48 protein-coding genes (1 of these 48 running past the window's edge) are annotated in these 57671 nt (G+C 67.6%); 29 read left to right on the top strand and 19 right to left on the bottom strand.

What is annotated here, in order from left to right:
* The 7 genes in view from B0W80_RS35035 to B0W80_RS19985 are tightly spaced (at most 58 nt apart) and all read left to right on the top strand, a layout consistent with a single transcriptional unit that may run on beyond the window.
* A protein-coding gene (locus B0W80_RS35035) for a sugar transferase (RefSeq protein WP_077000914.1) crosses the window boundary here: on the top strand, window positions 1-43 show its 3' portion. The gene continues 680 nt to the left of window position 1, outside the view; 43 of the gene's 723 nt are visible here — the last part of the coding sequence; the start codon falls outside the window, past its left edge; the stop codon is at window positions 41-43.
* Complete coding sequence (locus B0W80_RS20010) at window positions 40-1476, top strand: mannose-1-phosphate guanylyltransferase/mannose-6-phosphate isomerase (RefSeq protein ID WP_077000913.1); 1437 nt, start codon at window positions 40-42, stop codon at window positions 1474-1476. Before B0W80_RS35035 ends, B0W80_RS20010 begins: the two co-directional genes overlap by 4 nt.
* 58 nt (window positions 1477-1534) lie before the next feature.
* The gene (locus B0W80_RS20005; protein ID WP_077000912.1) at window positions 1535-2509 is read left to right on the top strand and encodes a GDP-L-fucose synthase; all 975 of its coding nucleotides are present in this window, start codon (window positions 1535-1537) and stop codon (window positions 2507-2509) included.
* Window positions 2510-2526: 17 nt separating this feature from the next.
* Window positions 2527-3501 (top strand): hypothetical protein, encoded by a 975-nt coding sequence (locus B0W80_RS20000; protein WP_077000911.1) that lies wholly within the window; start codon window positions 2527-2529, stop codon window positions 3499-3501.
* A complete protein-coding gene (locus B0W80_RS19995; protein ID WP_077000910.1) occupies window positions 3498-4850 on the top strand; it encodes a hypothetical protein in 1353 nt (450 codons plus the stop codon). Before B0W80_RS20000 ends, B0W80_RS19995 begins: the two co-directional genes overlap by 4 nt.
* Window positions 4847-6013, top strand: a complete 1167-nt coding sequence (locus B0W80_RS19990) for a glycosyltransferase (protein WP_077000909.1) — start codon at window positions 4847-4849, stop codon at window positions 6011-6013. The genes B0W80_RS19995 and B0W80_RS19990 overlap by 4 nt, the downstream gene beginning before the upstream one ends.
* Before the next feature lie 10 nt (window positions 6014-6023).
* Window positions 6024-7253 carry a glycosyltransferase WbuB gene (locus B0W80_RS19985; protein ID WP_077000908.1) on the top strand — a complete coding sequence of 410 codons (1230 nt, stop codon included), beginning with the start codon at window positions 6024-6026 and terminating at the stop codon, window positions 7251-7253.
* Between the two features lie 100 nt (window positions 7254-7353).
* On the opposite strand, the gene B0W80_RS19980 is transcribed toward B0W80_RS19985, so the two are convergent.
* From B0W80_RS19980 to hemC, 7 genes are all read right to left on the bottom strand, one after another.
* Window positions 7354-9603 (bottom strand): polysaccharide biosynthesis tyrosine autokinase, encoded by a 2250-nt coding sequence (locus tag B0W80_RS19980; RefSeq protein WP_077000907.1) that lies wholly within the window; start codon window positions 9601-9603, stop codon window positions 7354-7356.
* Window positions 9603-10040: a low molecular weight protein-tyrosine-phosphatase gene (locus B0W80_RS19975; RefSeq protein ID WP_077000918.1), complete on the bottom strand. Its 438-nt coding sequence runs from the start codon at window positions 10038-10040 to the stop codon at window positions 9603-9605. The genes B0W80_RS19980 and B0W80_RS19975 overlap by 1 nt, the downstream gene beginning before the upstream one ends.
* A gap of 5 nt (window positions 10041-10045) precedes the next feature.
* A complete protein-coding gene (locus B0W80_RS19970) occupies window positions 10046-11212 on the bottom strand; it encodes a polysaccharide biosynthesis/export family protein (protein WP_256856632.1) in 1167 nt (388 codons plus the stop codon).
* 223 nt (window positions 11213-11435) lie between these two features.
* Window positions 11436-12719, bottom strand: a complete 1284-nt coding sequence (locus B0W80_RS19965) for a heme biosynthesis protein HemY (RefSeq protein WP_077000905.1) — start codon at window positions 12717-12719, stop codon at window positions 11436-11438.
* Between the two features lie 13 nt (window positions 12720-12732).
* Window positions 12733-13809 carry a uroporphyrinogen-III C-methyltransferase gene (locus B0W80_RS19960; RefSeq protein ID WP_077000904.1) on the bottom strand — a complete coding sequence of 359 codons (1077 nt, stop codon included), beginning with the start codon at window positions 13807-13809 and terminating at the stop codon, window positions 12733-12735.
* Window positions 13806-14585, bottom strand: coding sequence for a uroporphyrinogen-III synthase (locus B0W80_RS19955; RefSeq protein ID WP_077000917.1), 780 nt, complete (start codon window positions 14583-14585; stop codon window positions 13806-13808). The genes B0W80_RS19960 and B0W80_RS19955 overlap by 4 nt, the downstream gene beginning before the upstream one ends.
* 1 nt (window position 14586) lies before the next feature.
* Window positions 14587-15492, bottom strand: coding sequence for a hydroxymethylbilane synthase (gene hemC, locus B0W80_RS19950; RefSeq protein WP_077000903.1), 906 nt, complete (start codon window positions 15490-15492; stop codon window positions 14587-14589).
* A 96-nt stretch (window positions 15493-15588) separates the two neighbouring features.
* Between hemC and ppc the strand changes: the two genes are divergently transcribed.
* Both ppc and B0W80_RS19940 read left to right on the top strand, forming a co-directional pair.
* A complete protein-coding gene (gene ppc / locus B0W80_RS19945; protein WP_077000902.1) occupies window positions 15589-18426 on the top strand; it encodes a phosphoenolpyruvate carboxylase in 2838 nt (945 codons plus the stop codon).
* Between the two features lie 107 nt (window positions 18427-18533).
* Complete coding sequence (locus B0W80_RS19940; RefSeq protein WP_077000901.1) at window positions 18534-19430, top strand: LysR family transcriptional regulator; 897 nt, start codon at window positions 18534-18536, stop codon at window positions 19428-19430.
* Window positions 19431-19441: 11 nt separating this feature from the next.
* On the opposite strand, the gene B0W80_RS19935 is transcribed toward B0W80_RS19940, so the two are convergent.
* From B0W80_RS19935 to B0W80_RS19925, 3 genes are read right to left on the bottom strand one after another with little or no spacing between them, the layout of a single operon-like run.
* Window positions 19442-20731 carry an AI-2E family transporter gene (locus tag B0W80_RS19935; RefSeq protein ID WP_077000900.1) on the bottom strand — a complete coding sequence of 430 codons (1290 nt, stop codon included), beginning with the start codon at window positions 20729-20731 and terminating at the stop codon, window positions 19442-19444.
* The gene (locus B0W80_RS19930; protein ID WP_077000899.1) at window positions 20728-21477 is read right to left on the bottom strand and encodes a LytTR family DNA-binding domain-containing protein; all 750 of its coding nucleotides are present in this window, start codon (window positions 21475-21477) and stop codon (window positions 20728-20730) included. The genes B0W80_RS19935 and B0W80_RS19930 overlap by 4 nt, the downstream gene beginning before the upstream one ends.
* The gene (locus B0W80_RS19925; RefSeq protein WP_077000898.1) at window positions 21474-22544 is read right to left on the bottom strand and encodes a sensor histidine kinase; all 1071 of its coding nucleotides are present in this window, start codon (window positions 22542-22544) and stop codon (window positions 21474-21476) included. Before B0W80_RS19925 ends, B0W80_RS19930 begins: the two co-directional genes overlap by 4 nt.
* Before the next feature lie 53 nt (window positions 22545-22597).
* Between B0W80_RS19925 and argH the strand changes: the two genes are divergently transcribed.
* The 5 genes from argH to B0W80_RS19900 all read left to right on the top strand — a co-directional run bounded on the left by argH (window position 22598) and on the right by B0W80_RS19900 (window position 28900).
* The gene (argH, locus tag B0W80_RS19920; protein ID WP_077000897.1) at window positions 22598-23995 is read left to right on the top strand and encodes an argininosuccinate lyase; all 1398 of its coding nucleotides are present in this window, start codon (window positions 22598-22600) and stop codon (window positions 23993-23995) included.
* 167 nt (window positions 23996-24162) lie between these two features.
* The gene (locus B0W80_RS19915; protein ID WP_077000896.1) at window positions 24163-25005 is read left to right on the top strand and encodes a glycosyltransferase family 2 protein; all 843 of its coding nucleotides are present in this window, start codon (window positions 24163-24165) and stop codon (window positions 25003-25005) included.
* A 53-nt stretch (window positions 25006-25058) separates the two neighbouring features.
* On the top strand, window positions 25059-26030 hold the full coding sequence (locus tag B0W80_RS19910) for a UDP-glucuronic acid decarboxylase family protein (protein WP_077000895.1): 972 nt from the start codon (window positions 25059-25061) through the stop codon (window positions 26028-26030).
* Between the two features lie 4 nt (window positions 26031-26034).
* Entirely contained in the window at window positions 26035-27408 is a 1374-nt protein-coding gene (locus B0W80_RS19905; protein WP_077000894.1) for a UDP-glucose/GDP-mannose dehydrogenase family protein, read from the top strand.
* 25 nt (window positions 27409-27433) lie between these two features.
* Entirely contained in the window at window positions 27434-28900 is a 1467-nt protein-coding gene (locus B0W80_RS19900) for a rhomboid family intramembrane serine protease (RefSeq protein WP_077000893.1), read from the top strand.
* A gap of 58 nt (window positions 28901-28958) precedes the next feature.
* Here the strand turns inward: B0W80_RS19900 and B0W80_RS19895 are convergent, their stop codons facing one another.
* Window positions 28959-30257 (bottom strand): tol-pal system YbgF family protein, encoded by a 1299-nt coding sequence (locus B0W80_RS19895; RefSeq protein WP_077000892.1) that lies wholly within the window; start codon window positions 30255-30257, stop codon window positions 28959-28961.
* Between the two features lie 95 nt (window positions 30258-30352).
* On the bottom strand, window positions 30353-30901 hold the full coding sequence (locus B0W80_RS19890) for a DUF3455 domain-containing protein (protein WP_077000891.1): 549 nt from the start codon (window positions 30899-30901) through the stop codon (window positions 30353-30355).
* Between the two features lie 184 nt (window positions 30902-31085).
* On the opposite strand from B0W80_RS19890, the gene B0W80_RS19885 reads away from it, so the two are divergent.
* From B0W80_RS19885 to B0W80_RS19875, 3 genes are all read left to right on the top strand, one after another.
* A complete protein-coding gene (locus B0W80_RS19885) occupies window positions 31086-31661 on the top strand; it encodes an RNA polymerase sigma factor (protein WP_179106979.1) in 576 nt (191 codons plus the stop codon).
* Between the two features lie 13 nt (window positions 31662-31674).
* Window positions 31675-32448, top strand: a complete 774-nt coding sequence (locus B0W80_RS19880) for an anti-sigma factor domain-containing protein (protein ID WP_077000889.1) — start codon at window positions 31675-31677, stop codon at window positions 32446-32448.
* A 67-nt stretch (window positions 32449-32515) separates the two neighbouring features.
* Window positions 32516-33283: an SGNH/GDSL hydrolase family protein gene (locus B0W80_RS19875; RefSeq protein ID WP_077000888.1), complete on the top strand. Its 768-nt coding sequence runs from the start codon at window positions 32516-32518 to the stop codon at window positions 33281-33283.
* Here B0W80_RS19875 and opgC read toward each other — a convergent pair.
* Window positions 33247-34398: an OpgC domain-containing protein gene (gene opgC, locus B0W80_RS19870; RefSeq protein WP_077000887.1), complete on the bottom strand. Its 1152-nt coding sequence runs from the start codon at window positions 34396-34398 to the stop codon at window positions 33247-33249. The genes B0W80_RS19875 and opgC overlap by 37 nt on opposite strands.
* A gap of 73 nt (window positions 34399-34471) precedes the next feature.
* Window positions 34472-35713, bottom strand: a complete 1242-nt coding sequence (locus B0W80_RS19865; protein WP_077000886.1) for a glycosyltransferase family 4 protein — start codon at window positions 35711-35713, stop codon at window positions 34472-34474.
* Window positions 35714-35826: 113 nt separating this feature from the next.
* Here B0W80_RS19865 and B0W80_RS19860 point away from each other — a divergent pair, with 113 nt between their 5' ends.
* From B0W80_RS19860 to B0W80_RS19820, 9 genes are all read left to right on the top strand, one after another.
* Window positions 35827-41793 carry an MG2 domain-containing protein gene (locus tag B0W80_RS19860; protein WP_077000885.1) on the top strand — a complete coding sequence of 1989 codons (5967 nt, stop codon included), beginning with the start codon at window positions 35827-35829 and terminating at the stop codon, window positions 41791-41793.
* Between the two features lie 271 nt (window positions 41794-42064).
* The gene (pilB, locus tag B0W80_RS19855; RefSeq protein WP_077000884.1) at window positions 42065-43801 is read left to right on the top strand and encodes a type IV-A pilus assembly ATPase PilB; all 1737 of its coding nucleotides are present in this window, start codon (window positions 42065-42067) and stop codon (window positions 43799-43801) included.
* Window positions 43802-43816: 15 nt separating this feature from the next.
* The gene (locus B0W80_RS19850) at window positions 43817-45040 is read left to right on the top strand and encodes a type II secretion system F family protein (protein ID WP_077000883.1); all 1224 of its coding nucleotides are present in this window, start codon (window positions 43817-43819) and stop codon (window positions 45038-45040) included.
* Window positions 45040-45945: an A24 family peptidase gene (locus B0W80_RS19845; RefSeq protein WP_077000882.1), complete on the top strand. Its 906-nt coding sequence runs from the start codon at window positions 45040-45042 to the stop codon at window positions 45943-45945. Before B0W80_RS19850 ends, B0W80_RS19845 begins: the two co-directional genes overlap by 1 nt.
* A 14-nt stretch (window positions 45946-45959) precedes the next feature.
* The gene (coaE, locus tag B0W80_RS19840) at window positions 45960-46538 is read left to right on the top strand and encodes a dephospho-CoA kinase (RefSeq protein WP_077000916.1); all 579 of its coding nucleotides are present in this window, start codon (window positions 45960-45962) and stop codon (window positions 46536-46538) included.
* 119 nt (window positions 46539-46657) lie between these two features.
* A complete protein-coding gene (locus B0W80_RS19835) occupies window positions 46658-48151 on the top strand; it encodes an MBOAT family protein (protein ID WP_077000881.1) in 1494 nt (497 codons plus the stop codon).
* 10 nt (window positions 48152-48161) lie between these two features.
* Window positions 48162-49178 carry an HAD family hydrolase gene (locus B0W80_RS19830; protein ID WP_077000880.1) on the top strand — a complete coding sequence of 339 codons (1017 nt, stop codon included), beginning with the start codon at window positions 48162-48164 and terminating at the stop codon, window positions 49176-49178.
* Between the two features lie 41 nt (window positions 49179-49219).
* Window positions 49220-49975 (top strand): cell division protein ZapD, encoded by a 756-nt coding sequence (gene zapD, locus B0W80_RS19825; RefSeq protein WP_077000879.1) that lies wholly within the window; start codon window positions 49220-49222, stop codon window positions 49973-49975.
* Between the two features lie 10 nt (window positions 49976-49985).
* On the top strand, window positions 49986-50195 hold the full coding sequence (locus tag B0W80_RS19820; RefSeq protein WP_256856631.1) for a DNA gyrase inhibitor YacG: 210 nt from the start codon (window positions 49986-49988) through the stop codon (window positions 50193-50195).
* 2 nt (window positions 50196-50197) lie between these two features.
* Here B0W80_RS19820 and B0W80_RS19815 read toward each other — a convergent pair whose 3' ends face one another.
* Genes B0W80_RS19815 through secA form a run of 4 tightly spaced genes read right to left on the bottom strand, consistent with a single transcriptional unit; the run spans window position 50198 to window position 55587 of the window.
* Complete coding sequence (locus tag B0W80_RS19815; RefSeq protein ID WP_077000877.1) at window positions 50198-50623, bottom strand: NUDIX domain-containing protein; 426 nt, start codon at window positions 50621-50623, stop codon at window positions 50198-50200.
* Between the two features lie 8 nt (window positions 50624-50631).
* Complete coding sequence (locus B0W80_RS19810) at window positions 50632-51501, bottom strand: ATP-binding protein (RefSeq protein WP_077000876.1); 870 nt, start codon at window positions 51499-51501, stop codon at window positions 50632-50634.
* Between the two features lie 14 nt (window positions 51502-51515).
* On the bottom strand, window positions 51516-52745 hold the full coding sequence (gene argJ / locus B0W80_RS19805; protein WP_077000875.1) for a bifunctional glutamate N-acetyltransferase/amino-acid acetyltransferase ArgJ: 1230 nt from the start codon (window positions 52743-52745) through the stop codon (window positions 51516-51518).
* Between the two features lie 58 nt (window positions 52746-52803).
* Window positions 52804-55587 carry a preprotein translocase subunit SecA gene (gene secA / locus B0W80_RS19800; protein WP_077000874.1) on the bottom strand — a complete coding sequence of 928 codons (2784 nt, stop codon included), beginning with the start codon at window positions 55585-55587 and terminating at the stop codon, window positions 52804-52806.
* A gap of 173 nt (window positions 55588-55760) precedes the next feature.
* On the opposite strand from secA, the gene B0W80_RS19795 reads away from it, so the two are divergent.
* Complete coding sequence (locus tag B0W80_RS19795) at window positions 55761-56066, top strand: hypothetical protein (protein ID WP_077000873.1); 306 nt, start codon at window positions 55761-55763, stop codon at window positions 56064-56066.
* Window positions 56067-56077: 11 nt separating this feature from the next.
* Here B0W80_RS19795 and B0W80_RS19790 read toward each other — a convergent pair whose 3' ends face one another.
* The gene (locus tag B0W80_RS19790) at window positions 56078-56428 is read right to left on the bottom strand and encodes a hypothetical protein (RefSeq protein WP_077000872.1); all 351 of its coding nucleotides are present in this window, start codon (window positions 56426-56428) and stop codon (window positions 56078-56080) included.
* A gap of 131 nt (window positions 56429-56559) precedes the next feature.
* Here B0W80_RS19790 and B0W80_RS19785 point away from each other — a divergent pair, with 131 nt between their 5' ends.
* Together B0W80_RS19785 and B0W80_RS19780 are read left to right on the top strand one after the other, a co-directional pair.
* On the top strand, window positions 56560-56970 hold the full coding sequence (locus tag B0W80_RS19785; RefSeq protein WP_077000871.1) for a hypothetical protein: 411 nt from the start codon (window positions 56560-56562) through the stop codon (window positions 56968-56970).
* A 119-nt stretch (window positions 56971-57089) separates the two neighbouring features.
* Window positions 57090-57671, top strand: a 582-nt coding sequence (locus B0W80_RS19780; RefSeq protein ID WP_256856630.1) for a tetratricopeptide repeat protein, incomplete at its 3' end; no start/stop codon positions are given.

The raw sequence follows: 57671 nt of genomic DNA, 5'->3' as shown, positions 1-57671 counted from the left end.
CAAGACGGTGCGCGCCGTGGTCACCGGCGAGGGTTCGCGGTGAGCAAGATCCGCCCCATCGTCCTGTGCGGCGGCAGTGGCACGCGGCTGTGGCCGCTGTCGCGCAAGACGCTGCCCAAGCAGTTCGTCCCGCTGATCGACAACAAAAGCCTGCTGGTGCTCACGCTGGAACGCCTGCGGCACCTGAACTCCGAAGTGACCTGCGTGGCGGCCGAAGAACACCGCTTCCTGGTCCAGGAAAGCGTCGAGACGGCAAACGTCAGCGGTTCGCAGTTGCTCGAGCCGGTGGCACGCAACACCGCCGCGGCCATGGCGGCGATCGCCCTGCTGGCCATGCCTGACGAGCTGCTGCTGTTCGCCCCGGCCGACCATCACATTCCCGATGCCGAGCGCTTCGTGGCGACCATTCGCAAGGGCGTGCCCGCCGCACTGGCCGGCCATCTGGTCACCTTCGGCGTCGAGCCGGCCTTTCCGAGCACTGCCTACGGCTACATCCGCCAAGGCGAAGCGCTCGATGCAGCGCTGGGCGACGAGGCTGGCCACGCAGTGGCAGCGTTCATCGAGAAGCCCGCTGCGGCCCATGCCGAGCAGTTGCTGCTGACCGGCGGCCACCTTTGGAACGCCGGCATCCTGCTGGTGCAGGCCAGCGTGCTGATCGATGCGCTGGAAGAACACGCACCCGACATCCTGTCGAGCTGCCGCCAGGCCACGGCCTCCGTCGAAACCGACGGCGACTTCCTGCGCATGGACGCCAACGCCTTCGGCCGCTGCCGCAGCCAGAGCATCGACTACGCCGTGCTCGAGAAATGCGCCAAGGTCGCCGTGATCCCCTTCCAGGGTCGCTGGAGCGACGTCGGCAGCTGGAACGCGGTCGCCGACCTGCACGAAGCGGACGGCGACGGCAACCGCATCAGCGGCCAGGGCTTCGCCATGGGTGCGACCAACACCTTCGTCTACGCGCCCAACCGGCCCGTGGTGGCCCTTGGCACCAAGGACTTGCTGGTGGTGGACACACCCGACGCACTGCTCGTTGCCCACGCCGGTTGTGCCGAACAGGTCAAGGACGCCGTCGCGCTGCTCACGACCCGCGGCCACAGCCAGGCCACGCGCCATCGCCGCATCCCGCGCCCCTGGGGCGCCTACGACAGCGTCGACGACGGCGAGCGTTTCGCGGTCAAGCGTCTCACGGTCAAGGCAGGCGGGCGCCTGGCGCTTCGCATGCACCACCATCGCGCCGAGCATTGGGTGGTGGTCAAGGGCACGGCACGCGTGCTGTGCGACGGCCAGACCTGCCTGGTGCGCGAGGACGAATCCATCTACATCCCGATGGGTGCGACCTACCGGCTCGAAAACGCCGGCAAGACGGTGCTCGAAGTGATCGAGGTACAGACCGGCAGCTACCTCGGCGAGGACGACATCGTCCGCTTCGAGGACGGTCCGCCCGAGCTTCCCGGCTCCGACAGAAAAATCGCCTGAGCGGCCCCGCGAGGGGCGGCCGGGTTAACCTCCCATCTTGCGTCGAGGTACGCATCCTATGAACCAGCTCAACAAGCGAATTTTCGTTGCGGGTCACCGTGGCATGGTCGGCAGTGCGATCGTGCGCTGCTTGAACGAGCAGGGCTTCCACAACATCGTCACGCGCACCCATGCCGAACTCGACCTGACCGATCAAGCCGCCGTGCGCGCCTTCTTCGCCAAGGAAAAGCCGCAAGAGGTGTACGTGGCCGCAGCCAAGGTGGGTGGCATCCATGCCAACAACACCTACCCGGCCGAGTTCATCTACTCGAACCTGATGGTCGAGGCCAACGTGATCCACGAGGCCTGGCGCACCGGTGTGAGCAAGCTGCTGTTCCTCGGCTCGAGCTGCATCTATCCGCGGCTCGCGGCCCAGCCGATGGCCGAAGAGGCGCTGCTGACGGGCAAACTGGAACCCACCAACGAGCCCTACGCCATCGCCAAGATCGCCGGCATCAAGCTCTGCGAAAGCTACAACCGCCAGTACGGCTGCGACTACCGCAGCGTGATGCCGACCAACCTCTACGGCCCCGGCGACAACTACCACCCCGAAAACAGCCACGTGCTGCCGGCCATGATCCGCCGCTTCCACGAAGCCAAGCTGTCCGATGCGCCCGACGTGGTCATCTGGGGCACGGGCTCGCCCAAGCGCGAATTCCTCTACGTCGACGACATGGCCCGCGCCTGCGTGCACGTGATGGACCTGTCGCGCGAAGCCTACGCGGCGCACACCGACGTCAACGTCAGCCACCTCAATGTCGGCACCGGTGAAGACCTGTCGATCGCCGAACTCGCCAGCCTGGTGAGCGACGTGGTGGGGTACCAGGGCGAGATCCGCTACGACACCAGCAAGCCCGACGGCACGCCGCGCAAGCTGCTCAATGTCTCGCGCATGCGCGAACTCGGATGGAAGCCGCAGACCGGCCTGCGCGAAGGCATCGCCCGGGCCTACGAAGACTTCCGCAGCGAAGAGCTGGTGGCGGTGGCTTCCTGAGGAGCCGCCCGCAAGCCATGAACGCTTCCGCGCTCTCCCTGATTCCGCCCGGCACGGGGGGTGTGCGAGACTACGCGTCCGTGGTGGGCCATCCGCTCCACGCGCCGCTGATGGAGCTGAAACCCGATACCGATACTGCCTCGCTTTCCGGCGACTTCGTGCTGCTGCACTTCAGCGGCTACGGCTTCGAGAAGCGCGGCGTCCCCCTTTGGCTGGTGCGCCGCATCCGCACCCTGCGCTCGCAATTCAAGGCGGTCGGCGTGGTGTTCCACGAACTCTTCGCAACCGGCCCGGTCTGGGGCTCGGCCTTCTGGCTGAGCGGCGTGCAGCAGCGAATCGCGCGCGAGCTGCTGTTGCTGTCGGACTTCTGGCTCACCAACCGCGAAGATTCGGCGCGCTGGCTGCTGTCGCAATCGAAGGCGGCGCCGCATCGCGTTCTTCCCGTTTTCTCGAATGTCGGCGAGCTCGACGCGATCGACACCGCGCGCGAGCGCCGGCTGGTCGTGTTCGGCAGCTCCGGCATCCGCGCGCAGGTCTACGAATGGGCCGACGGCGAGATCTTCCGCAACGCCAAGCGCAACGGCCTCACGATCCACGACATCGGCCCGGCCATGCCCGAAGGCCCGCTCGCACAGCACATGGCGCATGAAGGCGTGGTGACGCACGGCAAGCTGCCGGCCGAGCAGGTCAGCGCCGCGCTCGCCAGCGCCGATTTCGGCGCCCTCGCCTATCCGCCCGACTATGTTTCGAAGAGCGGCATCTTCGCGGCCTACTGCGCGCATGCCGTGTGCCCCGTGCTGCTGGCCAAGGACTACGGGCGCCACGACGGCCTGACCGCCAACGTGCATTACCTGCGCGGCTTCGGTGCGCTCGATTCCGACAGCGCCAATGCGCGCACCATCGGCCGAGAAGCACACCGTTGGTACGAGCCGCACCGCATCGACGCCCATGTGGCGGCGCTGCGCGACCTGGCGAGCGAGGTGCGTCGATGAGCGCCATCGCAGCGTCCAACGTCGCGCCGCGCTCGGTCAGCCGGCCCGCCACGCTCAGCCGTGCCGGCAAGCTCTTCCTCGCCGTCTTCCTGATCATCGTGTTCGAGGGCGCGGTGCGCAAATGGGTGGCGTCCGCCTCCACGCTGCCGCTGATCGGGCTGCGCGACCTGCTCGCGCTGGTGCTGGTGTTCTACGCCTGGCGCCACGGCCACCTGCGGCGGCACAAGAAGATCACGGCCGTCATGGTCGGCTGGACCACGCTGGTCACGGGCTGGGGGCTGCTGCAACTCGTCGGCGGCGAAAGCAGCCCGATCGTGTTCCTGATCGGCCTGCGCTTCTGGCTGCTCTACATCTGGTTCGCGGTGGCCGCCGCCGCGTCGATGAACGAGGCGGACTACCGCGCCGCGATCATGGCCGCGGCCATCGTGATGCTGCTACTGGCGCCGTTGGCCATCATCCAGCATTACTCACCGCCCGGCGCTCGCATCAACACGCAGCTCGACGGCGACGAGGACACCGTGTTCGTCGCGGTGGCGGGCGTGGTCCGTACCACCGGCACCTTCAGCTTCACTTCGGGCTACGCCACCTACCTGACGATGGTGGCGCCGCTGGTCTTCGGCGTGCTGGGCGCACGCAAGCGCACCAAGTTCCAGATCCTGTTCTCGCTCGCGGTGTTCGGCGCCTTCGCCGCCGGCGCACTGGTGAGCGGATCGCGTACGGCGGCCATCACTTCGGCGGGCATGCTGGCGGCCTTCCTCTTCGGCCGACTGCTCTTCTCGAAGGCCAAGAACAAGATGGGTGCCGCCGTGGCGGTCGTCATCATCGGCCTGCTGACCGCCCTCTTCGCCTACGTGTTCCGCGATGCCATCGGCGTCACGCAAACCCGCTTCGAACAAGCCTCGGCTGCGGAAGACTTCGGCGAGCGCGTGCTCACCGTGCTCTTCGGCGAACCGTGGGTGCTCGACCTGATCAGCTGGCTGGGCTACGGCGTCGGCTTCGGCTCCAACCTCGCCACCTACGTGCGCACCGGCTCGGCCGACGTGTTCGCGCTGGCCGAGGCCGAGGGCGGCCGGATCCTGATGGAAGCCGGTTTGCTGGGCTTCGCCTACATCGCGCTCAAGTACACCGTGCTCGCGCTCGGCGTCACGCGCAGCCTGAAGGTCTCGATCAGCACCAATTCGCCCTACCCGCTGCTGGTGTGGCTGACGACCGCCCTGGCCGTGGTCAGCTGGCCGGCGCTCGGGCAGCTGACCGCCAACGCCCTGCTCGGGCTCATGCTCGCCTACGCTCTCCTGCTGTTCCGGTTCCCGAGGCTCGAGATCTTTCCGCCGCGCGCCTCGCGACAGTGAGACTGCTTCATCTGGTCCCCTCCGTCGATCCCCAGGGCGGAGGCGTCATCGAGGGAGTGCGGCGCGTGCAGGAGGCGCTGGCCGCCCAGGGCCACACCGGCGACCTGGTCAGCCTCGACGATCCGAACGCGCCCTGCGTCGCGGCCCATCCGGGCCCGGTGGTCGCCACCGGCCCATCGTCCGGCGGCTACATGTACAACGAGCGCCTGCTGCCCTGGCTGAAGGCGCATGCCGGCGAGTACGACGCAGTCATCGTCAACGGCTTGTGGCAGTACACGGGCTTCGCGGCCTGGCGCGCGCTGCACGGCACCAAGACGCCCTACTTCGTCTACAGCCACGGCATGCTCGACCCGTGGTTCAAGCGCCAGTACCCGCTCAAGCACCTGAAGAAGTGGGCCTACTGGCCCTGGGGCGAGTACCGCGTGCTGCGCGACGCTGCGGCGGTGGTCTTCACCTGCGAGGAAGAACGCCTGCTCGCGCGGCAATCGTTCTGGCTCTACAAGGCGCGCGAGGTCGTGGGCTCCTACGGCACCAGCACGCCGCCGGACGACGCCCAGCGCCAGGCGGATGCGTACTTCGCGGCCTTTCCCGCATTGCGGGGCAAGCGGCTCCTGCTGTTCCTCGGCCGCATCCACGAAAAGAAGGGCTGCGACCTGCTGATCGAGGCCTTCGCGCGCGTCGCGGCCCAGTCGCCCGACGTGCACCTGGTCATGGCCGGCCCCGGCGACGAGAGCCTGACACGCCAGTTGCAGGCGCGCGCCCAGACCTTGGGCCTGGCCGACCGCATCAGCTGGCCGGGCATGCTGTCGGGCGACCTCAAATGGGGCGCCTTCCGCGCCTGCGAGGTCTTCTGCCTGCCGTCGCATCAAGAGAACTTCGGCATCGCCGTGGTCGAGGCCATGGCCTGCAGCCGCCCGGTGCTGATCAGCGACAAGGTCAACATCTGGCGCGAAATCGCCGAGGACCAGGCCGGCTTCGTGGAGTCCGACACGCTCGAGGGCACCGTCGCCCTGCTCCAACGCTGGCTCGCCGCGACCCCGGCACAGCTGACCACCATGCGCGAGGCCGCGCTGCACTCCTTCGAACAGCGCTTCCGCATGGAGCAAGTGGCGGAAAAGCTGGTGGAGATCATCCGCACGCACAGCCCGCCGCCCCGCGCCTGACCTCCCCCTTATGAAACTGCTCGTCTACGGCATCAACTTCGCACCGGAACTCACCGGCATCGGCAAGTACACGGGCGAGATGGTCGCCTGGCTTGCCGCACGCGGTCACGAGGTGCGCGTGGTGACTGCCCCGCCCTATTACCCCGACTGGAAGGTCTGGCCCGGCTACCACGCAGGCCGCTACGTGCAGCACGAATGGCAAGGCGCCCAGGTCATTCGAACGCCACTGTGGGTGCCGAAGAAGGTCACTGGCACGAAGCGGCTGATCCACCTGGCGAGCTTCGCGCTGTCCAGCATTCCCGCCCTGCTCGCCCAGTGGCACTGGAAGCCCGACGTGGTGTGGGTGACCGAGCCTCCGCTCTTCTGCACGCCCGGCGCGCTCGCCTTCGCGCGGCTTCGCTCCGCCAAGGCGTGGCTGCACATCCAGGACTACGAGGTGGATGCCGCCTTCGACCTGGGCCTGCTGAAGGGCGCGCGCACACGCAACTTCGTCGCAGCTGCCGAGCGCTGGCTGATGGCGCGCTTCGACCGCATCTCGACCATCTCCCAGCGCATGATCGAGCGCGCACGCACCAAGGGCACCGAAGATGCGCGACTGGTTTCGCTGCCGAACTGGGCCGACGTATCCGCCATCCAGCCCTTGCAAGGCCCGAGCCCCTTCCGCGCCGAACTGGGCATCCGGCCCGATGCCGTGGTGGCGCTCTATTCCGGCAACATGGGCGCCAAGCAGGGCCTCGAGCTGCTGGCCGACATGGCCCTGATGCTGCGGGACCAGCCGAACCTGGAGTTCGTGTTCTGCGGCAACGGCGCCGGCCGCGCCGACCTGATGAAGCGCTGCGAATCGATGGCCAACGTGCGCTTTCTCGACCTGCAGCCCGTGGAACGCCTCGGCGACCTGCTGGGCCTGGCCGACATCCACTTGCTGCCGCAGCGGGCCGACGCGGCCGACCTGGTGATGCCGTCCAAGCTCACCGGCATGCTCAGCAGCGGCCGCCCCGTGGTGGCCGGCGCGCGCCCCGAAACCGAACTCGGCCAGGTCACAGCCGAATGCGGCATCGCCGTGGCGCCGGACGACCCCCGCGCCTTCGCAGACGCCGTGCTGTCGCTGGCCTCGCAGCCCGAGCGGCGGCGCGAGCTCGGCATCAAGGCGCGCGCAGTGGCCGAAGCACGCTTCGATCGGGACGCGGTGCTGGGCCAGTTCGAGCGCGACCTGCTGGCCTGCGTGGCCGCCCGGCGCTGATCGCCGAACCACGAACGACAAAAAGCCGGGTTGCCCCGGCTTTTTGTTTTGCTTTTGTTCGTGATCGACCGGTCGAAGCATCGACCGGTCGACTCCGAGATCACTGCTCTTCCGGCAGGATGCTCTCGTAGTTGTAGCTCGTGTAGCGGTAGCGCCCGTACTTGTAAGGCGCGAAGCTGCGGCGCCCGATGTCCATGGCGTTGAGCAGCACACCGGTCGCGGCCTTGCCGCCCATCGCCAGGCGACGGGTGCTTTCGCGCAGCTCGCCCATGGTCGACTGGTCAGCCCGCGCCACCAGCAGCACCGTGCCGGCATGCATCGCCACCGTCGACGTGTCGGCCGCCACCAGCACCGGCGGCGTGTCGATGACCACCAGATCGTATTGCTCCGACAGCCGCTCCAGCGTGGTCTTGAACGAATCCGACACCAGCAGTTCGGCCGGGTTGGGCGGCAGTTGGCCGGTGGCCAGGAAGTCGAGGTTGGGAACCACCTGGCGGTGAACGGTCTGCTGCACGGTCAACGAACCGGCGATCAGTTCCGACAGGCCACCATGGCGCTGCAGCCCGAAGTACTGGTGGGTGTGGCCGCGCCGCAGGTCGGCGTCGATCAGCAGCGTGCGCTTGCCGGCCGCGGCCATCAGCGCCGCGAAGTTGGCCGTCACGAAGCTCTTGCCGACGCCCGGCGTGGGGCCGCTGATCAGCACGCGGTTGTTCGGCGACTCCAGCATCGCGAACTGCATGGCCGTGCGCAGGCTGCGCAGGCTTTCCACGGCAGGATCGTCGGGGTTCTCGATGGCCAAAAGGCGCACGCCGGTGGCACCGCTCAGGCGGCGCTTGGCGATCGCGGCCTGCGACGGGCTCAGCGGAATGCTCGAGAACACCGGCAGGCCCGTGTCGGCCTCGACCTCGTGCGGATCGCGCAGCCGCTGCTCGACGAAGGAGTTGCGGATGAAGGCCGCCACGATGCCGAGGAACAGGCCCAGGGCCAGCGCCGCGGCGATGATCACCTTGCGGTTCGGCTTGATGGGCTGCGTGGGCACCACGGCCTCGTCGAGCACGCGAACGTTGCCCACCTTGCCCTCTTTCACCAGGCGCAGTTGCAGCGAGTTGTTGAGCAGCGACTGGTAGAGCTCGGTGTTGACCTTGACGTCGCGCTCCATGCGCACCGCTTCCTGCTGAATGGCAGGCAGGCCCTTGATGCGCTCCTGGATGGCGCTCATGTCGGACCGGTAGGCCGCGATCTGGTTGTCCAGCGTCTGCACGGACGGGTGAGCCGAGGTGAAGCGCGCTTCCAGCTCGCGGCGGCGCTGCTGTGCATCCAGCAACTTGGTCTGGCGGTCGACCGACTGGCCGAGGATCAGCGCCGCTTCTTCGCCGAAGGCCACGGTGCCCTTCTGGTTGCGGTAACGGTTGTAGACCTCTTCGGAAGCCTCCAGCTGTTTCTTGAACAGCGGCAGCTGCACGTCGAGGAAAGCCAGCGTCTTCTGCGCCTCGGCCGCCTTGCGCTCGATGTTCTGCTGGACGTACTGGTCACCCACGGCGTTGAGCACGCGCGTGAGCTTGAACGGGTCGGTGTCCTGCAGCGACACGTTGATGATCCCGGAGTTCTTGCCGCGCTCGGTGAGCACCAGGCTGGACTGCAGGCCGACCGTGGTCGGCAGCTTGCCGTAGCGGTACAGGTTGAACAGCGCGCCCGGCTTGCCGGCGAGCGTGTCGACCTTCAGCGTGATCGGGCCTTCTGCCGTGTCGGCCTTCAGCACCGACCCGACCGTGCCGGTGAGCTGCTGCATGCCCGGGAAGTCCAGCGTGTACTGGTTGCCGGCCTTGGCGGTCACGGTGAACAGGCCACCTTCCAACCGGCTGGGCACGTCGAACTGCGACACCGCGATGCGCTCGGTGCCGGACACGTAGCCGTCGAGCCAGAGGAAGCCCGGGTCCGAGAGGCCATTGGCGCGCCGCGCCAGCCAGCCGCCGATGTAGGGCACGTAGCGCGGGCCCGTCACGATGTAGAGCTTGGTCGCTTCCACCGCCTGGCCGGCGATCATGCGCGAACGGATGATCTCGATCTCGGCGGTGGCGGGCGTCTTGACATCGACCAGGCCGCCGGCCTCGCTGAGGATGCCCTTGCCGCCGGTCTCGGTGTCTTCCACCTGCACGACCATGTTCGACTCGTAGACAGGGCGCTCGAGAAAGGCGTAGGTCGCGCCGATCACGAACACCACCAGCGTGATCGCTGCGATCAGCCACTTGTTCGAGAGCAGGACGTCGACATAACGCCCGAGGTCGAGGTCCTCCTCGTCCGCCGCGCTCGCCGGGGAGGGATTTGTCTTGGGAAGGATTGTGGAAGTCATCAACTGGATACTCTAGAAATGCGTTGGGCCCACTGGCTGGCGCCACCCTCGATGAGCGCGAGCGAGCGCTCGAAGACATCGCGCTGCGCGCGGTACGGGTCGGGCACGTCCTCGTCGCTGAACTCGCAAAGGCGGAACACCTTGCCGGCAGCGAAGAGATAGCGGTCCTGGATCGCACGCTTCTGCTCGCGGTCCATCACCAGGATCAGGTCGGCACGCTGGCACAGGTCGAGGTTGATCTGCTGCGCGCGGTGCTGGTCGATGCGGATGCCGCGCTGTTCGAGCAGCTCGCGGGCGGTGGGATCGGCCGGCCGCCCGACCATCGCCTCCAGGCCGGCCGAGGCGACGTTGTGGTCCGGAAGCGATGCCGCCATCAGGCCCTGGGCCATCGGACTGCGGCAGATGTTGCCGGCACACACGACGAGGACGTTGCGAATGGTCACTATCGTCCGCCTCCGCTGCCGCCACTGCGTGTACCCAGATCGCGATAGACGGTCGCGGTCGCAGCGGTCGGAAGCACCAGGCTCAGCACGCGGTTCCACTGAACCAGCGGAACCGGGTCGACGTACACCACGTCCTTGGCTCTCAAGGCGAAGCCGTTGGCCATGGCGATCGCGGTCGGCGTGCGCGCATCCAGGTGGAAGATCGACAGGCCGTTCGTCTCGTTGCGGATCACGTAGATCTGCCGCGGGTTGGCGGTGGTGAGGCTGATGCCGCCGACCTCGGTCAACGCGTCGTTCAGGCTGAGCCGGCCGTTGCGCATCAGCACGCCCGTCTGCACGGTGACCTCGCCCATCACGGTGACCTTGCTCTCGTCGCGGTTGCGCACCATCAGCATGTCGCCCGACTTCAGCGGAATGCGGGTCGGATCGATCCCGGCTTCGGCCATGCTCATCAGGTCGAGCGGGATGGTCTTGCCGTCGCGGGTCAGCACCAGGCTCGACCGGTCACCGGTGGGCGCCACGCCGCCGGCGCGGTTCAGCGCCTCGGCCAGCGTCATCGGAATGTCGGTGAAGACCAGCAGGCCCGGCGCGCGGACGTCGCCTTCGATGTAGGCGCGCTTGCTCCGGAAGGCCACCACGCGAACGCTGAGCTGTGGATCCTTGAACACGCGCGACAGACGGCGCACGAGCGTCGTTTCGAGCTCCTGCACCGTCATGCCGTCGACCTTGAGCTGCCCGACGTAGGGGAAGCTGATGTGGCCCGTGTTCGACACGATGAAGCCGGGTGCGGGCGACACGCTCGACGGGTCCGCGACCGTGGTGGCCGGGATGCCGCTGAACACGATTTCCGGATGGTCGTAGACCACGATGCCAACCACGTCGCCAGCGCCGATCTGGTAGACCGGCGCTTCGCCCATCAGCGCCCGCACCTCCGCGGGAACGTTGTGGCCGACGGCAGCCCGCTGCTTCTGTATCAGCTCGGGCGTGATCGACGTGATCGCGCCGGGCGGCGGAGGATCGGTGTCCGGGGTATTGAAGCCCGAAGGGGACACCGCGATGGCCGCATCGTTGCTGGCTGACCGGAAGCCGGGCGCCAGCGGGGCACACGCTTGTAACAGCAGCCCTACCGAGGCGAGCAAAGTGGTATGTAAGAGAAAACGTTTCAAACCCAACTCCGAGTCATGACCCTGAATGAATACTTTTGCAAACAGTTACGACTGTACCGCACATGGCGCCCGGGGCCAAATTGTTTCTTGGCCTAGAGCGTTGGGCAGAGTAATCGGGCGTGAAGTAATGCCGGGTAAGCATGCTCCTACACGCCAGAATCCGCATGAACAGACCCTCACGAGCTATCAAAAAGATAGCTTCCGCCAAGAGGAATACCACTCTTTAGGGGTTTTCCGTCTGAGCGGCGCGCTTCCAGGCTGCAGAGGCCTGATCTGTGTCGTCGCGAGCTTCCGCCAGTTGTGCCAGCGCCTGCCATGCGCGTCGATGCAAGCCCGGATCTTGTAACGCCAGCCCCGCATGCGTGAGAAGTTGTTGCGCCTTCCCCCAAAGCTGGCGCTTCATGCAGGCCATGCCGGCCAGGTACTGCAGGTTGGCGTCCCGCGGGTCGTTGCGCTGCGCTGCTTCGATGCGCGCCAGCCATTCGGCATCCACCGAATCGAGCCCGGCCTCGAGAGCGCGCACCAGCCTGACGCGCAACGACTCGCCCAGGCTGCGCGGCTGTTCGACCATCCGGTCCCACACCGGCAGCAACCAGGCACGCGCCAGCGTCAGATCGCCACGCAGCGCCACCATGCGCTGCGCCGCGTGGATGGCGACCTCGGGCATCTCGCGCTCGACGGGCTCGAGTTCGCCCCAGGCCCGCAGCAGCTGCGCCGAATCGTGCGCGCTCGTGACCAGCTCGGTAGCCAGCCCGCGCACGATGCTCTGCGCCGCGGCGTCCGAAAAGGCGCGGTGCTTCGACAGCAGCCGCGCGGTCTCGAGCGCCTCCAACGTGCGCCGGTCCTGGCGCGCGGCCTTGAGCCGCAGGCGCAGCGCGAGCGTGCGGCGCTGCGCACCCTGGGGCAGTTCTTCGAGTCGTGCCAGCGCGGCCGGGGCATCGCGGTCGTCGAGCGCCCAGCGGGCCGCACGCAATTGCACGCCCTCGCGCGTTTCGGGACTGGCGAGCGCCGCCCGCTCGGCGCTTTCGTTGAGCGCCTGTTGAAGATGCGCATCGCGCGCCGGGCGGTCTTGCAGCGCTTGGGCGCTCTCCGCGGCGAGAAGGTGCGCCAGCACCCTGATCTGCTGGGCCTGCGGCAGCTGTGCGTCGAGCGCGGACAGCGTGCGCTCCTGGACAAGCGCCGCCTGCGCCGCCTTGCGCGAGCGCGCGAAGCGCCCGGCCATCAGCTGCACCAGCGCGTCGAGCAGCGCGGCATGCACCGAGCGCTCTTTCTGCTGCAGGCGCCATTGCCGCGCCTGGCGCGGCAGCGAGAACAGCGCCGCGAGCGCGCGCAAGGCCACGTGCATCAAGACGAAGGCCGCGAGCAGGATCAGCAGCGTGAGGTTGAGCGAAAGATCGACCCGCCACGGCGGCCAGAAGACGGTGATGGTGCCCTGGTTGTTGCCGGCGAACAGCGCCACCGCCGCCGCGATGGCGAACAGGGCCAGGAACCACAAAGCAGCGCGCATCCCGGTCGCCTGCCTAGCGCCCCGCCGCCGCCGTCGTGAGCGCGGCCAGCGTCTCCTCGATGCGCGGCGGCTCGCTGGTCTTGATCTGCGACTGAAGCTGCTGCAGCAAGGTGGCGGCGGACTGCACGCGGCGCGAGGCGGGGTCGAAATAGCGGTTGAGCGAGGCCGAGACGGTGGCCAGCTCGCTGCGCGTGCTGTCCACCTGACGCGACAGCAGCGCAAGACGTGCGTTGAGCAACTGCAGCTTGAGGTTCTCGCGCAGGAAGAAGGTCTGGTCGGGCGACAGCAGCACGGCCTCGGGCCGGTCGATGCGCCCCACGCGCAGCAACTGGCGCGCCTCGTTGCGCACCGAGAGCAAGGCACGCTGCCACCACGGTGCATCGGCCGGAATCGGCTCGGCCTGCCAGGGGTTGAGGCCGGCGCCCCGGGTGGCTACGGCATTGAGCGGCGGCAGTTCGTCGACCATGCGCACCAGGTCGTCGAGCTTCTGCAGCGCTTCGCCGATGTCGGCGCTGGCGCCGGCACGCAGGCGGTCGGCGTCGCGTTGCAGGGCCCGCTGCAGCGGTGCGAGCCGCGGCTGGGCGGCACGTGCGACGCGCAGTTCGCCGGCCTTGAGTGCTGCCAGGAGCGGCTGCACGTTGCCCGTGACCTGCGCCTGCTGCAGGGCGAGGCGCACCGCGGCTTCGACGTCGACGACCAGGTTCTCGTCGCGCGAGCGCGACAGGCTCTGCATCAGTTCTTCGAGCTGCGAGCGCTGCAGCGCGACTTCGGCCACGCGGGTTTCGTTGAGGGCGAGCCGCGCGGCCGTGTCGCGCACGGTCTCTTGCGCCTGGCGTGCGAGGGTGCGCGCCTCCATCGATTGCGACATCGCATCGGCGCTCTGACGCGCCAGCTGCTCCTGCATGCCGTCGACCTTTTGCCAGAGCACCAGTGCAGCCACCAGCGCCAGCAGCGCGGCACCGGCCAGGATGCCGAGCAGGATCTTCGAAAGGAGGGCTGCGTGCGGCGGCGCCACCTGCAAGGGCACCGGCACCGGTGCGCGCACCGCCGGATCCTGCACGGTTTCATTCAAGACGGAGGCGTCGCTCATGCGAAGGATTCTATCGACGCGATCAGCGCGGCCGACTCGGGCGAAGAGGTGCGCACCGTCCCGAAACCCGCGCCACGCGCGGCTTCCGCAATGCGCGGGTGGGTGGCGATCGCCCGCGCCGCGGCCCAGTCCCGGCCAGGCAGCGCGTCGCGCAGATGGCCGATGGCCTCGGAGCTGGTGAAGAGCCAGAGTGCCTCGCCGCGTGCACCCTGCTCGGCCAGCGCGCGCCCTGGTATATCCAACGGCGCGGCGAGGCGGCGGTAGGCCACCACCGTGTCGCAGTTGCCGCCGGCCGCAGCGACCTCGCGCGCCAGCCAGCTGCGGCCAGTGGCCTGGCCCGCCGCGTCGCCACCCCGAACGATCAGCACCCGCACGCCTGCGCCAATTTGCGCACTCACGCGAGCCCACAGCGCTTCCGAATCGAACTGCGCCGCATCGTCGCCCGGCGCATCGATGCATGTCGGCGGCACGCCTGCCTGCGCCAATGCACGCACGGTGCCGGGGCCGGTGGCCCAGCAGCGCGCCTGAAGGCCGGATGCGAGCGGGCCGCTGCCTTCGAAGAAATGCGTTGCGGCCGCAGCGCTCACGAACATCAGGGCTGCATAGCCGGAAGCAGAGACTGCGCGTCGCGCGTCTTCCAGGGCCGCAGTGTCGATCACGGGCGCGATCTCGATCAGGGGCAAGGCCTGGGCATCCACGCCGGCGCCGCGCAGCAGTTCGATCCAGCGCGCCGCCTCACGGACGGGGCGGGTGACGATCACCCGTGCCGCCGGCATCTCAGTGGGCGCCCGCGGCCTGCAGCAGCCGGGCGGCATGCTCGCCGAGCGCCGCGGCCTGCGCCGGCTCGGCCACGTCGCCCAACGCATGCACGCGAACCAGCGTCGCGGCGCCATCGGGGTCGCCCCAGGCGGCGTCGATGCGCAGGCTGTCGCCGCCCTGCCAGCGTGCGTGCGCAGCCAATGGCATCGAGCAGCTGCCGCCCATGGCTCGGCTCACCGCGCGCTCGGCCGCGGTGGCCAGCGCGTCGGGGCGGCTTGCGAGCGGCGCCAGCAGCGCCAGCAGGTCGGCACGGCCGGACCGGATCTCGATGCCGAGCGCGCCCTGCCCCGCCGCCGGCAGCATGGCCTCGGGTTCGAACACGGCGCGGATGCGGCTTTCTAGGCCCAGGCGCTTGAGGCCGGCCGCGGCCAGCACGATCGCGTCGTACTGGCCTTCGTCGAGCTTGCGCAGCCGGGTGTCGAGGTTGCCGCGCAGCGGCTCGATGCGCAGGTCGGGCCGCAGCGCGCGCAGCAGCACCACGCGGCGCAGGCTCGACGTGCCGACCACCGCGCCCTGCGGCAGCGCGTCGAGCGAGGCGTGGTGCGGCGACACCAGGGCGTCGCGCGGGTCTTCGCGCTCGAGCACGCAGGCCAGCGCGAAACCTTCGGGCAGGTCCATCGGCACGTCTTTCAGGGAATGCACCGCGATGTCGGCGCGCCCTTCCTCGAGCGCCAATTCGAGTTCCTTGACGAACAGGCCCTTGCCGCCGACCTTGGACAGGGAGCGGTCGAGGATCTGGTCGCCGCGGGTGGTCATGCCCAGCAGGTCGACCGTGTGCCCGGCCCGCTGCAGGAGGGATTGCACATGCTCGGCCTGCCACAGTGCCAGGCGGCTTTCGCGCGTGGCGATCACGATGTTGCTCAAGGGCCGTTTCCGTAACGTTGGGAGGTCGCGGGAATGCTAGCATTGTTGCAACGCAGCAACGTCGGCGCCGACCGGCTACAACGAGGAGATCGTCGAATGAAAAGCAGCCCCACTTCCGCGCCTGCATCCAGGCGCAAGGACAGCGACGAGCAACCGCTGATCGACGACATCCGCCTGCTGGGCCGCATCCTCGGCGACGTGATCCGAGAGCAGGAAGGCGAGGAAGCCTTCGCGCTGGTCGAGAAGATCCGCACGCTGTCGGTGTCCTTCAGGCGCGATGCCGACCACGCCGCCGACCGGGCGTTGAAGAACCTGCTCAAGGGCCTGAGCGCCGCCGAAACGGTGCGCGTCATTCGCGCCTTCACCTACTTCAGCCACTTGGCCAACCTGGCGGAAGACCGCCACCAGATCCGCCGACGCACCGAGGCCGAGCGCGCCGGCGAAAGCGCGGCGGGCAGCCTCGAAGTGGCGCTCGCACGCATCCGCAAGGCCGGCATCGCGCCTGCGGCGGTGGTGGAATCGCTGGCGCACAGCTATGTGTCACCGGTGCTCACGGCGCACCCGACCGAAGTACAGCGCAAAAGCATCCTCGATGCCGAGCGCGCCATCGCCCAGCTTCTGACCGAACGCGACGACATCAAGCTGCGCCAGCAGGTGTTCGCCGGCACCAAGGACGCACTGACGCCGCAGGCGCATGCCGAGAACGAGCGCCGCATGCGTTCTCGCGTCACGCAGCTGTGGCAGACGCGCCTGCTGCGCTTCTCGAAGCTCACCGTGGCCGACGAGATCGAGAACGCGCTGAGCTACTACGAGGCCACCTTCCTGCGCGAAATCCCGCGCGTCTACGCCGAGCTGGAGCAGGCGCTGGGCCAGTCCGACATCGCGCCCTTCCTGCGGATGGGCCAATGGATCGGCGGCGACCGCGACGGCAATCCCAACGTGACGGCCGAGAGCCTCGAATACGCGATGCGCCGCCAGGCCGAGCTGGCGCTGCGCTACTACCTGACCGAGATCCACTTCCTCGGCGGCGAGCTTTCGCTGTCGGCCACACTGGTCGACGTGTCGGTGGAGATGCAGGCCCTGGCCGAGCGCTCGCCCGACCACAGCGAGCATCGGCAGGACGAGCCCTATCGCCGCGCCCTCACCGGCATGTATTCGCGCCTGGCGGCCACGCTGCGCGAGCTGACCGGCGGCGAGGCGGCACGCCACGCGGTGGCGCCGCAGAACCCCTACCCCAATGCGCAGGAGTTGCTGGCAGACCTGCGCACCATCGAAGAATCGCTGCAGGACAAGCACGGCGCATCGCTGGTCGGCCAACGCCTCGGCCCGCTGATCCGCGCGGTCGAGGTGTTCGGTTTTCATCTTGCGACGGTGGACCTGCGCCAGAGCTCCGACAAGCACGAGGCCGTGGTGGCCGAACTGCTGGCCGCGGCGCGCATCGAGCCCGATTACGCGGCGCTGCCCGAAGAGGCGAAGCAGACGCTGCTGCTGCGCCTGCTCGACGAGGCCCGCCCGCTGCGTGTGCCCGACGCCACGTACTCGCCGCTGACGCAAAGCGAGCTGACCATCTTCAAGGCCGCGCGCACGGCCCGCGCACGCTACGGCGCGGCCGCGATCCGCCACTACATCATCAGCCACACCGAGACGGTGAGCGACCTGATGGAAGCGCTGCTGCTGCAGAAAGAAGTCGGGCTGCTGCGCGGCACGTTGGACGACAACGCCACCTGCGACCTGATCGTGGTGCCGCTCTTCGAAACCATCGAGGACTTGCGCAACGCCGCGCCCATCGTGCGCGCCTTCTATGCGCTGCCCGGCATCCAGGCGCTGGTGCAGCGTTCGGGCGGCGAGCAGGACGTGATGCTCGGCTACAGCGACAGCAACAAGGATGGCGGCATCTTCACGAGCAACTGGGAGCTCTATCGCGCGGGCACGCAGCTCGTGGCGCTGTTCGACGAGCTGAACAAGAAAGAGAAGACCCCGATCCGGCTTCGCATGTTCCACGGACGCGGCGGCACGGTCGGGCGCGGCGGCGGCCCGAGCTACCAGGCCATCCTCGCGCAGCCCCCGGGCACGGTGCGCGGCCAGATTCGCCTGACCGAGCAGGGCGAGGTGATCGGCTCCAAGTACGCCAACCGCGAGATCGGCCGGCGCAATCTCGAAACGCTGGTCGCCGCCACGCTCGAGGCCACGCTGCTGCCGGCCGCCAAGGCTGCACCGGCCCCCTTCCTCGCCGCGGCAGCCGAACTGTCGGCCGCCAGCATGGCCGCCTATCGCGCGCTGGTGTACGAAACACCCGGCTTCGGCGACTACTTCTTCGGCGCCACGCCGATCCGCGAGATCGCCGAGCTGAACATCGGCTCGCGCCCGTCCTCGCGCAACCCGAATCGCAGCATCGAAGACTTGCGCGCCGTGCCGTGGAGCTTCAGCTGGGGCCAGTGCCGGCTCACGCTGCCGGGCTGGTACGGCTTCGGCTCGGCTATCGAGAAATTCCTGTCCTCGGCCGGCGGCGCATCCGCCCGCAAGGAAAGGCAGGCGCTGCTGCAGCGCATGTACGCCCAGTGGCCCTTCTTCAGCACACTGCTGTCGAACATGGACATGGTGCTGGCCAAGAGCGACCTGGCGCTGGCCTCGCGCTACGCCGAGCTGGTGGAAGACCGCAAGCTCCGCCAGAAGGTGTTCGCGATGATCGACGCCGAATGGCACCGCACCTCCGACGCGCTCAACCTGATCACCGGCGCCAAGCAGCGGCTCGAGGGCAATGCCGACATGCAGCGCTCCATTCGCCACCGCTTCCCGTACATCGATCCGCTGCACCACCTGCAGGTCGAGCTGATGCGCCGCTGGCGCGGCGGCCAGCAGGACGACGAGCGGGTGCAGCGCGGCATCCACATGTCGATCAACGGCGTGGCGGCCGGGCTGCGGAACACGGGCTGAGGCGGCCGGGTCTTCAGCTCGCGGTTAGCGAGCTCGAAGCACTGGCGAGCGGAAACCGGGCCGAGTGCCGCCCACGCCACGAAGTCGCAGCACAATGAGCGCCTGACATGGACAGCCTCGACCTCATCAAGACCTTCCGCGAGGTGGCTGCGCACGGCAGCTTCTCGCGTGCCGCCAGCCGCCTCGACATGTCGAAGGCGAGCGTGAGCAAGTACGTGGCGGAGCTCGAAAGCCGCTTCGGCGTGCGCCTGCTCAACCGCTCGACCCGCTCCGTCAGCCTGACCGATGCCGGCGCCCTGCTACTGGAGCGCAGCAAGGGCGTGATGGACCTGATCGAGCTCACCCAGGCCGAGCTGCAGGAGCACGCCACCCGCCCGACCGGCCGGCTGCGCATCTCGGCGCCGCAGGGCATGGGCCAGGGCGACCTGCCCCGACTGCTCGGCGAATTCATGGGGCACTACCCCGAGGTGACCATCAGCCTGCACCTGAGCGCCGAGCTGGTCGATCTGGCCGAGGAAGGCATCGACCTGGCGCTTCGCTTCGGCCCGATCACCGACGACAACCTGATCGTGCGCAAGCTCGCCAAGCCCCGCATGGTAGTCTGCGCCTCGCCGCTCTACTGGAAGAAGCGCGGCATGCCCACGCATCCCGCCGAGCTGGCGCAGCACGATGCCCTGTCGCTCTCGCGCTTCGGCACCCATCCGCACTGGATGTTCGAGGTAGACGGCAAGCCGCTGGACGTGCCGGTCAAGAGCCGCATGGATGCCAGCGAAGGCGCGCCGCTGGTGCAGGTGGCGATGATGGGCTTCGGCGTGGTGTACCTGCCTGCGCTGATGGTGCAGCCGCACATCGACCACGGCGAGTTGGTGCCCGCGCTGCAGGACTTCGTTCGCAACGACGTATGGCTGTCGGCCGCCTACCTGCAGCGGCGCCACAACAGCGCCGCGTTGAAGGCGCTGCTCGATTTTCTGCAGACGCGCATCGCGAAGAAGTACCCGGCGTAGCAGCGTTGGCGTCAGTCGCCCAGCAGCTCGCCGATGGGCTGCAGGTCTTCCACGCGGTCGCAGATGGCCTTGACGACCATCATGATCGGAATGCCCAGCAGCAGGCCCCAGATGCCCCAGAGCCAGCCCCAGAAGATCACGCCGACGAACACGGCGACCGGGTTCATGCGGCTGGTGCGGCTGGTGAGCCAGGGCACCAGCAGGTTGCCCACCAGCGTGTGGATCAGCAGCGAGCTGCCGCCGACCAGCAAGGCCATTTCGATGGTGCTGAACTGCAGGAAGGCGACCAGCCCCGCAGCCGCCATCACGATCACCGAGCCGATGTAGGGGATGAGGTTGGTCACGGCCGCGACGATGCCCCACACCGCGGCGTTCTCGAGCCCGATGGCCCAGAAGGTCAGGCCAGTGGCCACCCCGACGAGCGCACTGGTGAGGATCTGCACCAGCAGGTAGCGCTCGATGTGCTGCGTGATGTCGTCCAGCACGTGCACCGTGATCTTCTTCTTCTGCAGGCTGGGGCCGGTGATCTTCACGAGCTTGCGCCTGAAGGTGTCGCCCGTGCCGAGCGCGAAGTAGGTCAGGAACGCCACGAGCGTCAGCTGCCCCGCCGCGCCGAGCAAGCCGACCGTGCCGCTCCACAGGTAGTCGCGCACGTTGAAGGGCTGGCGCTCGATAACCACGCGCGCCACGCCGCGTTGCGAGGCGACCCGGGCCGAGTTCTCGTTGGCCGCCTGCTCCAGCTGCGCGGCCGCCTTCTGCACGGTGTCGAGCGCGCTCGGGTCGCTGGCGCGGCTGCCGCTGCGCATGGCGACGCGCAACTTCTGCGCCGCCACCGGCAGCGAGTCGAGCAGTTCCGAGGCGCTGCCCGACAGCTTGTAGCCGGTCCAGCCGAAGCCTCCGCCAATGGCCAGCAGGATCAGGCCGGCGCCGATCCAGCGCGAGATGCGCCATTTCTCGAGCGTTCCGACCAGCGGCTCCAACGCATAGGTCAGCAGCAGGCTCAGCATCAGCGGCACGAACACCGCCTTGGCCCAATGCAGCATGAAGATCACGCCCAGCACGCTGAGCACGACCAGCGCGACGCTGCGGACGTCGACCGGCATGTGCAGCAGCACGCGTTCGGGCTCCATCGCCTCGGCGGCAGCGGCGGCTGCGGCGGCCGCCACCGTCTTTTCCTGCTCGGGTGTCAGGGGTGGCGCGGCCGGTGCCTCGGTCGACGGAGAAGCGGGCGCTGCTCCGGTAGCAGATGCAGGTGGGGGTGCAGCTGAAGCCGCGGCGGGCTGCGGAGGGTCATCGTTCATCGGGGTTCCTTGAGCACCTCTCGCACGGCCGGCAACTGGCGGCGGGACACCACCACCGGCTCCGGAATGCCGTCGAGCCGAAGCGCCCAACCCTCCGCGTCTTCGCCGTCGTCGTACTTTTCGAGAGCACGGATGGCCTGGCGCGCCACCAGCGCGTTGCGGTGCACGCGCACGAAGCGCGCAGGGTAGCGCTCCTCCAGTTCGGCCAGCGAGCCGTCGTAGATGTGGCTGCGTGCCGCGGTGCGAACCGTGAGGTATTTGAATTCGGACTTGAGATAGAGCACCTCCGACACCAGCACCCGCTCCGTGCGGCCGCGGTCCTGGATCAATAGCACGTCCTGTGGGGCGTCCGGTGTCGGAATTCGCCGATCGCGCAGAAAGCGCTCGGCTTTTTGCAGCGCCTGCTGCAGCCGCTCGGCCCGCACCGGCTTGGTCAGGTAGTCGACCGCCTCCAGTTCGAAGGCCGTGACGGCATGTGCCGCATGCGCGGTGACGAATACCACGGCCGGCGCGCTGCCGCGCTCGCGCAGCCTGCGCGTCAGCTCGATGCCGTCGAGCCCCGGCATGTGGATGTCGAGCAGCACCAGGTCGACGTCGGTCGTGAGCAGCCGCGCCAGCGCGTCGGCGCCGTTCGCGGCCTCGGCCACCACCTCCGCTCCGGGTGTTCGGCAGTCCGACAACAGCGTGCGAAGACGCGAGCGGGCCAAGGTTTCGTCGTCGACGATCAGGGTTCTGAGAAGGCTCATATTTCCGCAGGAATCGCGATGCGCACGCGGTAGGTGTCCTGGTCCAGGCCGGCGCTGAACTGCGCCTGCACGTCGTGCAGCAAGCGCAGCCGGTCGCGCACGTTGCCCAAGGCGATGCCGTGGCCGCGCGGCAGCGGCTCGTCGGCCCAGCGCAGCGGCGGCAGGCTGTTGAGCACCTCGATCACCACCATGCTGCCGCGCCGCTCGGTGCGGATGCGGATCTTCGCGCCGTCGGGGCTGGGCTCTACGCCGTGCTTGACGGCGTTCTCCACCAGGGGTTGCAGCAAGAGCGCAGGCAGGCGTGCGCCATTGGCCGCGGGGTCGACGTCCCAGCGGATGCGCAGCCGCTCGCCGAAGCGCACCTGCTCGATGGCGAGGTAGCGCTCGGCCAGCGCGATCTCGTCGGCCAGCGTGACGGCCTCGCCCGCGTCGGCCAGAGCGCGGCGAAAGAGTTCGGCCAAGTCTTCCAGCATCGCTTCGGCCTTGGCCGGCTCGTCGCGCACCAGCGCGATGGCGCTGTTGAGCGTGTTGAAGAGAAAGTGCGGCCGGATGCGCGACTGCAGCTCTTCGAGCCGCGCCGTCATGGCAGCTGGCGTCTGGCCGCGCGCGCGCAACACGAGTGCCGCCATCAGCAGCGCCGCGAACATCGCGCCGGCCAGGGCGCTGGCGATCCACGGCGCGCTGCCCACCGCGCCCGTCAAGCGCAGCAGGCCGCAGCCGTAGAGCGCCGAGAGCGACCCCAGCAGCGCGCCGGCGCCGTACTGCGCGCTGCGCGGCAGACGGCCCAGCAGCTTCTTGAGTCCGCAGGCCGCCAGCAGCCACAGCAGCACGGCCGGCAATGCGCCGCCAGTCACGGTGGCCATCAGCATCAACCACTCGGCCGGCGTGGACGCCAGGAACAGCGTGGCGACCGCCACCACCGCCTCGACGAAGATCACCGCACGCAGCACCACGCCGATATGGCAGGCATCGAAGAGCGCGGCACCGGCGCGTGCGGACGCGGTCGCGCGGGAGCGCGACGCGGCGGTCGGTGCAGGGGTGGTCGATAAAATCGATGGGCTTCGCATCAAGAAGACATCGGGTGCAAACCCATTATTGCCTCCCAACCGGTTCACACCCCATGACCCACAACCAACTCGACAAGAAATCCGAAGCCTGGTCCGCGCTGTTTTCCGAGCCGATGAGCGACCTGGTGCAGCGCTACACCGCGAGCGTGTTCTTCGACAAGCGGCTGTGGCAGGCCGACATCCAGGGATCGCTGGCGCACGCGGCCATGCTCGCCCAGCAGGGCGTCATCGGCAAGGACGACCACGCCGCCATCGAGCGCGGCATGACGCAGATTCGCGGCGAGATCGAGTCCGGCAAGTTCGACTGGAAGCTCGAGCTCGAAGACGTGCACCTCAACATCGAGGCCCGGCTCACGCAACTGGTCGGCGATGCCGGCAAGCGGCTGCACACCGGCCGCAGCCGCAACGACCAGGTCGCCACCGACGTTCGGCTGTGGCTGCGCGGCGAAATCGACCTGATCGGCGGACTGCTGGTCGACCTGCAGAAGTCGCTGCTGGCCATCGCGCAGAAGAACGCCGAGGTCATCCTGCCCGGCTTCACCCACCTGCAGGTGGCGCAACCCGTGACCTTCGGACATCACATGCTGGCTTACGTCGAGATGTTCGCGCGCGACGCCGAGCGCATGACGGACGTGCGCCGGCGCGTCAACCGGCTGCCGCTGGGCGCCGCCGCGCTGGCCGGCACCAGCTACCCGCTCGACCGCGAACTGGTCGCACGCACGCTGGGCATGGACGGGGTGTGCGAGAACAGCCTCGACGCGGTGAGCGACCGCGACTTCGCGATCGAGTTCAGCGCCGCCGCCGCGCTGGCGATGGTGCACATCAGCCGCCTCAGCGAAGAACTGGTGCTGTGGACCAGCCAGGCCTTCGGCTTCATCGACATCGCCGACCGCTTCTGCACGGGCAGTTCGATCATGCCGCAGAAGAAGAACCCGGACGTGCCCGAACTGGCGCGTGGCAAGACCGGCCGCGTGGTGGGCCACCTGATGGGCCTCATCACGCTGATGAAGGGCCAGCCGCTGGCCTACAACAAGGACAACCAGGAAGACAAGGAGCCGCTGTTCGACACCGTCGACACGCTCAAGGACACGCTGCGCATCTTCGCGGAGATGGTGGGCGGCATCACCGTCAAGCCCGAGCCGATGGAAAACGCGGCACTGCGCGGCTACGCCACCGCCACCGACCTGGCCGACTACCTCGTGAAAAAGGGCCTGCCCTTCCGCGATGCGCACGAAACCGTCGCCCATGCGGTCAAGGCCGCCATCTCGCACAAGGTGGACCTGTCGGAGCTGCCGCTGGCCGTGCTGCAGACGTTCCACCCAAAGATCGAGAAGGACGTGTACGACGTGCTGAGCCTGCGCGGCTCGGTGCATGCGCGCAACGTGCTCGGCGGCACCGCCCCGGCCCAGGTCCGCAAGCAGATCGAACGCCACCGCGCGAGGCTCGCGTAGGCGCTTCGACACCCGTTCCGGGCCCCTGAGAACTATTTGGGGTTTACCCGGCATATGCCGTCAGGATTGTGGCGATTTGTAAAACTGTAGTGCTAAAGTTTGGCATTGCATTGCAGCAAAGTGCCCGGCAACCTGTGCTCCGAGTACCCACGTTGCCGCCCGAATCCATGGAACAACCCACCCTCGTCGTCGTCATCCTGACCTTCAATTCCGCCGCGATCATCCGGGAGACCGTGTCGCAGGCGAAGAAGGTCAGCCCGAACGTGTTCGTGGTGGACTCGTTTTCCAAGGACGACACCGTCGCCATCCTCGAAGAACTGGGCTGTACCGTGGTGCAGCGTGCCTTCTCCAATTACAGCGACCAGCGCAACTGGGCGATTTCGCAGCTCGAGGCACAGTTCGGCTGGCAGTTGCACCTGGACGCCGACGAGGTGCTCGACGCCCAATCGGTCGACGAGATCCGCACCTTGCTGGCCGGCCCGCGCAAGCACGAGGCATACATGTTGCGCCGGCGCGACTATTTCATGGGCAAGATGCTGCGTTTTTCGGGCGTCAACCCGTGGCACTTGCGGCTTTTCCGCTCCGGAGTGGGCCGCTGCGAGGCGCGGTTGTATGACCAGCACTTCATCGCAAGCGTCACGCCCGGCCGCATCGAAGGCTTCATGCACGACAAGAATTCGCAGCGTCTTACCGACTGGATCAACAGCCACAACCGCTGGAGCGATGCCGAGGCCAAGGAAAAGCTGGGCCCGCGCGTGGCGGCCGACAACGTTCTGCAGGCCAAACTGACGGGCGACGCGCGCGAGCGCACCCGGTTCATCAAGGAGATCTACTACAAGCTCCCGACCGGCCTGCGCTCGCTCAGCTATTTCATCTACCGCTATATCTTCCGCCTCGGCTTCCTCGACGGCACCACCGGCTTTTATTTCGCGTTCTTCCAGGCACTGTGGTTTCGCATGCTGGTCGACGCGAAGATGTACGAACAGCGCAGCGCCCAGCGGCTGAACTGAGGACCTGGCGACAGGGCCTCCCCACCGATTTCCCTATGGAGTGATCTCCCAGCATGCGGCAATACAACGAATCCAAGAAGGTCCTGGTCACCGGCGGCGCCGGCTTCCTCGGCAGCCACCTGTGCGACCGGCTGATCGAACAGGGCCACGACGTCCTCTGCGTCGACAACTTCTTCACCGGCACCAAGCGCAACGTCGAGCACCTGCTGGGCCATCCGCGCTTCGAGCTGATGCGCCACGACGTGACCTTTCCGCTCTACGTGGAGGTGGACGAGATCTTCAACCTGGCCTGCCCGGCCTCGCCGATCCACTACCAGCACGACCCGGTGCAGACCACCAAGACCAGCGTGCACGGCGCCATCAACATGCTGGGCCTGGCCAAGCGCGTGCGCGCCAAGATCCTGCAAGCCTCGACGAGTGAGGTCTACGGCGACCCCGAGATCCACCCGCAGGTCGAAGCGTACTGGGGCCGCGTGAATCCGATCGGCATCCGCAGTTGCTACGACGAAGGCAAGCGCTGCGCCGAAACGCTGTTCTTCGACTACCACCGCCAGCACAAGCTGCGCATCAAGGTCGTGCGCATCTTCAACACCTACGGCCCGCGCATGCACATGGCCGACGGCCGCGTGGTGTCGAACTTCATCGTCCAGGCGCTCAAGGGCCAGGACATCACCATCTACGGCGACGGGCAGCAGACGCGCAGCTTCTGCTACGTCGACGACCTGGTCGAAGCCATGCTGCGCATGATGAACACCGGCGACGAGGTCCCCGGCCCCATCAACATCGGCAACCCGGGCGAGTTCTCCATGCTGGAGCTGGCCAACAAGGTCATCGAGATCACCGGCTCCAAGAGCAAGCTGGTGCGCCAGCCGCTGCCGGCGGACGACCCCAAGCAGCGCCGCCCCGACATCAGCCTGGCACAGAAAGAGCTTGGGGGCTGGGCACCGCAGACCCAGCTCGACGAAGGCCTGAAGAAGACCATCGCCTATTTCGACGGGCTGCTCACCGAATCCACCGCAGGCTGAACGCATGAACATCACCATCATCGGCACGGGCTACGTCGGCCTGGTCACCGGCGCCTGCCTCGCCGACATCGGCAACAACGTGCTCTGCGCGGACGTGGATTCGCGCAAGATCGACATGCTGAAGGCGGGGGGCATCCCCATCTACGAACCCGGCCTGAGCGACGTGGTCGAGTCCAACGCGGCGGCGCGCCGTCTCGACTTCACGACCGACATCGAAGCCTCGGTGGCGCACGGCGACGTGCAGTTCATCGCCGTGGGCACGCCGCCCGACGAAGACGGCAGCGCCGACCTGCAGTACGTGCTGGCCGCCGCGCGCAACATCGGCCGGTACATGGAAGGCTTCAAGGTCGTGGTCGACAAGTCGACCGTGCCGGTGGGCACGGCCGACAAGGTCGCGGCTGCCATCCAGGAAGAGCTCGACACGCGCGGCCGCGCCGACCTGCGCTTCTCGGTCATCAGCAACCCCGAGTTCCTGAAGGAAGGCGCGGCGGTCGAAGACTTCATGCGGCCCGACCGCATCGTCATCGGCTACAAGGACGACGAACCCGGCCGCGAGGCGCTGGGCTGGATGCGCAAGCTCTACGCCCCCTTCAACCGCAACCACGAACGCACCCGCGTCATGGACGTGCGCTCGGCCGAATTCACCAAGTACGCGGCCAACGCGATGCTCGCCACTCGCATCAGCTTCATGAACGAGCTGGCCAACCTGGCCGACCGCGTGGGCGCCGACATCGAATCGGTGCGCCAGGGCATCGGCTCGGACCCGCGCATCGGCTACAGCTTTCTGTACGCGGGCACGGGCTACGGCGGCAGCTGCTTCCCCAAGGACATCCAGGCCCTCACCCGCATCGCCCGCGACAACGGGCAGAACCTGCGCGTGCTCGAGTCGGTCGAGGCGGTCAACGAAGACCAAAAACGCGTCCTGACCAACAAGGTGCTGGCGCGCTTCGGCGACAAGCTCGAAGGACGCACCTTCGCGCTCTGGGGCCTGGCCTTCAAGCCCAACACCGACGACATGCGCGAGGCGCCCAGCCGCGTGATCATCGACGCGCTGCTGCGTGCCGGCGCGAAGGTGGTGGCGCACGACCCGATCGCCGTCGAAGAGACCCAGCGCGTGCTGGCGCTCGACTTCGCCGATGCGCCCGGGCTGCTCGAACGCATGAGCTATTCCTCGGCCAAGGACCCGCTCGAAGTGCTGGCCAACGCCGATGCGCTGATCATCGTCACCGAGTGGAAGGCCTACCGCAGCCCCAACCTCGAACGCCTCAAGGCGCTGATGAAGACGCCGGTGATCTTCGACGGCCGCAACCTTTACGAGCCGGGCTCGATGAAGGACTCGGGCGTGGTCTACCAGGGCATCGGCCGCAACAGCGCCTGAGGGCGGCCGCCCGCCGCCAGGCCGCGTGTTCTACGCGATACCGCTCGAAAACCGCCCCAGCTGGCGTAATCCGCCCTGGGTGACGCTGTTGCTGGTCCTCGCGAACATGCTGGTGTTCTGGGGTCCGCAGCGCGCCGAAGAAAAAGCGCGGGAACGCGCGGCGCAGTTCTACGCGAAGAGCAGCCTGCCGACGCTGGAACTGCCTGCTTTCGTCGACTGGTTGCAGGACAAGCGCTCGCCGCATGCAACGGCCGCCCGTCGCATGCTGGCGCGCGGCCAGGTCGAGCCCTTGCTCGAAGCGCTGCAGCAGCACCAGGCTTTCCAGCGACGGCTGCATGCCGATGCGGTGATCGGGCCCACGCATCCGCAGTACGCGACATGGAAGCGCGACCGCCAGGACTACGAAAGCCGCCTGCCCGCGCCCTTCACCACCCGCTGGTCGCAAGACCACGACAAGGATGCCGAGTCCAAGCCCTGGACCTGGATCACGTCGGCCTTCCTGCACGGCAGCACCGGACATCTGCTGGGCAACATGCTTTTTCTCTTCCTGTTCGGCTTTTCGGTGGAGCTGGCGCTGGGGCGCAGCCTGTACCTCGGCTTCTACCTGCTGGGTGCGGTCGGCGCCTCGGTGCTGGCGGCCTGGGCCTATGCGGGCCAGGGCGGCTACGGGCTGGGCGCCTCGGGTGCGGTGTCGGCCTTGATGGGCATGTATGCGGTGATGTACCGGCTGCGGCGCATCCGCTTCTTCTACCAGCTGTTTTTCTATTTCAACTACGTCACCGCGCCGGCGCTGATCCTGCTGCCGGCGTGGATCGTCAACGAGCTGCTGCAGCACCTGCTGGGCGGACAGGGCATTGCCTACATGGCCCACCTGGGCGGGCTGCTGACCGGAGCGCTGCTGATGGCGGTGGCGATGCGTCATCGCCAGCTGCGGCTGCCCGAAGCGCCGGCCGAGCACGCGCCCGACGCCTTCGCGCAGCACGTGGCTGCGGCGCGGCGGCTGGCGAGCGCGATGAAATTCGAGGAGGCGTGCGGCCAGTGGCGCGCCGCCGCTGCGCTGCGACCCGACGACGCCGAGACGCTGCGCGCCTGGTTCAACACCGCCAGGCTCTGGCCCGACGGCGAGGACTTCCACCGTGCGGCGCGGCGGATCTTCCGCCTGAAGCCACAAGACTCGGCCACGCTGGAACTGCAGCACGCCAGCTACAAGACCTACCTCGACCAGGCCAAACCTGGCGCCCGGCTTCGGCCCGAGGACATGGCGCAGCTGGCGCGACGCTTCACGCGTGCGCAGCAGTTCTCGGATGCCGAACGTCTGTGCCAGGCCTTGATGAAGACGGCGCCGGAGCATCCGGACCTTGCTGAAACCTTGTCGATGTGCGCGGGCGGCCTGATGCAGGCGGGCCGGCGCGATCAGGCCATGCACTGGCTGCCACATTTGTTGAAGCTGGCGCCGGATGCGATGGTCACGCGCATGCTTCAAAAGGCGTAAGGACTTTTATTCCCTCCCCCAGATGGAGAGGGAGCAAGACCCAACGCCCCTGCGCAGGTCAACCTTGCGGCACTTCGCGCAGCAACCAGCGCACTTCCTGCGTCTGCTCGCTGGCCGGATAGCGCGTTTCGAGCGTCGTCAAAATCGGCTGCGCCATGTCGCGCCGACCGAGCCCCTGCACCAGCACGCGCGCTGCAAGTTCATAGGCTTGAGGAATCGCGGCATGCCCCCGAAAGCGCTTGTCGAAACCCCGCAGCAGGGCCAGCGCAGCCTTCGCCTCGCCATTGCGCCATTCGGCACGAGCGAGTGCGATGGTCCCCGCCGCATCGTCGAGTGCGAAGGCGTTGTCCTTCTCGCGGCAGGCGTTGTAGACCTTCAGAGCTTCGGCGTTGAGGTCGCGCGCCAGCAGCAGGCCGATCAGCACGTGCGCATGCGACAGCAGCGTCGCGGTCTTGTCCGGCACCAGCAGCAGCACTCGGTGATAGCGCCGGTGGGCCGCCAGGTCTTCGGGCTGCGTGCGCTGGTCTTCATAGGCCAGGTCGAGCGCACCGGCCACGTCGCCGTCGGTCACCATCTGCGCGACCAGGGCGTCGGTGTGCTGCTGCGCGATCTGCGCGGGCGTACGGGTGTCGAGCTCGCGCTGGTCGGCCCCGGCGCCTGGCAGCAGGTCAATGCCCAGGGCAACGTGGTTCTGGTACATCACGTAGCCCAGCAGACTGGCCATGACCCAGCCGAAGTAGATCATCACGAGGTTGAAGGCCGGCAGCGCGATCCAGCCCCGGGCCAGCGGCAGCAGCATGACGATGGCGAGCTGTGCGCCTGAATTCAACAGGAACAGGAAGAAGCACAGCAGCACGTAGGGCCAGCCGATGGCGCGCATGGTCTCCCACACCACCGCAGGATTCAGCGACTGCCAGAAGCTGCCCGACTGCACCAGCACCATGGTGGTGGCCGGCAGCGTGAAGGACAGCACGAGCAGCGCGACATAGCCCAAGGCCGGATTCCACGCGCCGATGAAGCCGCCCACCACGCCCTGAAGCAGCAGCAGACCGAACAGCTTCCAGGGCAGGTTCGTCCACTCTTCGTCGAGCATGCGCGGGAAGTCGGCGGCACGCACGATGCCGCGCGAGCCGAGCGCCATCACCTTGAAGCCGTATCGACTGGCCGCCAGCACGATGCCCAGTTCCACCAGCAGCAGCATCAGCACCTGCGGCAGGAAGAAGAACAGGTGGATCAGCAGGCTCGATGCAGCCAGCAGCAGCGCGTAGACCAGCGGCTGGCGCTGGAAGGGAAAAGCGAAGAAGGTGTTCAGGCGATGCCAGAACGGGCGAGGCGCAGGACTTCCAGGCTCTTGCATGAACGCTCCTAGGAGGAGCGCGCAGTATAGGTTTCAGGATGTTGCACGGCAGCATGCAGCGGGCACGCCCGCGACGCGCCGCCGTGCAGCATGCCTCACATCGGGCGGTAGAAGATGTAGTCGGCCTGGTACTTCACCACTTGCTTCTGGCCCATCGACGATGCGCCGCAGGCCATGGCAGGTGCCGTGCCGCCGCGGGTGGCGACGCGCTGGATGTAGCTCACGCCGGTCATCGAGCCATTGCCCATCGCCGGGTTGGCCTTGACCAGCTGATAGGGAATGTTGCCGGTGCCGTTGGGTGCAACTGCGACCTGCGCGCCAGTCAGCTTCGAGCCGTCCATGCTTTCCCAGGTGGCGGGCGGCCCCCAGTACTTGCCGACCTGCTTGCCGGCACGGTCCATCAGCTTGGCATCGGGACCGACGAACACCCATTCGTGCTGGCCAGCCGCATCGGCCTTGGCGCGGCATTCGTAAGTGATGTCGCCTGCGCCGACGGTCTCCATCACCACGCGATGACCCGTGGGCACCTTGACGGGATCGGGAAGGCTGGCCTGCGAGTACGCCATGGGCTGGTTCATGCCCATGCCGGAACAGGCGGCGAGGCTGGCTGCGGCGGCGATGACGCCGAGAGTGCGGAGTGACATGGTTCTGTCCTTTCGGTTTGCTTCGTTGACGTAAGAAGGCGGACGCTGTTGTTCGCGGATTGGCGGCCTCCATAGTTGCTACGCGCCGCGATCGCGAACGGATTCAACTTTTTTCGGCCGTTGAATCCGCCTGCGCTTTCAGGCCGTACCGCCTATGTGATGAACGATGCTCCACAATTCGCGCATGTCCGCAACCAGCCACGATGCCGAATTGGCCGCCTTGATCGACCGAGTCGGCCGTCGGGACGAGACCGCACTGCGCCTGCTCTACGACCGAGCCTCTCCCAAACTCTTCGGCCTGGCGATGAAAGTGCTGCGCCAGCGCGAATGGGCCGAGGACGTTTTACAGGAAGCCTTTCTCACGATCTGGCGCGTGGCCGGCGACTACCGCACCACGCTGAGCCCGCCAATGGCGTGGATGGGGCTGATCGTGCGCAGCCGTGCGCTCGACCTCCTGCGACGCCGCACCGCCGACCGCGCCCAGCTCACGCAGGAATTCGACGAGCTGATGGCCGACACCTTCGAATCCGACGCCGCCAATCCGATGGACACGGCCGATGCCAGCGAGCAGGCCTGGGCGCTGCACCAGTGTTTGAGCCAGCTCGAGAGCCGGCAGCGCGAGGTGCTGAGCCTGGCCTACCTGCGCGAGCTCAGCCACGGCGAGCTGGCCGAGCAGCTCAAGCTGCCGCTGGGCACGGTCAAGACCTGGATCCGGCGCGGGCTGGACAAGCTGCGCGGCTGCATGCAGCGATTTGCGTGAGAGAGGCATTGTCATGAATCTCCACGCCCACCCCGAACTGCTCGAGCTGCTGGCCGCCAGCCATGCGCTCGGCACCCTGCGCGGCGGCGCCCGCCGGCGCTTCGAGTCGCTGGCGCGCGAGCAGGCACCCGTGCGTGCCGCGGCGCTGGTCTGGCAGAGCCGCCTGGCCAGCATGGCCGAGCTGCAATCGTCCGTGACACCCGACCCGGCCGTGTGGACGCGCATCCGCAACATGATCGCCGCCGAGCAGGAGCAGGACGCGATCGCGCGCCAGCGTACGACGGCCACACCTTTGCCGGCCGCGGGCGCCTCACCAGCCCCGGGGCCCGGCGGCTGGCTGCGTAGCCTGGCGCTGTGGCGCGGTGCGGCGGCCGCCGGCGCGCTCGCCACCGTCATCGCGACAGTGGTCGGATTCCAGCTCGTCGAACAGTTGCGCAACGCGCCGGCCGTGCAATACGTGGCCGTGCTGTCGGACGACCAGGCCGCGGCCTCGATGCTGGTGACCTTCGATCCGAAAAAACGACAGCTCTCGCTGCAGCGCGTGGGCGGCTACCGCGAAGGCGAGGACAAGTCGCTGCAACTCTGGGCCCTGCCGCCCGGCGGTGCGCCACGGTCGCTCGGCGTGCTGGGCCGCGATGCCGCGCTGCGCCTGCCGGCACAGGAAGGCGACGTGCGCGCGGTGCCGGCGCTGGCGGTCAGCCTCGAGCCCCTCGGCGGTGTGCCCAGCGAGCGCGGCCCGACCGGGCCGGTGCTGTTCAAGGGCGCCCTGATCGAAAAGACCCTCTAGCCTCTCAGCCTGTGCCGGGCACAGCTGATATGGTGCGAAGGCTTATCCGTCGAACTTCGTGCCCGTGATGAATCCCGCTTTCGCCGCCAAGGCGCTACGCCAGGCCCTGCTGCCGATCACGCTGCTTTTCGCGGCATGCGCGTCGCAGGCCGAGCCCTACGGCGGCGACAGCGTGCCCTCCCCGACCTACCTGGCGGCACAGGCGCGTTGGCGCAGCGAGCTCGCGGCCTTCGATGCCGCCGACCGGCGGCAATGGCCCAGCGAAGGCGGGGTGGTGTTCGTCGGCAGCTCCACCATTCGCTTCTGGACCCGGCTGGCGCAGGACTTCCCGCAGCTGCCGGTGGTCATCAACCGCGGCTTCGGCGGCTCGACCATGGCCGACTCGAGCTACTTCGCGCGCGAACTGGTGCTGCGCTACAAACCGCGCCACGTGCTGGTCTACGCCGGCGACAACGACCTGGCCGAAGGCCGCTCGCCGATCCAGATCCTCGAGAGCTTCGCGCAGTTCGCCAGCACCGTGCGCGCCGAGCTGCCGGACACGCGCATCAGCTACATCTCGATCAAGCCCAGTCCCTCGCGCGAGAAGCTGATCCCGCTGGCCCGCGAGGCCAACGACATCATCGCGGCTTACCTGCGACGGCTGCCCAACAGCGAATACATCGACGTGTTCGCGCCGATGATGGGCGCGGACGGGCGGCCGCGGGCCGAGCTCTTCCTGCGCGACCAGCTGCACCTGAATGACGAGGGCTATCGCCTGTGGCGCTCGGTGATCGGTGCGCGCCTTGCGCAGCCGAGTACTCAGACGGAGCTGTCGACCGCCCCGGTGTCGCGGTAGCGGCCCTTGGGCGGCCGACTGTCCCACCACTGCGTGGCGCGCGAAACGCCGTACAGCCACGCGAACACCACGCCGAGCAACAGCACGTCGCCCCACCAGGGCCGCGCGGTCTGGCTGTCGCCATAGAAGGCCAGCACGAGCAGCACCGCTACCAGGTGCGCGCAGAAGACCGGCAGCGAGGCCGAGCCCATGCCTTCGAGCCAGTGCAGGCGCGGAATGCGCCGCATGAGCCCCGGCCCGAAGTGCACCGCGACGATGCCCAGCACCACCAGGTTGACGAGGCGCAGCGGGCCGAGCTGCCACTTGTCGAACAGCATGTTCAGCTCTTCGTCGCCGCCGAACGGGGCCTGGCCGTTGATGCCGTGGTGGCGCCACCAGATGCCGTAGATAGCCAGCGCGACGGCGAGTGCGACGAGCCAGCGCGGAAAGCGAAAAGGCTCGGCGTCCGGTGCATGCCGGCTGGCGCCCAGCCACAGCCCCGCGAACCACAGGAACTGCCAGGCGAAGGCATTGAAGGCGCCCATCTCGTGAAAGGGCACCGGCAGGTGCAGGTACTGCGCGGCCAGCGCGTATAGCCATTCGCTGAAGCCGAATTGGGCGAGCGCCCAGAAGACGGCGCTCGTCACCATCACGCCCATCCACCCGTGGCGCAGCGCGAAGGCCAGCACCCAGGGACTCATGAGCATGAAGAAGATGTACATCGGCAGGATGTCCAGCAGCGCCGGCTCGTACACCAGCAGCAGCGAATAGACGAAGCCCTCGACCGGGCTGGCCAGGTAGAAAGACAGCAGGTTCTTCACCGCGGGCTGATCGATGCGCAGGCCGACCTGCGTGATGATGGTGAAGAGGAACAGCAGGGTCGCCGCCTGCGCCAGGTAGACCTTGAGCGCGCGCCGCCAGAAGCCGCGCCGCATCGCGTCCACACCCTGGCGGTCGCTGATGCGGGTGTAAACCAGGCCCGCGACGAAAGCCGAAAGCAGCACGAAGCCCTCGGCTGCCGATACGAAGCCGAAGGGCTGGCCCAGCGGATCGGTGAAGCGCGTGGGCAGGTGGGTGAAAGTCATCAGCACGAGCATCAGCCCGCGCAGTGCGTCGATTTCCCAGTAGCGCTTCATCGGAACTCGGCCGCCGGCATCGACGGCAGCGGGGCCGTCGAATGGCGGGTACTCATCGCAAGTGCTTCCCGCGCTAACCGAGCTTGCGGATCGCGTCGATCACGACCTCGCTGTAGCCCTTCCAGGTGTAGCCGGCCGCATGCTGCACGGCGGCTTCGCTCATGGCCGGCAGCGCCTGGCGGTTCTGGTTGAACCAGGCCAGCTTCTCGGCGATCTTCTCGGGCGAGCGGATCGGCACCAGGAAGCCGGTCTTGCCTTCGATGACCAGGTCATCGCCGCCGGTGTTGGGCGTGATGACGATCGGCAGGCCCTGGCTCATGGCCTCCTGCATCACCAGCGCGCGACCCTCGTAGAGCGAAGGCAGGCAGAACACGTCGCAGCTGCGCATCAGCGCCAGCACCTCGGCGTGAGGGCGGCCCTTCTCGTGCGTGAAGCCGGCGTACTGGCCGCGATAGAAGTCGAGGTCCGCCAGCGGCGAGCCCATGACCACCAGTTCGATGTTCTCGCCCTTGAGCAGGTGCATGGCCTGGAACAGGTCGCCCAGGCCCTTGCGCTGGCCCATCGAGCCGACGAAAAGCACGCGCAGCGGCTTCGACGGGTCGACCACCTTCGGCGGCGGCGGCGTGGCCGACACCGGCGAGCCGAAGGGCGACAGCACCCGCGCCTTGTTGGCGGCCCACGACGGAAGCGACTCCGCCACGAACCGGCTGGCCACCACCACGAGGTCGGCGAGCTCCAGCTCCTGCGCCTTGCGCTCGAGCTTGGCGGGCGAGTCGGACATGCCGCCGCCCAAGGCCTGGCGCCAGGCCGGCAGGCGCTCGACTTCTTCTTCCATCAGCTTGCGGCCGACTTCCCAGTAAGAGATGGGCAGGTCGTACACGCACTTGACGCCCAGCGGCCGGGCCGCCTTGAAGGTGTCGAGCGCCGAGTCTTCGTAGGTGTAGACGGCGCCCAGGTCGCACGGCCGGTGCAGGCGCTGCAGCGCGCGCGCGGTGAAGCGGTCGAAGTCCTGCAGCACGCCGTCGATGGAGGCGAAGCCGGTCTCGTGGCGCAGCCAGTAGTCCCAGCCGACCCGCGAGCAGATCGCCCGCGTGAGTTCGCGCAAGGGGTGCTGAAGAATTTTCTCGCGGGGGATGTTGAAGCGGCGCCGCAACAGGTCGCGGCTCAGGCCTTGCGGCACCAGTTTGAGGGCCGGGTTGTCGGGCGCCACTGCCAGCGTGGTGGTGAAGCGCGCGAGCATGCCGGCGGCCTCCAGTCCATCGAGCATGGCGCGCACGTTCTGGTTGCCCGCGGGATGGCTGAACAGCACTTTCATATCGATCGATCATAGTTGACGGCTATAGCGCGCCCGCCTGATCCCGTACTGCCGCACGGACTTGCGCTACGCTCGCGCCCCGAAGGAGAAGTCTGTTGAAAACGAGAACCAGAATGACGGTGCAGGCCTTCGTGGCCGCGGCCCTGGCCATGGGCGCGATGGGTGCGCAGGCCCTGCAGATCACCAGCCTCACGCCGCAAGGCGAAGTCTCCCGGGTGCGCCAGGTGGTCGCGAAATTCGACCAGGCGGCCGTCACTTTCGGCGATCCGAAGGCGCCGCCGCCGCTCGCGGTGAACTGCACCGATGCCCAGGCCGGCAAGGGCACGGGCCGCTGGACGGCCGACAAGCAATGGGTCTGGGACTTCGAGAACGACCTGCCGCCGGGCGTGCGCTGCACGGTGACGCGGATCGCGGCCTTCAAATCGGCCGCGGGCGCCGAACTCACCGGGCCGGAGCGCTACCAGTTCTCCAGCGGCGGCCCCTTCGTGCGCAACTGGCAGCCGAGCTACGGCCGGATCGACGAGGAACAGCAGTTCATGCTGGAACTGAACGGCCCGGCCACGCTGGAGAGCGTGCGCGGCAACGTCTGGTGCCAGGCCGACGGCGTGGGCGAGCGCATTCCCGTGAAGCTGGTCGAAGGCGAGCAGCGCCAGGCCTTGCTCAAGGCCTTCGGCCGCGATCGCGAGGCCGAGAAGACGCCGCTGCGCTTCGTCACCCTGCAGTGCAACCGGCGGCTGACGCCGGGCGGGCGCCTGCAGCTGGTGTACGGCAAGGGCGTGGCGACGCCGTCGGGCGTGGCCAATTCGGTCGAGCGGCGCCTGAGCTTCCAGGTGCGCGAGCCTTTTGCCGTGTCATTTACCTGCGAGCGGGAGAACGCGCAGTCGGCCTGCCTGCCGCTCAAGCCGATGGTGCTGCAGTTCAACGCGCCGGTGGCGCGCAAGCTTGCCGCACAGATCGAACTCAAAGGCGGCGGCAAGAGCATCAAGCCGAAATTCGACGACGCCGGCGCGGCGAAGGACGACGATGCGGTCGTCGACTCGGTCAACTTTGCGCCGCCGTTCGCCGAGCAGACACCCTTCACGATCGAGCTGCCCGCGAAGTTCGAGGATGCCTCGGGCCGCCCCCTGGCCGCGCCGGACAGCTTTCCGCTCAAGGTGTCCACCGGCGCCATGCCCCCGCTGGCGAAGTTCGCAGCGTCGCCCTTCGGCGTGGTCGAGCGGCTGGCCGAACCCGGCGGCACGGCGATGATGCCGGTGACGGTGCGGCGCGTGGAGCCGGCGTTGCAGGTGCAGGCATTGACGCCCGGCAAGGTGAGCGACCTCAACCCGAAAACCGACGCCGAAATCATCGACTGGTTCCGCAAGGTCCGACGCTACGACAGCAACTTCACGATGGCGCGCACGCAGGCGTCGCGCGACGTCAAGGGCGCGCTGCCGAAGGTCATCGACAAGGACGAACGCGAACGCATCCAGACCCGCATGGTCTCGCTGCTCGGCGGACAGGCCGGCGTGAAGTCGCTGGACATGCCGAAGGCCGAAGGCGGCGACCCGAGGCCGTTCGAGGTGATCGGCATTCCGCTGACGCCGGGCTTCCACGTGCTCGAGATCGCATCGCAAAAGCTCGGCGACGCGCTGCTCGACGAGCGCTATGGCAACGGCCGCACGATGTACGTGCGCACCACGGCGCTGGCCACCAACCTGGCCGTGCATTTCAAGCTGGGCCGCGAGAACGCGCTGGCCTGGGTCACGACGCTGGACAAGGGCAAGGTGGTGCCGAACGCGGCGGTGCGCGTCTCGGACTGCAGCGGCAAGGAGGTCGCCACCGGCACCACCGATGCGCGCGGCCTGGTGCAGCTGGCCGGCATCTCGGCCAGCCCGCCGAGTTGCTCCAGCGAAGAGGACTACAGCGGCGACGCCTACTTCGTCAGCGCCCGCGCGAAGGACGAGCAGGGCGTCGAGGACCTGGCCTTCACCTGGAGCGACTGGCAGCGCGGCATCGAGCCCTGGCGCTTCAACGTGCCGACCAGCATGGAGCCCGAGCCCGACCGCGTGGCCCACACCGTGCTCGACCGCACGCTGCTGCGCGCCGGCGAGACGGTGTCGATGAAGCACCTGATCCGCACCCAGACGCGCGAGGGCTTCGGCATTCCACAGACGCTGCCCGACACCCTGGTGCTGACGCACGTCGGCAGCGGCCAGCAGTTCACCCAGCCGCTGCAGTGGCGCAAGACCGCGACCGGCGGCCAGAGCGGTGAAAACACCTTCGCCATTCCGCCCGCGGCCAAGCTCGGGGTCTACCAGGTCGAACTACGCAACGGCAAGGAGGGCAGCGCCGACGCCGAAGAAGGCGGCATGCGCAGCTACAGCACGGGCCAGTTCCGCGTCGAGGAGTTCCGGCTGCCGGTGCTCGAAGGCCGCATCACGCCGGTCGACAAGAAGCCGCTGGTGGCCGCGACGTCGCTGCCCACCGACGTGCAGGTCAACTACGTGGCCGGCGGCGGAGCGGCCAACCTGCCGGTGCGGGTGACGGCGGCGGTGCGGGCCAAGGGCCTGAACTTTCCCGACTTCGACGCCTTCAGCTTCTCCGCGCCGCGCGCGGACGGCCAGGCCGCGGCCGATGCCGACGAATCGGAGTCGGCATCGCAAGACCTGCGCGTGATCGCCGACAAGCTGCCGCTGACGCTCAACAAGGACGGCGCCGGCCGGCTCACCATCGAGAAGATCCCGCTGGCCAAGTCCACGCCGCGCGAGCTGCTGCTCGAAGCCACGTATGCCGACCCGAACGGCGAGGTGCAGACCCTCCGCGGCGTGCAAACGCTCTGGCCGGCGGCCGTGATCGCAGGCGTCAAGACCGAGAGTTGGGTCTCGACCAGCCAGAAGCTCAAGTTCCAGGCCCTGGCACTCGACCTGGCCGGCAAGCCGCAGGAAGGTGTGACGCTCAACGTGCGCGCCGTCGCGCGCATCACCACCACCAGCCGCAAGCGCATGGTGGGCGGCTTCTACACTTACGACAACAAGACCGACGTGAAAGAGATTGGCACCGTCTGCAGCGGCAAGAGCGATGCACGCGGCCTGCTGCTGTGCGAGGCCGAACTCAAGGAAGCCGGCCAGGTCGAGCTGATCGCCAGCGCCACCGACAAGGACGGCCGCGACAGCCGCGCGTCGAGCACGGTGTACGTCACGCGCCAGGGCGAACTCTGGTTCGGCGGCGAGGACCACGACCGCATCGACGTGCTGCCCGAGAAGAAGAACTACCAGCCCGGCGAGACCGCGCGGTTCCAGGTGCGCAGCCCCTTCCGCTTCGCGACCGCGCTGGTGTCGGTGGAGCGCGAGGGCGTGATCGAGACGCAGGTCGTGCAGCTCGACGGCAAGGACCCAACGGTGACATTGCAGGTCAAGCCCGAGTGGGGCCCCAACGCCTACGTCAGCGTGCTCGCCCTGCGCGGCCGGCTGCGCGAAGTGCCCTGGTACAGCTTCTTCACCTGGGGCTTCAAGGCGCCGCGCGAGTGGTGGACCGCTTTCTGGTACGAAGGCAAGGAATACGTGGCACCGACCGCGCTGGTCGACCTGAGCAAGCCGGCCTACCGGCTGGGGCTGGCGGAGATCCGCGTCGGCACCCAGGCCCACCAGATCGACGTGAAGGTGGCGAGCGACAAGCCCAGCTACCCGGTGCGCGGCCAGGCGCTGGTCACCATCTCGGCCAAGCTGCCGGGCGGCAAGCCCGCGGCGGGCGCCGAAGTGGCTTTGGCCGCCGTCGACCAGGCCTTGCTGGAGCTGATGCCCAACGACAGCTGGAAGCTGCTGGAAGCCATGATGCAGCGGCGCAGCTGGGGGGTGTCGACCTCGACGGCGCAGATGGAGATCGTGGGCCGCCGGCACTACGGCCGCAAGGCGGTGCCGGCCGGCGGCGGCGGGGGCAAGGGCCAGACCCGCGAACTGCTCGACACCCTGCTGCTGTGGAAGCCGGCCGTGGTGCTCGACGCCAACGGGCAGGCGACGGTGACGGTGCCGCTCAACGATGCGCTCACCACTTTCCGCATCGTCGCCGTGGCCGATGCCGGCACCGGCCTGTTCGGCACGGGCCAGACCTCGATCCAGGCCACGCAGGACCTGCAGATCGTCAGCGGCCTGCCGCCGCTGGTGCGCGAGGACGACCAGTTCCGTGCGCAGATCACGCTCCGCAACACGACGCAGAAGCCGATGAAGGTGGAAGCCGCGCCACGCGCCACGCTGATGAAGCTCGACCCGCAGACGGTCGAGATTCCAGCGGGCGAGGCGCGCGAGCTCGCCTGGATGGTGACGGCACCGGCCCAGCTGGCGCAGACGCGGGCCGAGGCGATCCTGTGGGAGATCGAGGCGCGCGACACGGTCGGCGGCGCCCGCGACGCGCTCAAGGTGCGCCAGCGCATCGTGCCGGCGGTGCCGCTCACGGTGCAGCAGGCCACGCTGGTGCAGTTGGATGGGCCGTTCACGATCGACGTCGGGCCGCCGGCCGATGCCCTTCCTGGCCGCGGTGGCCTGAAGCTCTCGCTGCAGCCGCGACTGGCCGAGGGCCTGACCGGCGTGCGCGACTGGTTCGCCGCGTACCCTTACGCCTGCCTGGAGCAGAAGACCAGCAAGTCGATCGGCCTGCGCGATGGCAAGGCCTGGCAGGCGGTGGTGGCGCAATTGCCCAGCTACCTCGACGACGACGGCCTGGCCAACTACTTTCCGCCGCGCGACGGCGAAGCCAACCGTGGCAGCGACATCCTGACCGCGTACCTGCTGGCCGCCACCCACGAGGCGGCCGCGCTGGACCCGGCCTTCGCGCTGCCCGATGCAGCGCGAGCGCCGATGGAAGCCGGGCTGATCGCCTTCGTCGAGGGCCGCATCCAGCGCGAGTTCTGGAGCCCTCGCAAGGACCTGGACGTGCGCAAGCTCGCCGCGCTCGAAGCCCTGTCGCGCTACGGCAAGGCGCAGGGCCGGATGACCGGCAGCCTGACCATCGCGCCCAACCAGTGGCCGACCAGCGCGGTCATCGACTGGGTCAACGTGCTCAAGCGCGTGGCCGACGTGCCGCAACGCCAGCAGCGGCTGGAGGAAGCCAACAACGTGCTGAAGGCGCGCCTGAGCTACCAGGGCACGAAGCTGATCTTCAGCACCGAGCGCGACGACTACTGGTGGTGGCTGATGGCCAACGGCGACGTCAACACGGCGCGCCTGCTGCTGGCCGTGCTGGACGACCCGAGCTGGAAGGACGACATCGGAAAGCTCGCCAGCGGCTTCATCGGCCGCCAGCAAAAGGGCGCCTGGCTCACGACCACCGCCAACCTGTGGGGCGGCCTCGCACTCGAGAAGTTCTCGAAGCAATTCGAAAACACGCCGGTCACCGGCATCACCGCGGCCAGCCTGGGCAACACCAAGGCCCAGGTCGACTGGAGCAAGGTGGAGCGCATCAAGGCCAGCGACGCGGGCGGTGCGGCGCACCAGTCGACCACCTTCGGCGCACCCGCCGCGCCCGGCAACCTGCGGAACAACGGCATGTTCCTGCCCTGGCCAGCCGGCGCGCCTGCCGCGCGCGACACCTTGCTGGTCACGCAAAGCGGCAGCGGGCGGCCGTGGCTCACCTTGCAGTCCGTGGCCGCTGTGCAGCTGAAGGCACCCTTCGCGGCCGGCTATGCCATCAAGAAGACCATCACGCCGGTGGAACAGACGACCAAGGGCGTCTACACGCGCGGCGACGTCCTGCGGGTGAGCCTGGAAGTCAACGCCAGCGCCGACATGACCTGGGTCGCGATCACCGACCCGATTCCGGGCGGGGCGACCATCCTCGGCGGCGGCCTGAGCCGCGATTCGCAGGTGGCGACGCAAGGGGAAAAGCGTTCCGGCGCCGGCTGGCCGGCTTTCGAGGAGCGCAGCTTCGAGGCCTATCGCAGCTACTACGAGTACCTGCCCAAGGGCGTCGTGAAGATGGAATACACGGTGCGGCTGAGCAACGTGGGCGACTTCGCCCTGCCGCCCAGCCGTGTCGAAGCCCTCTACGCGCCGGAGATGTTCGGCGAATCGCCGAACGACCGCATCAAGGTGGAGGCGTCGAAATAGCCTTGCCGTGGCGGCCGCGATGCGCCGCCGCCACACCCGGGGGGCTCTCCTCTGGCGAACGAGGCATTTGCCTTGTTTGCGCCTAAACTGGCACCGCGTCGCGCGCTCGCGCACATGCCGGCGAATGGACCCGTTTTGTTTCGTTTCGACACGCCTTTCCGGCTGTAAACGCAAAATGCTGCGCGCTTCGGTCCAAATGGAGCGGTTTACAGTCCCCAGGCGATCAGCGATGATCGTGCCGCACTCTCACGTCTTGTTACATTCCAGTTGAATGGCCGCCGCTGAACCCCTCGTCAAAGATAGCGCTTCGATCGCCCTGCCCGGGCTCGCACGCGCCCTGATCTCCGCCGGCAAGCTGCCCGCGAAGACGGCGGAGGAGATCTATCAGAAGTCGACCAGCGGCCGCACCAGCTTCATCGCGGAGTTGACCGGCACGGGTGCCGTGTCGCCGGCCGACCTGGCCCACACCCTGTCGAGCGCCTTCGGCGCCCCGCTGCTCGACCTGGACGCGATCGACGCGCAGCGCCTGCCCAAGGACCTGCTCGACCCGAAGCTGTGCCAGGCCTACCGCGTGGTGGTGCTGAGCAAGCGCAACAACCGCCTCATCGTCGCGACGGCCGATCCGTCGGACCAGCAGGCGGTCGAGAAGATCAAGTTCGCGTCCCAGATGGGCGTGGACTGGGTGATCGCGGAGTACGACAAGCTCTCGCGCATGGTCGAGGCCGCGGCCGTGAGCGCCTCCGAGACCATCGACAGCATCGTCGGCGTCGAGTTCGAGTTCGACGACTCCACGATCCAGGACACCCCCGCCGACTCGAACGACTCGGCCAGCGCCGAGGTCGAAGACGCGCCGGTCGTGCGCTTCCTGCACAAGATGCTGCTCGACGCCTTCAGCATGCGGGCGTCGGACATCCACTTCGAGCCCTACGAGCACCAGTACCGGGTGCGCTTCCGCGTCGACGGCGAACTGCGCGAAGTCGCGACGCCACCCACCGTCATCAAGGAGAAGCTGGCTTCGCGGATCAAGGTGATCTCGCGGCTGGACATTTCCGAGAAGCGCGTGCCGCAAGACGGCCGAATGAAGCTCAAGATCGGCCCCGACCGGGTCATCGACTTCCGGGTCAGCACCCTGCCCACGCTCTTCGGCGAAAAGATCGTCGTGCGTATCCTCGACCCCAGCAGCGCCCGCATGGGCATCGACGCGCTGGGCTACGACACCGTCGAGAAAGAGCGGCTGCTCGACGCGATCGGCCGTCCCTACGGCATGGTGCTGGTGACGGGCCCGACGGGCTCGGGCAAGACCGTCTCGCTCTATACCTGCCTGAACCTGCTGAACAAGCCCGGCGTCAACATCGCGACCGCCGAGGACCCCTCCGAAATCAACATGCCGGGCGTGAACCAGGTCAACGTCAACGACAAGGCGGGCCTGACCTTCGCGACCGCGCTGCGCGCCTTCCTGCGGCAGGATCCGGACATCATCATGGTCGGCGAAATCCGCGACCTCGAAACCGCCGACATCGCGATCAAGGCCGCGCAGACCGGCCACCTGGTGCTGTCGACCCTGCACACCAACGACGCCCCGACCACGTTGACGCGGATGCGCAACATGGGCATCGCGCCTTTCAACATCGCGTCCAGCGTGATCCTCATCACCGCACAGCGGCTGGCGCGCCGGCTTTGCCCGGTGTGCAAGGCACCGTCCGAGGTTCCCAAGGAAGCGCTGATCGACGCCGGCTACCGCGACGACGAGATCGACGGCACCTGGAAGGCCTACAAGCCGGTCGGCTGCCCCGCCTGCAACGGCGGCTACAAGGGCCGCGTGGGCATCTACCAGGTGATGCCGATCTCTGAAGAGATCCAGAAGATCATCCTGCGCGACGGCAGCGCCCTCGAGATCGCGCACCAGGCCGAGTCCGAGGGCGTGCGCTCGCTGCGCCGGTCGGGTCTGCACAAGGTCATGCAGGGGCTCACCTCGCTCGAGGAAGTGCTCGCGGTGACCAACGAGTAAAGAAGCGGAGTTCGAATGGCAACGGCAGCAGCATCGCGGGTCACCCACAAGGAATTCATCTACGAGTGGGAAGGCAAGGACCGCAACGGCAAGGTGGTGCGCGGCGAGCTGCGCGCGGCCGGCGAGAACCAGGTACAGGCGGCGCTGCGTCGCCAGGGCGTGCTGGCCTCCAAGATCAAGAAGCGGCGCATGCGCGCCGGCAAGGCGATCAAGCCCAAGGACATCGCCATCTTCACGCGGCAGCTGGCCACCATGATGAAGGCCGGCGTCCCGCTGCTGCAGGCGTTCGACATCGTGGGCCGCGGCAACGCCAACCCCAGCGTGGCCAAGCTGCTCAACGACATCCGCAGCGACGTGGAAACCGGCACCTCGCTGTCGGCTGCCTTCCGCAAGTTTCCCAAGTACTTCGACAGCCTCTATTGCAACCTGGTCGAGGCCGGCGAGGCCGCCGGTATCCTGGAAGAGCTGCTCGACCGCCTCGCGACTTACATGGAGAAGACCGAGGCCATCAAGTCGAAGATCAAGTCGGCGCTGATGTACCCCACCTCGGTGGTCGTGGTCGCCTTCGTGGTGGTGGCGATCATCATGATCTTCGTGATCCCGGCTTTCAAGCAGGTGTTCACCTCCTTCGGTGCCGACCTGCCGGCGCCGACGCTCTTCGTCATGGCGATGAGCGAATTCTTCGTCGCCTACTGGTGGCTGATCTTCGGCGTGATCGGCGGCGGCCTGTACTTCTTCTTCCAGGCCTGGAAGCGTAACGAGAAGGTCCAGCGCTTCATGGACCGCCTGCTGCTGCGCATTCCGATCTTCGGCAAGCTGATCGACAAGTCCTGCGTCGCCCGCTGGACGCGCACCCTGGCCACCATGTTCGCCGCGGGCGTGCCGCTGGTCGAAGCGCTCGACTCGGTGGGCGGTGCGTCGGGCAACACGGTGTATTCGGACGCCACCGTCAAGATCCAGCAGGAAGTGTCGACCGGCACCAGCCTGACAACGGCCATGACCAATGCCAACCTGTTCCCCTCGATGGTGCTGCAGATGACGGCCATCGGCGAGGAATCGGGCTCCATCGACCACATGCTGGGCAAGGCGGCCGATTTCTACGAGTCCGAGGTCGACGACATGGTCGCCGGTCTTTCGAGCCTGATGGAGCCGATCATCATCGTGTTCCTGGGCGTCATCATCGGCGGCATCGTGGTCTCGATGTACCTGCCCATCTTCAAGCTCGGCCAGGTCGTCTGATGCTGGTGTCGCAGGGGGTGGACGCCGCGCTGGCCGGCGTGCTGGGGCTCACGGTCGGCAGCTTCCTCAACGTGGTCATCCACCGCCTGCCGAAGATGATGGAGCGCCAGTGGGCCGCCGACTGTGCCGAGCTCCAGGCCGGCGGTGCCGAGGCTGCCGTGGCAGCCACCGCTGCCCCTGCCGCTCCCGCAAAAGGCGCGGACCAACCCGACGACGCGCAAGAGCCCTTCAATCTGATGGTGCCGCGCTCGCGCTGCCCGCACTGCGGCCACGCGATCCGCTGGTACGAGAACCTGCCGGTCCTGAGCTACCTCTTCCTTCGCGGCAAATGCGCCTCGTGCAGGGCGCCGATCAGCCTGCGCTATCCGCTGGTCGAACTCGTCACGGCGGCGCTTTTCGCATGGTGCGTGTGGCGCATGCCCGGCCAGTTCGGCGGCCTCGCGTGGTGCGGTTTCTCCGCTGCGCTGCTCACTGCCGCGCTGATCGACTGGGACACCACGTACCTGCCCGACGACATCACGCTGCCTCTGCTATGGGGCGGCCTGCTGGCTGCGATCGCGGGCTTCACCGGGGTCAGCCTGGCCAATGCGGTCTGGGGCGCGGTGGCGGGCTACCTGTCGCTGTGGGCCGTCTACTGGCTCTTCAAGCTGACCACCGGCAAAGAGGGCATGGGCTATGGCGACTTCAAGCTCTTCGCGGCCTTCGGCGCCTGGTTCGGCTGGCAGGCGCTGGTGCCGATCATCCTGATGGCTTCGGTGATCGGCGTGGTCATCGGCCTCATCCTCAAATTCAACAGCAGCCTGCGCGAAGGCGGCTACGTGCCCTTCGGGCCCTTCCTTGCCGGCGCCGGCTTCACGGCGATGATCTTCGGCCCGGAAGCGATCCTGCGCACGGTCGGGCTTTGACGGGGCAGACGCCCATGCGCATCGGCCTCACCGGCGGCATCGGCAGCGGCAAGAGCACCGTCGCGGCCATGCTGGTCGACGGCGGCGCGACGCTGATCGACACCGACGCCATCGCGCGCGCCATCACGCAACCGGGCGGCGCGGCGATGCCTGCGGTCGAGGCCGCCTTCGGCGCTGCGGTGGTCGCCGCCGACGGCAGCATGGACCGCACGCGGATGCGCGAGCTGGTGTTCGCAGACCCTTCGGCCAAGCAACGACTCGAATCCATCCTGCACCCCATCATCGGGATCGAATGCGAAGCCAGGGCCACGGCCGCGGGGCCCGGGCTGATCGTCTTCGACGTGCCTCTGCTGGTCGAATCGAAGCGCTGGCGCGCACGCGTCGAGCGGGTGCTGGTGGTCGATGCGACCGAAGAAACCCAGCTGCAGCGCGTGGTCGCGCGGTCGGGCTGGGCGCCCGACGCGGTGCGCGCCGTGATCGCGCAGCAGGCCACGCGGCGCGCACGCCAGGCGGCCGCCGACGCGGTGATCTTCAACGAAGGCCTGTCGATCGAGGAACTCCGCCTGGAGGTCCGCGCTCTACCTTGGTGCTGAGACCCGCCCCGGCACGACGATAATGCGGGGTTTGCCGCTGCAGCGGCGCCCCCTGACCAGAAGAAAACGGCGCACCAGGCCTCGACGCCACGGGCACCCCAGCCTGCGCCCCACCTGAGATGCTTTTCAATTCGCACGCGTTTCTCTTCGTCTATTTCCCGATCGTCCTGCTGGCCTTCTTCTGGATCGGCAAACGCAACGTGCGTGCCGCGGCCGGCTTTCTCGCCCTGGCCTCGCTCTTTTTCTACGGGTGGTGGAGCGTCAAGGCGATGCCGCTGCTCATCGCCTCGATCTGCATCAACTACTGGTTCGGATTGCGGCTGACACCGGCGCCGGGCTGCGACGACGCGCGTCGCAAGCGGCTCCTGATCGCGGCGCTGGCCGTCAACCTGACGGTGCTCGCGATCTTCAAGTACGCGAACTTCTTCCTCGCCAACGTCAATGCCGGCATCGAGGCCGCCGGCTTCACGCCGATGGAGCTGCTGCACATCGCGCTGCCGATCGGCATCTCGTTCTACACCTTCACGCAGATCGCCTTCCTGGTCGACTGCTGGCAGGGCAAGGTGCACGAGCGCAGCTTCGTGCACTACGCGCTGTTCGTCACCTACTTCCCGCACCTCATCGCGGGCCCGGTGCTGCATCACGCGCAGATGATGCCGCAGTTCGCCAACCCGTCGACCTACAGGCCCGACGCGAACAAGATCGCGGTGGGGCTGGCGATCTTCAGCTTCGGCCTGGCCAAGAAGCTGCTGATCGCGGACCCGATGGGCCAGTATTCGGACCTGGTGTTCAACGGTGCGCACCAAGGTATCGCGCCCACGCTGTACACGGCCTGGTTCGGGGTTCTCGCATACACGCTGCAGATCTACTTCGACTTTTCGGGCTATTCGGACATGGCGGTCGGCCTGTCGCTGTGCCTGGGCGTGCAGTTGCCGCTCAACTTCCGTTCGCCTTACAAGTCGACCAACATCATCGAGTTCTGGCGCCGCTGGCACATCTCGTTGTCGACCTTCCTGCGCGACTACCTCTACGTGCCGCTGGGCGGCAACCGCAAGGGCCCGGCCCGGCGCTACCTGAACCTGTTTCTCACGATGCTGCTGGGCGGGCTCTGGCACGGCGCCGCCTGGACCTTCGTGATCTGGGGCGCGCTGCACGGGGCCTACCTGATGGTCAACCACCTCTGGAACAGCAAGGTGCGGCGCAACGTCCCGCCGGGCCGCATCGCCAAGGTCTTCGGCTGGCTGCTCACTTTCCTGTGCGTGATGATCGCCTGGGTCGTGTTTCGCGCCGAGGGCATGCACACCGCCATCGCGATCTACAAGGGCATGCTGGGCCTGAACGGCGCGCCGCCGACGGCTTTCAACGAGATGGGCCTCATGCCCTACCGCAAGAACGACTTCTTCAAGACCATGCTGGTGGGCCTGGCGATCTGCCTGGCGCTGCCACCTGCCATCACGCTTGAGCGCTGGGTGCCGCATCCGCAATCGGTGGTCGGCCATCGCGTGATGGCGGCCAGTTCGACGGTCTTCATCGCCGCCAGCACCTTCGTGCTGTTCGCCTGGGCGGTTTCGAAGCTGGGCGGTTACAGCCCCTTCCTGTACTTCCAATTCTGAAGCGCCCGACATGACGCTCGCAAAGATCTGGCTGCGCATCTTCGTCACGGGCTACGTGCTGGTGTTCGTGATGTGGCTCGTTTCGCTGACCACGCTCCCGCCCTACGGCGACCTGACCCGCATCGGCCACCTGGCCGAGGAAGACTTCGGCTGGACCAAGCCGGCCCCGACCGTCGACAAATCCCTGCTGAAGGCTTCGCCGGTCGGCGAGGCCGACGTGCTGGTCATCGGCGACAGCTTCTCCATGACGCTCTATTGGCAGGCCTCGCTGGTGAAATCCGGCTACCGGGTCGCCACTACCTACTGGGGCCAATACGGCACGGTGATGTGCAAGGACTTCGACCAGTGGATCCAGCGCTCGGGCTTCAAGGGCAAGCTGATCATCTTCCAGAGCGTCGAGCGCCTGCTGGACGAACGCACCGTCACGGGCCAGACCTGCGACAAGGTGGTGAAGCCGCTGGAAGCACGGCTCGAGCCCTTCGTGGCGCCCGCCAAGCTGCCGGGACCGGATGCGCTGCCCAACTGGACCGCGCGCTTCGACACGGGACCGGAGTCCTACTACAACTCCTGGCGGGCGATGCGGTCCCCGAAGGAACTCGAATTCAACAAGAACACGCGGGTGCGGGCGCTGCCGAACGGCTGCAGCTACTTCTCGCACAAGGCTTGCGAAAAGCTGCCGATCTTTTCGGACGACGTCCGCAACGGCCCGCTGACCATGGGCACGCTGGAGCGCATCAAGGCCTTCAAGCAAAGCCACACCGCCATCCCGCAGATGTGGATCGTGATTCCCAACAAGAACACCACCTACCTGCAGCCCGACTTCTCGAAAGACTTCGAAGCCGGCTTCCGCGAGGCACGCCTGGGCCCCGATGTGTATGCCTTCGCGCGCGAGGCCTATCCGAAGGTCATGGACTTCTATTTTCCCAACGACACCCACCTGTCCATGCACGGCCAATTGGCGCTGGGCGAGTTCATGCTGGCCGCCGTGCGCGATGTGCTGCCGGTTCCGCCTGCGAAATCGCCCTGAAGGGCTATCATGTCCCGACGGGAACCCCGACAGAAACGCGCGTGATCCTCTACGAGTACCCCTTCAACGAGCGCATCCGGACCTATCTCCGGCTGGAGCACCTGCTGCGCCGGCTTGGCGAACTGGTGCCGGCCGAATCGCCGCTGTCCCACCACTACGCCCTGGTCACGATCTTCGAGATCATGGACGTGGCCGCCCGCGCCGACCTCAAGGCCGACGTGCTGCGCGACCTGGACAAGCAGAAGAACATCTTCAACAGCTACCGCGGCAACCCGGCCATCTCCGAGGCCGTGCTCGACCAGGTGGTCGGCAAGCTCGAGCACAACTTCTCGACGATGAACACCATCCCGGGCAAGGCCGGCCAGGCGCTCACCGAGAACGAGTGGCTGATGGGCATCCGCAGCCGCGCCAGCATCCCGGGCGGCACCTGCGAATTCGATCTGCCGGCCTACTACGCCTGGCAGCACCGCCCCGCGTCCGAGCGCCGGGCCGGGCTGGAACGCTGGTCGGCCACGCTCGCGCCGCTGGCCGAGTCCATCTACCTGCTGCTGAAGCTGCTTCGCGACACCGACGTGCCCTACAAGGTCATCGCCACCCGAGGCCAGTTCCAGCAGCCGCTGCCCCAGGGCCGCACCTTCCAGTTGCTGCGCTTGCGCATCGACCCCCGCCTCGGGCTCATTCCCGAGATCAGCGGCAACCGGCTCATGGTGTCGGTGCGCCTGATGCGCCACGAGGCCGACGACCGCCTGCATCACAGCACGGAAGACGCGCCTTTCGAGCTCACCCTCTGCGCCTGAGGCCGGCATGGTGAGCAAGAAGACCCCGTCGGGCGAGCGTGTCGTGCGCTGCCCCGCCTGCGGCAACGACAGCATCTACGCGCCCAGCAACCCGTATCGCCCGTTCTGCAGCGCGCGCTGCAAGGGCATCGATCTCGGCGCGTGGGCCAACGAGGAATTCCGCATGCCGGCGGAAGCGCCGCCGGAAGACGAGCCTTTCGGCGATCCGAAGATTCAGTAGGTTCAGTCGAGCGCGCCCGCCAGGCCGCGCTCGTGCGCCAGCCAGTCGAGCACCGGCATCGCGCCGGGCAGCACCGGCGCCACCGTCAGCGGAAGCTGCTGCCAGCACATCGCCTGGCCCTCGCGCATCTCGAAGTCGCCATGCCAGGCGCGCACCTTGCACCAATGAAGGCGCACCAGTGCGTGCGGGTAGTCGTGCTCAGTGGTCTTCCAGACCTCGGCTCCGGCGATGGTGATGCCCAGCTCTTCGTGCAGCTCGCGGCGCAGCGCCTGCTCGACCGATTCGCCCTGCTCGATCTTGCCGCCCGGAAACTCCCAGTAGCCCGCATAGGGCTTGCCCTCCGGCCGGGTCGACAGCAGCAGCGCGTCGTCCGCTTCGCGGATCAGGATGCCGACCGCCACCTCGGTGTGCTTGCGCGCCTCGGCCATCGCCGTGCTCAATGCCTGCCGGCGTAGTCGCGGGCGAACTGGTAGGCGACGCGGCCGCTGCGCGATCCGCGTTCCAGTGCCCAGACCAGCGCTTCGGGCCGCGCCGACTCGATGGTCTTCGCGTCGACGCCGAACGAAGAGAGCCACTGCGCGACGATCGCGAGGTACTCGTTCTGGCTGAAGGGGTAAAAGCTCACCCAGAGGCCGAAGCGCTCCGACAGCGAGATCTTTTCTTCGATGACCTCGCCCGGATGGACTTCGCCGTCCTCGGTGTGGGTGTAGCTGAGGTTGTCCTTCATGTACTCGGGCAGCAGGTGGCGACGGTTGCTGGTCGCGTAGATCAGCACGTTGGGCGTGGATGCAGCCACCGAGCCGTCGAGGATGGACTTGAGCGCCTTGTAGCCCGGCTCGCCTTCGTCGAAGCTCAGGTCGTCGCTGAAGACAATGAACTTCTCCGGCCGCTGCGAGACCACCTCGACGATGTCGGGCAGATCGGTCAGCTCAGCCTTGTCGACCTCGATCAGGCGCAGGCCCTGCGGCGCGTAGGCATGCAGGCAGGCGCGGATCAGCGACGATTTGCCGGTGCCGCGCGCGCCCGTCAGCAGCACGTTGTTGGCCGGCTTGCCTTCGACGAACTGGCGGGTGTTGCGCTCGATCTTTTCCTTCTGGACGTCGATTTCCTTGAGCGAATCCAGCGGCATCTGGGCCAGGTGGCGCACCGGCTCCAGCGTACCGTGGCCCGAGCTGCGACGGCGGTAGCGCCAGGCGATGGCAGCGTTCCAGTCGGCGGGGGCCGCGAGCGGCTGGGGCAGGATGGATTCGATGCGGGTGATCAGTTGCTCGGCGCGCTCGATCAGCTTTTCGAATTTCTCGTTCATACCAGGGGAAGGCCTCAGGAGCGATAGTCGGCGTTGATGGACACGTAGTCGTGGCTCAGGTCGCAGGTCCAGACCGTGTCGGCCGCGCTGCCGCGCCCGAGCACGATGCGCACGGTGATCTCGCTCTGCTTCATCACGCGCTGGCCGTCTTCTTCGCGGTAACTCGGGTTGCGGCCACCCTTGACCGCCACGTGCACGTCGTCGAGGAACAGGTCGATGCCGGTCTGGTCGAGGTCGGCAATGCCCGCATAGCCGACCGCCGCGAGGATGCGCCCCAAGTTCGGGTCGCTTGCATAGAAGGCCGTCTTGACCAGCGGCGAATGCGCCACCGCATAGGCGACCTGCCGGCATTCGGCGCCATCGCGGCCGCCCTCCACCTGCACGGTGATGAACTTGGTCGCGCCTTCGCCGTCGCGCACGATGGCCTGCGCGAGCTGGCGGGCCACGGCCTGCATCGCATCGACCAGCGCGCGGCCGTCGGCCGAATCGAGCGAATCGATGGTCGCGTGGGCGGCCTTCTGCGTCGCGATGACCACGAACGAGTCGTTGGTGGACGTATCGCCGTCGATCGTCACGCGGTTGAACGAGGCGTCCGCCAGCGCCTTGGCCAGCGGCTGCACCAGCGCCGGCGCGATCTTCGCGTCGGTGGCCAGGAAGCCCAGCATGGTCGCCATGTTGGGCCGGATCATGCCGGCGCCCTTGCTGATGCCGCTGATGGTGACCGTGGCGCCGCCGATCTGCACCTGGCGGCTGGCCGCCTTCGGCACCGTGTCGGTGGTCATGATGCCCTCGGCGGCGCGCGCCCAGTGGGCGGGCTGCGCGTCGGCCAGCGCGGCGGGAAGGCCCGCCTCGATGCGGTCGATGGGCAGCGGCTCCATGATCACGCCGGTGGAGAAGGGCAGGATCTGCTCCGGCGCCAGCTCCAGCTTGCGGGCCAGCGCGATGCAGGTGGCACGCGTGCGCGCCAGCCCGTCTTCGCCCGTGCCGGCGTTGGCATTGCCGGTGTTGATCAGCATCGCGCGGATGCCGAAATCCTTCTGCAGATGCTCGCGGCAGACCTGCACGGGCGCGGCGCAGAAGCGGTTCTGCGTGAACACGCCGCCGACCGCAGCGCCCTCGTCGATCAGCACCACCGTCAGGTCCTTGCGATTGGCCTTGCGCACGCCAGCTTCGGCGACGCCGATGCGGATGCCGGGCACTGCATGCAGCGCGGCTGGATCGGGAGCGGAGAGATTCACGGGCATGGGAACTTACTTTCTCTGCGAATTCGATCGACGAATCAGTTGGCGCCTGGGACCAGCTTCAGGTGAGCTTGCCGTGGCACTGCTTGAACTTCTTTCCGCTGCCGCACGGACAGGGGTCGTTGCGGCCGACGCGCGCGAAGGCGGCGGCGCCTGCCGGCAAGCTGGAACCGGCGGCCGCCAGGCGACGCTGGCTTTCTTCGTCGACGCGCACTTCCACCTCACCGGTTTCGGTCGGCGCGCTGTAGGTGATGTTGGCGAGGTTCTCGCCGCGGCTCTCCATGGCTTCGGCGGCCTCTTCGAGCTGCTCGCTGGATTGCACGCGCACCGTCATCAACTGGCGCGTGACCTCGTTCTTGACCGAGTCGAGCAGCTGGCCGAAGAGCTCGAAGGCTTCGCGCTTGTATTCCTGCTTGGGCTGCTTCTGCGCGTAGCCGCGCAGGTGGATGCCCTGGCGCAGATAGTCGAGCGACGCCAGGTGCTCGCGCCAGTGGGTGTCGATGCTCTGCAGCAGCACCATGCGCTCGAACTGGGTGAAGTTCTCCTGTCCGATCAGCGCCACCTTCGCGTTGAAGGCCTCGTTGGCCGCGGTGCCCACCTTTTCGACGATGTCTTCGTCGCCCATGGCGGTGGCCGCCTCCACCTCTTTCTGCAGCGGGATGTCGATGCCCCAATCGGTGGCGAGCGTCTTCTCGAGGCCGGCCAGGTCCCATTGCTCTTCGACCGATTCGGCGGGCACGTACTGCCGCACCAGGTCGGTGAAACAGCCCTCGCGCAGCGCCTCGATCTGCGCCGTCAGGTCGCCGGCATCGAGGATGTCGTTGCGCTGTTGGTAGATCACCTTGCGCTGGTCGTTCGACACGTCGTCGTATTCGAGCAGCTGCTTGCGGATGTCGAAGTTGCGCGCCTCGACCTTGCGCTGCGCGCTCTCGATGCTGCGGGTGACGATGCCGGCCTCGATCGCCTCGCCCTCGGGCATCTTGAGGCGGTCCATGATGGCCTTGACGCGCTCGCCGGCAAAGATGCGCATCAGCGGATCGTCCAGCCCCAGATAGAAGCGCGAGGAGCCGGGATCGCCCTGGCGGCCGGAGCGGCCGCGCAGCTGGTTGTCGATGCGGCGCGACTCGTGGCGCTCGGTCGCGATGATGCGCAGGCCGCCGAGCGACTTCACGAACTCGTGGTCCTTGTCCCAATCGGCGCGCAGGCGCGCGATTTCGTCGGCGCGGGCGCTGGGGTCCTTGCTCTCGTCGGATTCGATCGCCTCGATCAGCTTGTCGATGTTGCCGCCGAGCACGATGTCGGTGCCGCGACCGGCCATGTTGGTGGCGATGGTGATCATCTTGGTACGACCCGCCTGCGCCACGATGTCGGCCTCGCGTGCATGCTGCTTGGCGTTGAGCACCTGATGCGGCAGCCCGGCCTGGGTCAGCAGGCCGTCGATGATCTCGGAGTTCTCGATCGACGAGGTGCCGACGAGCACGGGCTGGCCGCGCTCGTAGCATTCGCGGATGTCGCCGATCGCGGCCTCGTACTTCTCGCGGGTCGTCTTGTAGACGCGGTCGAGCTGGTCTTCGCGGCTGCTCTTCTTGTTGGGCGGGATGATCACGGTCTCGAGCCCGTAGATCTCCTGGAATTCGTAGGCCTCGGTGTCGGCCGTACCGGTCATGCCGGCCAGCTTGGCGTACAGGCGGAAGTAGTTCTGGAAGGTGATCGAGGCGAGGGTCTGGTTCTCGGCCTGGATCTGCACGCCCTCCTTGGCCTCCACGGCCTGGTGCAGGCCGTCGCTCCAGCGCCGGCCGGTCATCAGGCGGCCGGTGAACTCGTCGACGATCACCACCTCGCCCTGCTGCACCACGTAATGCTGGTCGCGGTGGTAGAGATGCCGCGCCCGCAGGGCGGCATTGAGGTGGTGCATCAGCGTGATGTTGGCGGGGTCGTAGAGCGAGGCGCCTTCGGGCAACAGCTGGAACTCGGAGAGAACCTGCTCGGCCTTCTCGTGGCCGTCTTCGGTCAGGAAGACCTGGTGGGTCTTCTCGTCGACGGTGAAGTCACCGGGCTTCGTGACGCCTTCGCCGGTGCGCGGATCGGCCTCGCCTTCCTGCTTGGTGAGCAGGGGCACGACCTTGTTGATGGCAAGGTAGAGGTCGGTGTGGTCTTCTGCCTGGCCGCTGATGATCAGCGGCGTGCGGGCCTCGTCGATCAGGATCGAATCGACCTCGTCGACGATCGCGTAATTGAGCCCGCGCTGAACACGGTCCTGCGTCTCGTAGACCATGTTGTCGCGCAGGTAGTCGAAGCCGTACTCGTTGTTGGTGCCGTAGGTGATGTCGCTGCCGTAGGCCTGCTGCTTCTCCTCGCGCGGCATTTGCGGCAGGTTGATGCCGACGCTGAGGCCGAGGAAGTTGTAGAGGCGGCCCATCCAGCGCGCGTCGCGGTTGGCCAGGTAATCGTTGACCGTGACCACGTGCACGCCTTTGCCGGTCAGCGCATTCAGGTAGACCGGAAGCGTGGCGGTGAGGGTCTTGCCCTCGCCGGTGCGCATTTCGGAGATCTTGCCGTGGTGCAGCGCCATGCCGCCGAGCAGCTGCACGTCGAAGTGGCGCATCTTCATCACGCGCTTGGAGCCCTCGCGCACGGTGGCGAAGGCTTCGGGCAGCAGGTCGTCGACGGTTTCGCCGCGGGCGAGGCGGTCCTTGAACTCTTGGGTCTTGGCACGCAGCGCTTCGTCGCTGAGCTTCTCCAAGCCGGCCTCGAGCGCATTGATGCGCTCGACGGTCTTGCGGTACTGCTTGAGGAGCCGGTCGTTGCGGCTGCCGAAGATCTGGGTCAGGAAGTTGGTGGCCATGCGAGCGGGTCGGCAGTGACCCCAGGGCAGGCGGGTACCGCGACCGAAATTCCTAAATAGTGAAAGCAGGTGGGCGCACTTGACGCAGAATCAACACGCCAGGCGCTGGAACCCGCCGGCGCGTACGCCGGCAAACCGGGCATTTTAGCCGCGCCTCTCCTTCCCCTTCACGCATGAACCGCCGTTTCCACCCTGTCACCTTGCAGCAGGCCGCAGAGGAGTCCCCGACCCTCGCCGGGTTGATGGCGCGCGTGCGCGATGCGGAAGAACGGCTGCAGGCGATCCGGGACTTGATCCCGCCCGAAATGCGTGCCGCCGTGCAGGCCGGGCCGGTGGAAAACGGCAGCTGGTGCCTGCTCGTGCACGGAAGCGCTGCGGCCGCCAAGCTGCGGCAACTGCTGCCGGCGCTGCAGCTTCGGTTGAAGTCGCGCGGCTGGGGCGACACGGCGCTGCGCCTCAAGGTGCTCGCACGCCGCTGAGGGAACGCGCCTCAGGGCGGACGCCTGCCTGCAGCGATCCGGTCGCGCACCATCCGTGCTGCGCGCCGATAAGTGCCGATCATGACGACCATCCCGATGAAGCCGTAGATCGTCAGCAAGAGCGCCGCCACCAGGAGCGCGGCGGGTAACTCGTAGCTGTGGGCCAGGATGGCCAGCGCCAGACATGCCAGCCAGAGGCAGGCCCAGCGAAGGATGTACATGTCCATGTAGCTCCTGAGCCAGATCGCATTCCGGTAATCGATTTCCGCGGCCTCCGCTTCGCTGGCGCCTGGCGGCATCGGCTCCAACATGCCGCGAGGCGACCAGAAGCGGTTCCAGAGCGATGCGGCGGCGGAGTTCATGTCCGCGAGTGTCTCAAAGCGCGGGCGTACTGGCGGCGAGGGGACTCGCAACTTGCCACGCCTGGTAGCACCACGGGATACCCTGCACATCCGCGGGCGGCTCGGGCGCATGCGCTGCCTACATTGGCTGCATGAAGCTGCTCACGACCATCCCCTTTCTCCCGCACGGCATGCTGCCGACGCCGCAGCCTGCCGATGAACTCGACGACGTGGAATGGCCGCAGCCATTGGCAGTGCGGGACGCGGGCCGTTGCCCGGCGCCGCTCGAGTGGCTGTTCGGCGCTTTTCTTCTCTGCATGGCGATCGTGGCGCTCCCCTTGGTGGGTATCCGCTGGACATTTCCGGAGGCCATGCGCCTTGGCGCTGCACTGGCGGATTCCGTGGTGCTGGCATTGCCGGTCGTCGTTCCACTCCCCTTTCTTTTCTTGGGCTGCGCCGCTGCCCTCATCCTCCAGCCCAGGGCGAGAACGCCCGGTGCGATGGCCGCCTTTGCCGGAGCCTTGACCATCGGCCTCGCCGGCATGCATGCGCTGCTGGCGTAGCGGAGGCGCGCGAAACATCCAATTACAATTCGCGCCCGTTTTGCTATGCCAGTTCAGTCATGTTCTTTCGTCATTTGCGCTCCAAGGGCGCACGCGCTGCGCTTCACCTGCGCATACCGATGACCCTGGTCATCGCCGGATTCGGGCTCACGGCGGCTGCCGGGGAGCATGAAGAAGTCGAACGGCTGATGCAGGCGGCCAAGCTCAAGGAAGCGCTGGTGCGCGCTGACAAATTTCTGCAGGACACGCCGCGCAGCCCGCAGATGCGCTTTCTGAAGGGCGTGATCCAACTCGATCTCGGCAAGCAGGCCGAGGCGATCGCCATCTTCACCCAGTTGACCCGCGATTCTCCGGAACTGCCCGAGCCATACAACAACCTGGCCGTCATTTACGCCAGCCAAGGCCAGATCGACAAGGCGCGCGCAATGCTCGAAACGGCGATGCGTACCAACCCCAGCTACAACGTCGCCTACGACAACCTGGCCGATGTCTATGCGCGCATGGCGGGCAGTGCCTATGACAAGGCGCTGCAGGTGGACCCGCCGGGCGGAGCAACGACCAACCCGCAACTCCGGCTGGCCCTGTTGCGAAGCGTGCTGCCTGCCGTCGCGCCGGCACCACCCGAAACGCTCGCAGCGGCGGGACCGGCGATCGCAACGCGCGCTGCATCCGGCGCCGTCCCCCCACCGCCCCCCTCCACG

Origin of the sequence: Variovorax sp. KK3 (assembly GCF_001984055.1) — a bacterium.
GTDB lineage: Bacteria > Pseudomonadota > Gammaproteobacteria > Burkholderiales > Burkholderiaceae_C > Variovorax.
This window is presented reverse-complemented; position numbering and strand designations above follow the sequence as displayed.

Bases quoted from the DNA above. Each gene is read 5' to 3' on its own strand.
- B0W80_RS19995 (WP_077000910.1), top strand. From the start codon at position 3,498: ATGAGCGCCATCGCAGCGTCCAACGTCGCGCCGCGCTCGGTCAGCCGG.
- ppc (WP_077000902.1), top strand. From the start codon at position 15,589: ATGAAAAGCAGCCCCACTTCCGCGCCTGCATCCAGGCGCAAGGACAGC.
- B0W80_RS19865 (WP_077000886.1), bottom strand. From the start codon at position 35,713: ATGAAAGTGCTGTTCAGCCATCCCGCGGGCAACCAGAACGTGCGCGCC.
- B0W80_RS19910 (WP_077000895.1), top strand. From the start codon at position 25,059: ATGCGGCAATACAACGAATCCAAGAAGGTCCTGGTCACCGGCGGCGCC.
- B0W80_RS19935 (WP_077000900.1), bottom strand. From the start codon at position 20,731: ATGAACGATGACCCTCCGCAGCCCGCCGCGGCTTCAGCTGCACCCCCA.
- B0W80_RS19885 (WP_179106979.1), top strand. From the start codon at position 31,086: ATGTCCGCAACCAGCCACGATGCCGAATTGGCCGCCTTGATCGACCGA.
- B0W80_RS19985 (WP_077000908.1), top strand. From the start codon at position 6,024: ATGAAACTGCTCGTCTACGGCATCAACTTCGCACCGGAACTCACCGGC.
- B0W80_RS19835 (WP_077000881.1), top strand. From the start codon at position 46,658: ATGCTTTTCAATTCGCACGCGTTTCTCTTCGTCTATTTCCCGATCGTC.
- pilB (WP_077000884.1), top strand. From the start codon at position 42,065: ATGGCCGCCGCTGAACCCCTCGTCAAAGATAGCGCTTCGATCGCCCTG.
- B0W80_RS19960 (WP_077000904.1), bottom strand. From the start codon at position 13,809: ATGAGCGACGCCTCCGTCTTGAATGAAACCGTGCAGGATCCGGCGGTG.
- B0W80_RS19925 (WP_077000898.1), bottom strand. From the start codon at position 22,544: ATGCGAAGCCCATCGATTTTATCGACCACCCCTGCACCGACCGCCGCG.
- B0W80_RS19930 (WP_077000899.1), bottom strand. From the start codon at position 21,477: ATGAGCCTTCTCAGAACCCTGATCGTCGACGACGAAACCTTGGCCCGC.
- argJ (WP_077000875.1), bottom strand. From the start codon at position 52,745: ATGCCCGTGAATCTCTCCGCTCCCGATCCAGCCGCGCTGCATGCAGTG.
- B0W80_RS19880 (WP_077000889.1), top strand. From the start codon at position 31,675: ATGAATCTCCACGCCCACCCCGAACTGCTCGAGCTGCTGGCCGCCAGC.
- B0W80_RS19850 (WP_077000883.1), top strand. From the start codon at position 43,817: ATGGCAACGGCAGCAGCATCGCGGGTCACCCACAAGGAATTCATCTAC.
- opgC (WP_077000887.1), bottom strand. From the start codon at position 34,398: ATGAAGCGCTACTGGGAAATCGACGCACTGCGCGGGCTGATGCTCGTG.
- B0W80_RS20000 (WP_077000911.1), top strand. From the start codon at position 2,527: ATGAACGCTTCCGCGCTCTCCCTGATTCCGCCCGGCACGGGGGGTGTG.
- B0W80_RS19790 (WP_077000872.1), bottom strand. From the start codon at position 56,428: ATGAACTCCGCCGCCGCATCGCTCTGGAACCGCTTCTGGTCGCCTCGC.
- argH (WP_077000897.1), top strand. From the start codon at position 22,598: ATGACCCACAACCAACTCGACAAGAAATCCGAAGCCTGGTCCGCGCTG.
- B0W80_RS19815 (WP_077000877.1), bottom strand. From the start codon at position 50,623: ATGGCCGAGGCGCGCAAGCACACCGAGGTGGCGGTCGGCATCCTGATC.
- B0W80_RS19830 (WP_077000880.1), top strand. From the start codon at position 48,162: ATGACGCTCGCAAAGATCTGGCTGCGCATCTTCGTCACGGGCTACGTG.
- B0W80_RS19980 (WP_077000907.1), bottom strand. From the start codon at position 9,603: ATGACTTCCACAATCCTTCCCAAGACAAATCCCTCCCCGGCGAGCGCG.
- B0W80_RS19875 (WP_077000888.1), top strand. From the start codon at position 32,516: ATGAATCCCGCTTTCGCCGCCAAGGCGCTACGCCAGGCCCTGCTGCCG.
- B0W80_RS19785 (WP_077000871.1), top strand. From the start codon at position 56,560: ATGAAGCTGCTCACGACCATCCCCTTTCTCCCGCACGGCATGCTGCCG.
- B0W80_RS20005 (WP_077000912.1), top strand. From the start codon at position 1,535: ATGAACCAGCTCAACAAGCGAATTTTCGTTGCGGGTCACCGTGGCATG.
- B0W80_RS19860 (WP_077000885.1), top strand. From the start codon at position 35,827: ATGACGGTGCAGGCCTTCGTGGCCGCGGCCCTGGCCATGGGCGCGATG.
- coaE (WP_077000916.1), top strand. From the start codon at position 45,960: ATGCGCATCGGCCTCACCGGCGGCATCGGCAGCGGCAAGAGCACCGTC.
- B0W80_RS19915 (WP_077000896.1), top strand. From the start codon at position 24,163: ATGGAACAACCCACCCTCGTCGTCGTCATCCTGACCTTCAATTCCGCC.
- B0W80_RS19905 (WP_077000894.1), top strand. From the start codon at position 26,035: ATGAACATCACCATCATCGGCACGGGCTACGTCGGCCTGGTCACCGGC.
- B0W80_RS19810 (WP_077000876.1), bottom strand. From the start codon at position 51,501: ATGAACGAGAAATTCGAAAAGCTGATCGAGCGCGCCGAGCAACTGATC.
- B0W80_RS19955 (WP_077000917.1), bottom strand. From the start codon at position 14,585: ATGCCGGCGGCACGGGTGATCGTCACCCGCCCCGTCCGTGAGGCGGCG.
- B0W80_RS19895 (WP_077000892.1), bottom strand. From the start codon at position 30,257: ATGCAAGAGCCTGGAAGTCCTGCGCCTCGCCCGTTCTGGCATCGCCTG.
- secA (WP_077000874.1), bottom strand. From the start codon at position 55,587: ATGGCCACCAACTTCCTGACCCAGATCTTCGGCAGCCGCAACGACCGG.
- B0W80_RS19940 (WP_077000901.1), top strand. From the start codon at position 18,534: ATGGACAGCCTCGACCTCATCAAGACCTTCCGCGAGGTGGCTGCGCAC.
- B0W80_RS19845 (WP_077000882.1), top strand. From the start codon at position 45,040: ATGCTGGTGTCGCAGGGGGTGGACGCCGCGCTGGCCGGCGTGCTGGGG.
- B0W80_RS19890 (WP_077000891.1), bottom strand. From the start codon at position 30,901: ATGTCACTCCGCACTCTCGGCGTCATCGCCGCCGCAGCCAGCCTCGCC.
- B0W80_RS19965 (WP_077000905.1), bottom strand. From the start codon at position 12,719: ATGCGCGCTGCTTTGTGGTTCCTGGCCCTGTTCGCCATCGCGGCGGCG.
- B0W80_RS19795 (WP_077000873.1), top strand. From the start codon at position 55,761: ATGAACCGCCGTTTCCACCCTGTCACCTTGCAGCAGGCCGCAGAGGAG.